56 protein-coding genes and 1 pseudogene (1 of these 57 only partly in view) are annotated in these 53,799 nt (G+C 71.4%); 25 read left to right on the forward strand and 32 right to left on the reverse strand.

The annotated features are described in order from the left end of the window. Window positions 1–136 precede the first annotated feature (136 nt). The gene (gene hglS / locus ACWEF2_RS23830; protein ID WP_453818570.1) at window positions 137–1,552 is read right to left on the reverse strand and encodes a 2-oxoadipate dioxygenase/decarboxylase; all 1,416 of its coding nucleotides are present in this window, start codon (window positions 1,550–1,552) and stop codon (window positions 137–139) included. Continuing rightward, on the reverse strand, window positions 1,549–1,701 hold the full coding sequence (locus ACWEF2_RS23835; RefSeq protein WP_453818571.1) for a hypothetical protein: 153 nt from the start codon (window positions 1,699–1,701) through the stop codon (window positions 1,549–1,551). Before ACWEF2_RS23835 ends, hglS begins: the two co-directional genes overlap by 4 nt. A gap of 243 nt (window positions 1,702–1,944) precedes the next feature. On the opposite strand from ACWEF2_RS23835, the gene ACWEF2_RS23840 reads away from it, so the two are divergent. Continuing rightward, window positions 1,945–2,532 carry a hypothetical protein gene (locus ACWEF2_RS23840; protein WP_453818572.1) on the forward strand — a complete coding sequence of 196 codons (588 nt, stop codon included), beginning with the start codon at window positions 1,945–1,947 and terminating at the stop codon, window positions 2,530–2,532. Beyond that, entirely contained in the window at window positions 2,480–2,731 is a 252-nt protein-coding gene (locus ACWEF2_RS23845) for a hypothetical protein (protein WP_453818573.1), read from the forward strand. Before ACWEF2_RS23840 ends, ACWEF2_RS23845 begins: the two co-directional genes overlap by 53 nt. On the opposite strand, the gene ACWEF2_RS23850 is transcribed toward ACWEF2_RS23845, so the two are convergent. After that, window positions 2,705–3,580, reverse strand: a complete 876-nt coding sequence (locus ACWEF2_RS23850; protein WP_453818574.1) for an alpha/beta fold hydrolase — start codon at window positions 3,578–3,580, stop codon at window positions 2,705–2,707. The two genes, ACWEF2_RS23845 and ACWEF2_RS23850, sit on opposite strands and share 27 nt — an antisense overlap. 103 nt (window positions 3,581–3,683) lie before the next feature. Here ACWEF2_RS23850 and ACWEF2_RS23855 point away from each other — a divergent pair, with 103 nt between their 5' ends. Beyond that, on the forward strand, window positions 3,684–4,484 hold the full coding sequence (locus ACWEF2_RS23855; RefSeq protein ID WP_453818575.1) for a TetR/AcrR family transcriptional regulator C-terminal domain-containing protein: 801 nt from the start codon (window positions 3,684–3,686) through the stop codon (window positions 4,482–4,484). 171 nt (window positions 4,485–4,655) lie between these two features. On the opposite strand, the gene ACWEF2_RS23860 is transcribed toward ACWEF2_RS23855, so the two are convergent. The 3 genes from ACWEF2_RS23860 to eda all read right to left on the reverse strand — a co-directional run bounded on the left by ACWEF2_RS23860 (window position 4,656) and on the right by eda (window position 6,791). Continuing rightward, entirely contained in the window at window positions 4,656–4,928 is a 273-nt protein-coding gene (locus ACWEF2_RS23860) for a hypothetical protein (protein WP_453818576.1), read from the reverse strand. A gap of 150 nt (window positions 4,929–5,078) precedes the next feature. Then, entirely contained in the window at window positions 5,079–5,816 is a 738-nt protein-coding gene (locus tag ACWEF2_RS23865; protein ID WP_453818577.1) for an ATP-binding protein, read from the reverse strand. 363 nt (window positions 5,817–6,179) lie between these two features. Continuing rightward, entirely contained in the window at window positions 6,180–6,791 is a 612-nt protein-coding gene (gene eda / locus ACWEF2_RS23870; protein WP_453818578.1) for a bifunctional 4-hydroxy-2-oxoglutarate aldolase/2-dehydro-3-deoxy-phosphogluconate aldolase, read from the reverse strand. On the opposite strand from eda, the gene ACWEF2_RS23875 reads away from it, so the two are divergent. Next, window positions 6,792–7,037 (forward strand): hypothetical protein, encoded by a 246-nt coding sequence (locus ACWEF2_RS23875; RefSeq protein WP_453818579.1) that lies wholly within the window; start codon window positions 6,792–6,794, stop codon window positions 7,035–7,037. It abuts the gene before it with no gap. Here ACWEF2_RS23875 and edd read toward each other — a convergent pair. Both edd and zwf read right to left on the reverse strand, forming a co-directional pair. Next, a complete protein-coding gene (edd, locus tag ACWEF2_RS23880) occupies window positions 7,009–8,892 on the reverse strand; it encodes a phosphogluconate dehydratase (protein WP_453818580.1) in 1,884 nt (627 codons plus the stop codon). The two genes, ACWEF2_RS23875 and edd, sit on opposite strands and share 29 nt — an antisense overlap. Before the next feature lie 83 nt (window positions 8,893–8,975). Next, complete coding sequence (gene zwf / locus ACWEF2_RS23885) at window positions 8,976–10,451, reverse strand: glucose-6-phosphate dehydrogenase (protein WP_453818581.1); 1,476 nt, start codon at window positions 10,449–10,451, stop codon at window positions 8,976–8,978. Between the two features lie 145 nt (window positions 10,452–10,596). Between zwf and ACWEF2_RS23890 the strand changes: the two genes are divergently transcribed. After that, the gene (locus ACWEF2_RS23890; RefSeq protein ID WP_453818582.1) at window positions 10,597–11,766 is read left to right on the forward strand and encodes an ROK family transcriptional regulator; all 1,170 of its coding nucleotides are present in this window, start codon (window positions 10,597–10,599) and stop codon (window positions 11,764–11,766) included. An 80-nt stretch (window positions 11,767–11,846) separates the two neighbouring features. On the opposite strand, the gene ACWEF2_RS23895 is transcribed toward ACWEF2_RS23890, so the two are convergent. The 5 genes from ACWEF2_RS23895 to ACWEF2_RS23915 all read right to left on the reverse strand — a co-directional run bounded on the left by ACWEF2_RS23895 (window position 11,847) and on the right by ACWEF2_RS23915 (window position 15,227). Next, on the reverse strand, window positions 11,847–12,110 hold the full coding sequence (locus ACWEF2_RS23895) for a hypothetical protein (protein WP_453818583.1): 264 nt from the start codon (window positions 12,108–12,110) through the stop codon (window positions 11,847–11,849). 217 nt (window positions 12,111–12,327) lie between these two features. Then, on the reverse strand, window positions 12,328–12,522 hold the full coding sequence (locus ACWEF2_RS23900; protein WP_453818584.1) for a CsbD family protein: 195 nt from the start codon (window positions 12,520–12,522) through the stop codon (window positions 12,328–12,330). A 176-nt stretch (window positions 12,523–12,698) separates the two neighbouring features. Further along, window positions 12,699–13,937 carry a Dyp-type peroxidase gene (locus tag ACWEF2_RS23905; RefSeq protein ID WP_453818585.1) on the reverse strand — a complete coding sequence of 413 codons (1,239 nt, stop codon included), beginning with the start codon at window positions 13,935–13,937 and terminating at the stop codon, window positions 12,699–12,701. A gap of 16 nt (window positions 13,938–13,953) precedes the next feature. Continuing rightward, entirely contained in the window at window positions 13,954–14,526 is a 573-nt protein-coding gene (locus ACWEF2_RS23910) for a copper chaperone PCu(A)C (RefSeq protein ID WP_453818586.1), read from the reverse strand. 143 nt (window positions 14,527–14,669) lie between these two features. After that, on the reverse strand, window positions 14,670–15,227 hold the full coding sequence (locus ACWEF2_RS23915) for an MFS transporter (RefSeq protein WP_453818587.1): 558 nt from the start codon (window positions 15,225–15,227) through the stop codon (window positions 14,670–14,672). Between the two features lie 71 nt (window positions 15,228–15,298). Here ACWEF2_RS23915 and ACWEF2_RS23920 point away from each other — a divergent pair. Then, a pseudogene (locus tag ACWEF2_RS23920) lies at window positions 15,299–15,595 on the forward strand (ClpP family protease); the annotation flags it as partial. A 185-nt stretch (window positions 15,596–15,780) separates the two neighbouring features. Here ACWEF2_RS23920 and ACWEF2_RS23925 read toward each other — a convergent pair. Beyond that, window positions 15,781–16,509 (reverse strand): DUF2470 domain-containing protein, encoded by a 729-nt coding sequence (locus ACWEF2_RS23925; RefSeq protein ID WP_453818588.1) that lies wholly within the window; start codon window positions 16,507–16,509, stop codon window positions 15,781–15,783. An 87-nt stretch (window positions 16,510–16,596) separates the two neighbouring features. Here ACWEF2_RS23925 and rpsD point away from each other — a divergent pair, with 87 nt between their 5' ends. After that, complete coding sequence (gene rpsD, locus ACWEF2_RS23930; RefSeq protein WP_453818589.1) at window positions 16,597–17,211, forward strand: 30S ribosomal protein S4; 615 nt, start codon at window positions 16,597–16,599, stop codon at window positions 17,209–17,211. Here the strand turns inward: rpsD and ACWEF2_RS23935 are convergent. Next, window positions 17,199–17,858 (reverse strand): TetR/AcrR family transcriptional regulator, encoded by a 660-nt coding sequence (locus ACWEF2_RS23935; protein WP_453818590.1) that lies wholly within the window; start codon window positions 17,856–17,858, stop codon window positions 17,199–17,201. The genes rpsD and ACWEF2_RS23935 overlap by 13 nt on opposite strands. Before the next feature lie 77 nt (window positions 17,859–17,935). Between ACWEF2_RS23935 and ACWEF2_RS23940 the strand changes: the two genes are divergently transcribed. Continuing rightward, a complete protein-coding gene (locus ACWEF2_RS23940) occupies window positions 17,936–18,817 on the forward strand; it encodes an ABC transporter ATP-binding protein (protein ID WP_453818591.1) in 882 nt (293 codons plus the stop codon). Next, window positions 18,814–19,548 carry an ABC transporter permease gene (locus ACWEF2_RS23945; RefSeq protein ID WP_453818592.1) on the forward strand — a complete coding sequence of 245 codons (735 nt, stop codon included), beginning with the start codon at window positions 18,814–18,816 and terminating at the stop codon, window positions 19,546–19,548. Before ACWEF2_RS23940 ends, ACWEF2_RS23945 begins: the two co-directional genes overlap by 4 nt. Before the next feature lie 42 nt (window positions 19,549–19,590). Here the strand turns inward: ACWEF2_RS23945 and ACWEF2_RS23950 are convergent, their stop codons facing one another. Together ACWEF2_RS23950 and ACWEF2_RS23955 are read right to left on the reverse strand one after the other, a co-directional pair. Continuing rightward, complete coding sequence (locus ACWEF2_RS23950; protein ID WP_355598722.1) at window positions 19,591–19,824, reverse strand: hypothetical protein; 234 nt, start codon at window positions 19,822–19,824, stop codon at window positions 19,591–19,593. A 4-nt stretch (window positions 19,825–19,828) separates the two neighbouring features. Next, complete coding sequence (locus tag ACWEF2_RS23955; RefSeq protein ID WP_453818593.1) at window positions 19,829–21,187, reverse strand: S8 family serine peptidase; 1,359 nt, start codon at window positions 21,185–21,187, stop codon at window positions 19,829–19,831. Window positions 21,188–21,358: 171 nt separating this feature from the next. On the opposite strand from ACWEF2_RS23955, the gene ACWEF2_RS23960 reads away from it, so the two are divergent. After that, entirely contained in the window at window positions 21,359–23,413 is a 2,055-nt protein-coding gene (locus tag ACWEF2_RS23960; RefSeq protein ID WP_453818594.1) for a spermidine synthase, read from the forward strand. A gap of 66 nt (window positions 23,414–23,479) precedes the next feature. Here the strand turns inward: ACWEF2_RS23960 and ACWEF2_RS23965 are convergent, their stop codons facing one another. After that, window positions 23,480–25,144 carry an LCP family glycopolymer transferase gene (locus tag ACWEF2_RS23965; protein WP_453818595.1) on the reverse strand — a complete coding sequence of 555 codons (1,665 nt, stop codon included), beginning with the start codon at window positions 25,142–25,144 and terminating at the stop codon, window positions 23,480–23,482. A 445-nt stretch (window positions 25,145–25,589) separates the two neighbouring features. Here ACWEF2_RS23965 and ACWEF2_RS23970 point away from each other — a divergent pair, with 445 nt between their 5' ends. After that, the gene (locus ACWEF2_RS23970) at window positions 25,590–26,459 is read left to right on the forward strand and encodes a LysR family transcriptional regulator (protein WP_453818596.1); all 870 of its coding nucleotides are present in this window, start codon (window positions 25,590–25,592) and stop codon (window positions 26,457–26,459) included. 131 nt (window positions 26,460–26,590) lie between these two features. Beyond that, on the forward strand, window positions 26,591–27,484 hold the full coding sequence (gene folP / locus ACWEF2_RS23975) for a dihydropteroate synthase (RefSeq protein WP_453818597.1): 894 nt from the start codon (window positions 26,591–26,593) through the stop codon (window positions 27,482–27,484). 82 nt (window positions 27,485–27,566) lie between these two features. On the opposite strand, the gene ACWEF2_RS23980 is transcribed toward folP, so the two are convergent. Further along, a complete protein-coding gene (locus ACWEF2_RS23980) occupies window positions 27,567–29,003 on the reverse strand; it encodes a sensor histidine kinase (RefSeq protein ID WP_453818598.1) in 1,437 nt (478 codons plus the stop codon). Next, window positions 28,993–29,667: a response regulator transcription factor gene (locus ACWEF2_RS23985; protein WP_453818599.1), complete on the reverse strand. Its 675-nt coding sequence runs from the start codon at window positions 29,665–29,667 to the stop codon at window positions 28,993–28,995. Before ACWEF2_RS23985 ends, ACWEF2_RS23980 begins: the two co-directional genes overlap by 11 nt. 189 nt (window positions 29,668–29,856) lie before the next feature. On the opposite strand from ACWEF2_RS23985, the gene ACWEF2_RS23990 reads away from it, so the two are divergent. Genes ACWEF2_RS23990 through ACWEF2_RS24000 form a run of 3 tightly spaced genes read left to right on the forward strand, consistent with a single transcriptional unit; the run spans window position 29,857 to window position 32,955 of the window. Then, window positions 29,857–30,981, forward strand: a complete 1,125-nt coding sequence (locus tag ACWEF2_RS23990; protein ID WP_453818600.1) for a LolA family protein — start codon at window positions 29,857–29,859, stop codon at window positions 30,979–30,981. Then, on the forward strand, window positions 30,978–32,099 hold the full coding sequence (locus ACWEF2_RS23995) for an ATP-binding cassette domain-containing protein (RefSeq protein ID WP_453818601.1): 1,122 nt from the start codon (window positions 30,978–30,980) through the stop codon (window positions 32,097–32,099). The genes ACWEF2_RS23990 and ACWEF2_RS23995 overlap by 4 nt, the downstream gene beginning before the upstream one ends. Further along, on the forward strand, window positions 32,089–32,955 hold the full coding sequence (locus tag ACWEF2_RS24000; RefSeq protein WP_453818602.1) for an ABC transporter permease: 867 nt from the start codon (window positions 32,089–32,091) through the stop codon (window positions 32,953–32,955). Before ACWEF2_RS23995 ends, ACWEF2_RS24000 begins: the two co-directional genes overlap by 11 nt. Window positions 32,956–33,109: 154 nt before the next feature. Here ACWEF2_RS24000 and ACWEF2_RS24005 read toward each other — a convergent pair whose 3' ends face one another. After that, window positions 33,110–33,700 carry a hypothetical protein gene (locus ACWEF2_RS24005; RefSeq protein ID WP_453818603.1) on the reverse strand — a complete coding sequence of 197 codons (591 nt, stop codon included), beginning with the start codon at window positions 33,698–33,700 and terminating at the stop codon, window positions 33,110–33,112. A gap of 464 nt (window positions 33,701–34,164) precedes the next feature. Here ACWEF2_RS24005 and ACWEF2_RS24010 point away from each other — a divergent pair, with 464 nt between their 5' ends. Beyond that, a complete protein-coding gene (locus ACWEF2_RS24010) occupies window positions 34,165–34,410 on the forward strand; it encodes a hypothetical protein (RefSeq protein ID WP_453818604.1) in 246 nt (81 codons plus the stop codon). Between the two features lie 173 nt (window positions 34,411–34,583). On the opposite strand, the gene ACWEF2_RS24015 is transcribed toward ACWEF2_RS24010, so the two are convergent. Continuing rightward, window positions 34,584–35,333, reverse strand: coding sequence for a YcnI family copper-binding membrane protein (locus ACWEF2_RS24015; RefSeq protein ID WP_453818605.1), 750 nt, complete (start codon window positions 35,331–35,333; stop codon window positions 34,584–34,586). A gap of 47 nt (window positions 35,334–35,380) precedes the next feature. Next, window positions 35,381–35,947 (reverse strand): MFS transporter, encoded by a 567-nt coding sequence (locus ACWEF2_RS24020; protein ID WP_453818606.1) that lies wholly within the window; start codon window positions 35,945–35,947, stop codon window positions 35,381–35,383. Between the two features lie 151 nt (window positions 35,948–36,098). Between ACWEF2_RS24020 and ACWEF2_RS24025 the strand changes: the two genes are divergently transcribed. Further along, window positions 36,099–36,308: a hypothetical protein gene (locus ACWEF2_RS24025; RefSeq protein ID WP_355598947.1), complete on the forward strand. Its 210-nt coding sequence runs from the start codon at window positions 36,099–36,101 to the stop codon at window positions 36,306–36,308. 3 nt (window positions 36,309–36,311) lie between these two features. Beyond that, window positions 36,312–36,656, forward strand: coding sequence for a DUF1036 domain-containing protein (locus tag ACWEF2_RS24030; RefSeq protein WP_355598948.1), 345 nt, complete (start codon window positions 36,312–36,314; stop codon window positions 36,654–36,656). A gap of 404 nt (window positions 36,657–37,060) precedes the next feature. On the opposite strand, the gene ACWEF2_RS24035 is transcribed toward ACWEF2_RS24030, so the two are convergent. Genes ACWEF2_RS24035 through ACWEF2_RS24045 form a run of 3 tightly spaced genes read right to left on the reverse strand, consistent with a single transcriptional unit; the run spans window position 37,061 to window position 39,482 of the window. Beyond that, complete coding sequence (locus ACWEF2_RS24035) at window positions 37,061–37,825, reverse strand: ABC transporter ATP-binding protein (RefSeq protein WP_453818607.1); 765 nt, start codon at window positions 37,823–37,825, stop codon at window positions 37,061–37,063. Between the two features lie 4 nt (window positions 37,826–37,829). Beyond that, entirely contained in the window at window positions 37,830–38,618 is a 789-nt protein-coding gene (locus tag ACWEF2_RS24040) for an ABC transporter permease (protein ID WP_453818608.1), read from the reverse strand. A 42-nt stretch (window positions 38,619–38,660) separates the two neighbouring features. Then, window positions 38,661–39,482: an ABC transporter permease gene (locus ACWEF2_RS24045; RefSeq protein WP_453818609.1), complete on the reverse strand. Its 822-nt coding sequence runs from the start codon at window positions 39,480–39,482 to the stop codon at window positions 38,661–38,663. Between the two features lie 199 nt (window positions 39,483–39,681). Between ACWEF2_RS24045 and ACWEF2_RS24050 the strand changes: the two genes are divergently transcribed. From ACWEF2_RS24050 to ACWEF2_RS24060, 3 genes are all read left to right on the forward strand, one after another. Continuing rightward, on the forward strand, window positions 39,682–40,977 hold the full coding sequence (locus tag ACWEF2_RS24050) for an alpha/beta hydrolase (RefSeq protein ID WP_453818610.1): 1,296 nt from the start codon (window positions 39,682–39,684) through the stop codon (window positions 40,975–40,977). Window positions 40,978–41,161: 184 nt separating this feature from the next. Then, entirely contained in the window at window positions 41,162–42,775 is a 1,614-nt protein-coding gene (locus ACWEF2_RS24055; RefSeq protein ID WP_453818611.1) for a protein kinase domain-containing protein, read from the forward strand. A gap of 169 nt (window positions 42,776–42,944) precedes the next feature. Then, entirely contained in the window at window positions 42,945–43,760 is an 816-nt protein-coding gene (locus ACWEF2_RS24060) for an ABC transporter ATP-binding protein (protein ID WP_453818612.1), read from the forward strand. 76 nt (window positions 43,761–43,836) lie between these two features. On the opposite strand, the gene ACWEF2_RS24065 is transcribed toward ACWEF2_RS24060, so the two are convergent. Then, window positions 43,837–44,130 carry an HU family DNA-binding protein gene (locus tag ACWEF2_RS24065; RefSeq protein ID WP_453818613.1) on the reverse strand — a complete coding sequence of 98 codons (294 nt, stop codon included), beginning with the start codon at window positions 44,128–44,130 and terminating at the stop codon, window positions 43,837–43,839. Between the two features lie 448 nt (window positions 44,131–44,578). Next, a complete protein-coding gene (locus ACWEF2_RS24070; RefSeq protein ID WP_453818614.1) occupies window positions 44,579–44,752 on the reverse strand; it encodes a hypothetical protein in 174 nt (57 codons plus the stop codon). A 161-nt stretch (window positions 44,753–44,913) separates the two neighbouring features. Between ACWEF2_RS24070 and mihF the strand changes: the two genes are divergently transcribed. Continuing rightward, a complete protein-coding gene (gene mihF / locus ACWEF2_RS24075) occupies window positions 44,914–45,222 on the forward strand; it encodes an integration host factor, actinobacterial type (protein WP_453818615.1) in 309 nt (102 codons plus the stop codon). 190 nt (window positions 45,223–45,412) lie between these two features. Here mihF and aceA read toward each other — a convergent pair whose 3' ends face one another. Continuing rightward, entirely contained in the window at window positions 45,413–46,705 is a 1,293-nt protein-coding gene (gene aceA, locus ACWEF2_RS24080) for an isocitrate lyase (RefSeq protein WP_453818616.1), read from the reverse strand. A 240-nt stretch (window positions 46,706–46,945) separates the two neighbouring features. Between aceA and ACWEF2_RS24085 the strand changes: the two genes are divergently transcribed. Beyond that, window positions 46,946–48,415, forward strand: a complete 1,470-nt coding sequence (locus ACWEF2_RS24085; protein ID WP_453818617.1) for a helix-turn-helix domain-containing protein — start codon at window positions 46,946–46,948, stop codon at window positions 48,413–48,415. Here the strand turns inward: ACWEF2_RS24085 and ACWEF2_RS24090 are convergent. Further along, a complete protein-coding gene (locus ACWEF2_RS24090; RefSeq protein ID WP_453818618.1) occupies window positions 48,400–50,085 on the reverse strand; it encodes a hypothetical protein in 1,686 nt (561 codons plus the stop codon). The two genes, ACWEF2_RS24085 and ACWEF2_RS24090, sit on opposite strands and share 16 nt — an antisense overlap. Before the next feature lie 131 nt (window positions 50,086–50,216). Between ACWEF2_RS24090 and ACWEF2_RS24095 the strand changes: the two genes are divergently transcribed. Beyond that, complete coding sequence (locus ACWEF2_RS24095) at window positions 50,217–51,197, forward strand: glucosyl-3-phosphoglycerate synthase (protein ID WP_453818619.1); 981 nt, start codon at window positions 50,217–50,219, stop codon at window positions 51,195–51,197. Window positions 51,198–51,228: 31 nt separating this feature from the next. Here the strand turns inward: ACWEF2_RS24095 and ACWEF2_RS24100 are convergent, their stop codons facing one another. Then, window positions 51,229–52,302: a cation diffusion facilitator family transporter gene (locus ACWEF2_RS24100; protein WP_453818620.1), complete on the reverse strand. Its 1,074-nt coding sequence runs from the start codon at window positions 52,300–52,302 to the stop codon at window positions 51,229–51,231. Next, window positions 52,295–52,669, reverse strand: a complete 375-nt coding sequence (locus ACWEF2_RS24105) for an ArsR/SmtB family transcription factor (protein ID WP_453818621.1) — start codon at window positions 52,667–52,669, stop codon at window positions 52,295–52,297. Before ACWEF2_RS24105 ends, ACWEF2_RS24100 begins: the two co-directional genes overlap by 8 nt. A gap of 490 nt (window positions 52,670–53,159) precedes the next feature. Here ACWEF2_RS24105 and ACWEF2_RS24110 point away from each other — a divergent pair, with 490 nt between their 5' ends. After that, on the forward strand, window positions 53,160–53,799 hold the 5' portion of the coding sequence (locus tag ACWEF2_RS24110; protein WP_453818622.1) for a DivIVA domain-containing protein. It continues 335 nt past the right edge of the window; 640 of the gene's 975 nt are visible here — the first part of the coding sequence; its start codon is at window positions 53,160–53,162; the stop codon falls past the right edge of the window.

Genomic DNA, 53,799 nt, shown 5'->3' on the forward strand with positions numbered 1-53,799 from the left:
TCACTATCTGCAGATCGTGGTGCTGACGCAGTACAAGAACCACAGCCTCGACCGGCACATCTCCCGCACCTGGCGCCTCTCCGCCGCCGAGCGGCGCGCGACCCGGTGAGCGTTTCCGGTCACAGTACTAGGGCTCTCAGGCGAGTACGCCTCCGGGCAGGTCGATCGCGTCGAAATCGAGAGCCGCCGCGACCTGCCGCAACGACTCCGCGCGCTGCGCCTCGTACAGCTCGGTGGGCTCCTGGACCTGGCGGCCGATCGCGGCGGACATCCACTCGGCGTCTCGGTGGACACCGCCGCCGGTGTCCGTCACAGCCCCGGAACTGGTGAGGTTGGACGAGAAGATGCCGGCCGCGGAACGAGGCAGGAAGTCCTCGTAGACGACGGGGCGCGGTACGACCCAGCCGTCCGCGAGCAGCTGTGAGAGGGCGGAGGAGGGGGCCACGCCGTCCAAGGCCCTCGTGCTGTTGATCTCGTAGGTGAAGAAGGCCAGGTCCCTGGCCGCCAGTTCCTGCTCGGTGCGGGGCATGTGGTCCGACCAGACCTGCCGCGCCACGTCCTGACGCCGGGCCGACGTCGATCCGGCATGCCTGCGGTCCACCTCCGCCACCAGGGCGGTGTACAGACTCCGTCCCGCGGTGGTCAGCGCGATACCGCGTGCCTCGACCTCGCCGAAGCGAACGCGCAGTTCGCCGGGGCGGACGGTGCCGTCCGCGTCACGGAGCCGGCGGGGCTCGGCCAGGGCGCGGAAGGACGTCTGACGCAGGAGCACGTCAGGTCCGTCCCATCGAGGCGGCCCCTGAATCTCGTCGATCATCTCGATGCCCCGGCGGGTCATCTGCCGGTACAGCTCGTCGATGTCGAGGACACGTGGGGTGAGGTGGTTGATGTGCGTGGTGGTGACTCCGCCGATGTCGGCGGCGACACTTGAGACGGCTTCGAGCTCCCGGTACCAGCCGCGGTCGACCGGGGCGTCCGACAGGGCGAACGCGCCGACCGCCAGCTCAAGGAAGCGGGCGGCGCGGCCGGTGTCGAGGCCGCCGTCCGCCTCCGCGGAATCCGCCAGGGCCAGGAGCTCGTCCGGGAACAGCCGCCGGCGGGAGAGGAACGTGTTCAGACGCTCCGCGAGGTCGGCGTCGAAGAATCTCCGGTCCTCGGGCACGAGCAGCGAGACGAAGACCCGGAAGGGGTTCCTCGCCAGTTCCGGCGCGGTGATCGGCCGGAACGCCGTCGAGACGACGGGGATGGGAGACGGTGCGGCGTCCCGGAGGTCGTAGAAGCCCGTGGGGCTCATCCCCAGCGCGCCGAAGATCCGGGCCACCTGAGCGAGCTCGGCGGGCGTCCCGACCCGGATCGCCCCGTGCCGCTCCGCGGTCACCCTGCCGATCGATCCGAGCCTTTCGGCGCCGGCTCCCCGCTCGGCGAGCACCTGACCGTTCACCTGCTGCGACACGTCGACGAGCGTCGCGTAGGCGGGCACCTCCGTGCCGTAGAGGTCGGACAGCCTGCGGGCGAACTCGGCTCTGAGCCGCCAGGTCTCAAGGTACGTCATGCCGCGTGCTCCAGCCCGTCGAGACCCTTCCCCATCCCCCGCGTCCTGTTGTCCAGGACGAGAACGCCGTGCCTTCCGGACCTGTGGCCGGAGACGCGGACCACCTTCTTGGAACCCCAGCCGTTCATCGAGGGGTAGAACTCGGACACTTCAACTCCTTCGCGGCGGTGTTGGACAACCGCGCATCCCAAGGATCACTGACCCTGCGAGCTGGGCCAAGGCCGCGAGCGTGCGATCTGGCTGTTCCCAGACCTAGGAAAGCTGGCGCTGCGCGTGACGATCCGAGGGCTCGTCACGCCCGTCTCCCCTTCCGCGCGCTGAGCTGGGATCATCGATCCCGGGGCCGTACCGGTTCCAGGGGGTCGCCGACGGCCGGATCGGAAGGGGCAGAGATGATCGACGGTTTCGACTGGGCGCGGCTCGCGCACGCCTATGGGCAGGCCACCGATACGCCCGGGCACCTGGCCGCGTTGACCTCCTGCGATGAGCGTGAACGTATGGACGCCGTCGCGCACCTGGACAGCGCGATCCTGCACCAGGGCTTTCCGGGATCGGCGACGGCCCCCGCGGCCCGGGTCGTCAGCCGGCTGATCGCGACGGACGCGGTCGACGCCGACGTCCGTGACGAGCTCGTCGGCTTCCTGGGCGCCGTGGCCTACGCGACCTTTCAGTTCTCCGGCGACCCGGATTTCGCGGTTCTGATCCCTGAGCTGGAGGCGTCGATCGTCGAGGGATACCGGGCGGTCGCCGGAGTGCTCGACCGTGGTGCGCCGGCCCTGCGGGTGCGCGCGGCCGAGGCGGCTGTCGAGCAGTTGCGTCTGCCTCGGCTGGCGTCCGAGCGCGCGCTCATGGCGGCCAGACTTCGAGAATGGATCACGCAGTCAGACGAGAACCGGCATGTGTGGGTCAGGTTGCTGGGTGACCTCGGTGAGGATACCGGGGGGTTTCTCGACGGCCCCGACCGCGCTGTCCGGATGTGAGCCCCACCGGCGCCACGGCCACCGGGGCCGGGGCGAGAACGACGCGGCGGTCGTCGCCGCGGACCTGGCCGGCCTCGTCCGGCGGCTCGCCGGACGGGACGACAACCTCGTCCACCGGCCGGAGTTCGTCCACGGCGGACGCTTCGCCGCGGTGGTGGGATGCCCGGCGGCGTCAGCTCGCGAGTGGCGGAAGCTCTGAGGTGAGCCACGGGAGGATGACCGGAAGAACCTGGTCCGCCTGCATGGCCCGCATGTGGTCGAGGCCGTCGAGGACCCGCACGTCCCAGCCGAGTCGTTCGAGCTCCGCGCGCCGTTCCAGGATCGGTCCGGCGATGTTCACCTGGACGTCTCCCCACTTCGGTCCGTAGTCGATCCTGTCGGCCGATCCGGCGAAGCACAACCTGGGACAGGTGATCCGGCTCTGGGCGGCTCGGTCGTCGAAGCGCTGAAGCGCCTGGTAGAGCGTGACGAACTGGCGGGTCTGGTCCTGCGACATGGACACCGTGACGTTCGACCAGTCGCCCGCCTCCGCCGGTTGGGTGGACGGCGGGTTCGGCTGGGTGGACGGCGGGGTCCGCGCCTCGACGGCCATCCGGTGGGTCGCGGCGGTGACTCTGAGCATTGCCTCGTAGGGGCCGCCGACGGGCGGGAAGCCCCCCATGACGAGTGCTGTGAGGCGGTCGGTGCGGATGGCGAGCTGCATGCCGACCATGGCCAGCCAGGAATATCCGTAGTAGGCGAAGTCGTCGGCGCCGGCCGCGTCGGCGACGGCGAGCAGATCATGGGCGACGGCGTCCGGGGTGAGCGTGTCGGCTTTCGGCACGCTCAGGATGTGTCCCTCGTAGTCGAAGGCGATGGTTCGGAACCCGTCCCTCAGCCCGGTGACCAGGGAGTGGCCGAGAGAAGGGTCGGCGCCCCATTTGCGCATCTCCTCGGCTTTCGGGCCTTCGTCCGCCGGCTCGGGGTTCACCGGAACCAGGACGGCCGGTCCGTCGCCGTGGATCTCGATCTCGATGGTGCGTCCGTCGTGAAGCGTCGCGGATGGCATTGGGCGTCCTCTCAAGAGCCCCGGCGGGCCCCGGCCAGCATTTCTATATGGCGTAAGCTATTGCTGTCCGAGCACAATACCTTATCTCGTAAGGAGTTGCGTGGTGGTTGTCTACGCCGGCCAGGGTGACGCGCGGAGAACGCTGGCGCTGCTGTGGCGCACCTCGACGCCCGAGGGCGGCGCCCGTACGGCCCCCGGCCCCAAACCCGCCCTGACGGTGGACGCCATCGTGGACGCCGCGATCGCGGTGGCCGACGCCGGCACGATGGACGGCCTGTCCATGCGGGCGGTCGGCGAAAGGTTCGGCCGCACCGCCATGTCGCTGTACACATACGTGCCGACCAAGCGAGAACTGATCGACCTGATGTACGACCAGGCTCACGCGGAGATGCCCGCAGATCACGACCTGTCCGGCGGCTGGCGCGTCGGCGTGGAGTCCTGGGCGAACGAGCTGCGGGCCCTGTACCTGCGTCACCCGTGGCTTCTCCAGGTGTCCCACGCGCGGCCGGTGCTCGGACCGCACGAGCAGGGTGTCCTTGAGTCCATCCTTCGCATCCTCAAGGAGACGGGACTGGAGCCGACGGTGGTCCGATCGGTCGTCGGCTCCCTCTTCAGCCTGGTCCGCGGTGCGGCACGGTCCGTGGTGGAAGCCGGGTCGGCCGCTGGCACGACAGGAACCCCCGACGCGGAGTGGTGGGCACTTCGCGCGGGCCTCCTCAGGCAACTCGTCCCCGATTTCGACCGGCGATTCCCGCTGTCGACCCGGCTCTCCGCGGAGGAGCCGCAGCCGTCATCGGCTGAGGGGACGCCGCGCTGGGAGCGAGAGGCCCGGGACGCGTTCACCGGAGGCGTGAACATCCTGCTCGACGGCGTCGAGTCGAGAGCGCGGCGCCGGGCACACTGATTTGACCGCGTCCCACACGGTGTCGGCGTAGAGCCGCGGCGCGCGGGATTCGGCACGGGGCGGGAGCCGTACCGCTACGGCTCCCGCCTGGTGGTCAGCCGGGGTGGTGGGCGCTGGGCCGGTCACCACCTCGTGCGCGGTGCGCCCCCCGGCCGAAGGGGGTTGTGCCGCTCAGCGATTGGTCCACAGGTGCCAGAGCCAGTCCCCCTCGGAGCAGGTGTAGTGATCCCAGTGGCCCCGGTCGATCCCGCCCTGGCCGGCGGTCACGCAGTTGGAGTGGGTCCTGTACCAGTCGCGATACACGTTGTCGCCGGCGGGCACCTGGCCGACCGTGCCGGCGGTCGCGGCGGCGGCGTGGGCGGGGGCCGAGAGGGCCGCCGGTGCGGCGAGCAGGGCGGCCGTCGCGAGTGCCGCGGTTCCGGCCCTCAGTGCTGGCTTGATCATGAGATACCTCTCCGTGGGGGAGTGTTTACCGCAATCACAGTACGCCATCAAGTCGTTACTTTGTGTATACATAAAGGTCTCGGGAGAGCCGCGTGTCGCCCGCGGCCGCGAGACGCGGATGGGACCTCGGGGGCCGGGGTCGCCGGTCTGTCACCCGTCTCGCCGGCCGTCTCGTAGTCCATCCCGCCGGTCGCCGGGCCGGGGGTTCCGGTAGGAGGCGGGCCGGGCGGTCCGGGCGTCGAAGCGGATGGCCTGCAGGCGGTCGGCGGCGGGGCGGTCCAGCAGCGTGACACCGGAGGCGGGGGGGAGGGCGCCGGTGCGGGCGCGGGTGACGAGCACCTGCCAGCGACGGCAGTGCCGGGCGAAGGTGGCTGCGGTGACCACCCGGCCCCGGGAGATCTGTCCCTCGCGTGCGGCCCTCGGCTCCACGTCCAGCAGGATCAGGTGGACCTCGCCGCCGACCCGGCGGGCCAGCCAGGCGAAGCCGTACAGGATGTGCGACCAGGTGCCCCGGGTGTGCGCGACGACGCCGTGACCGGCCACCAGCGCCCGCGCGATCCGCCACACGTGCGTGGTGTGCACCAGCGGGGTGCGGGCCCTTGGCGGGATCGCGCCCAGATAGCGGGCCCACCAGTTGCGCGACTGCCGGGAGTCGATCACCCGCACCTCCCCGGCGGGGAACGGCTCCCGCTCGTCACCGCTCAACCCGTACAGCCGGTCCAGCAGGGTGCTCTTGCCCGCGCCGGGAAGCCCGGCGAGCAGCACCAGTGTGCGGGGCGGGTAGGTCAGGACCGTGACGGCGTGCTCGGGCGGCCGGGCCGGGACGGCGGCCGTCGCGTCGGCGGGCGTCGTACCGCCGGTGGTGCGGGAAAGTCGGTCTGCGGACATGCAGGCTCCTCGAATGACTCGGTCATCCGAGGTCTCCTTCACCCGCGCCTCGCGGGTGACCGCCCGGGGACGCCGCAGGGCGCCCGTACTGACCGGGGCGGTTCTTGGGAAGTACTCCCCTCGCGGTTACAGGCTAGGGGACGTTCGGCCCCCGCTCCACCTGTTGGCCGGATCCGCCCCGCTACTGTCCCCATACTGGGATGAACATGTAACTCTGTGCTCCGGTCGGGCGTGTCTTTGTCGCCCATATATTATTAATCCTAATAATTAGGGGCTTTATGTCCTTTTAGGGCAGTTTTCCCTTCTTCTGGGTGCGGATCGCCTCCTGTCGACGCCTCGGCGCGTCTCGCGCCTGCGGCGTTCTCAGCGCAGCGCCGCCGCCTCGGCGGCCAGTTTCTCGATACGCGCGTAGTCGCCGATGGCGAGCGCGTCGGCGGGGGTGAGCCAGGTTCCGCCCACACAGCCGACGTTCGGCAGCGCGAGGTAGTCGGGGGCCGTCGCCGGCCTGATCCCGCCCGTCGGGCAGAACCGGACATCGGGCAGCGGGCCGCCGAGCGCCCTCAGGTACGGCAGGCCCCCGGCGGCCTCGGCCGGGAAGAACTTCATCTCGGTCAGCCCGCGCTCCGCCAGCGCCAGCGCCTCCGACGCGGTCGCCACACCGGGCAGGAACGGCAGGCCGCAGCCCTCCATGGCGTCCACCAGCCCGGCCGTACTGCCCGGGCTGACCAGGAAGGCGGCCCCGGCCGCCACGGCCGCGGCGACGTCGGCCGGGGTCCGGACGGTTCCGGCGCCGACCACCGCCCCTGGCACCTCGGCGGCGATCCGCTCGACGGCCCGCAGCGCGCCGGCCGTGCGGAGGGTGACCTCGATCGCCGGCAGGCCGCCCGCCAGCAGGGCGCGGGCCAGGGGAACCGCTGTCTCCGGATCGTCGATCACGACGACGGGGATCACCGGGGCGATGTCCAGCAGGCTCATGTGTACTCCATACTCGGCGTGTCCGGCGGGCACCGGTCCGGCCGCGCCGCCACGCCGGCGGGGGCGGGCCGGGCGGCCACGGCCGGGGTGGTGGCGATGCCGGGCGGATGGTCGTTCGGTGTCGGGGTGGTCTCGGACCGGCGGCGGAGGTCGCTGGAACGGGCCAGGTCCACCATATGGGGCGGCACACCGCCGCCCAAGCCGCCCGGCTCGGTGATCAGGCCGGATCGGGCGCCGGTCCCGTGAGGTTCGCGGCGCTCTCGGCGTGGCCGTTCAGGGCGAAGATCCCGGCGCCGCGCTCGGCGGGCCCCGCCGTACGGCGGAAGACGGCGAAGAGCTCGCGGCCGGTGCCCGTCCACTGGGCGTCGGTGAGCGGCGCCCCCCGCGGTGTACGGGCGGCCAGCTCCTCGGCGGGGACCAGTAGTTCCAGGGTGCCCGCGGTGGAGTCGAGGCGGATCGGGTCACCGTCCAGGACGAGGGCGATCGGACCGCCGCAGGCGGCCTCGGGGGACAGGTGGATGGCCGCCGGGACCTTGCCCGAGGCCCCGGACATGCGGCCGTCGGTGACGATCGCCACCCGCTGGCCCCGGTCCAGCAGTACCGCCAGCGGCGGTGTGAGCTTGTGCAGCTCGGGCATGCCGTTCGCGCTCGGCCCCTGGTAGCGGATGACCGCCACGAAGTCCTGGCCGTCCAGCTCGCCCGACTCGAAGGCGCGCAGCAGTTCCAGCTGGTCGTCGAAGACCTTCGCCGGGGCCTCGACGACCAGGTGTTCCTCCCGGACCGCGGAGACCTTGCCGACCGCGCGCCCCAGGTTGCCGTCGAGCATGTGGATACCGCCGTCGGGGGAGAAGGCGTCCGAGACGGGACGGAGCACCTCGGGGTCGGTGCTGCCGCCGGTCCGCTCCCGCCAGACGGGTTCGCCGTCCTTGAGCGTGACGGCCGACCGGTAGTGTCCCAGCCCGCGCCCGGCGATCGTCAGCACGTCGGCGTGGAGCAGTCCGGCGTCCAGCAGCTCGCCGATCAGCACCTGCATGCCACCCGCGGCCTGGAAGTGGTTGACGTCGGCCTGGCCGTTGGGATACATGCGGGTGAGCAGCGGCACCGCCTTCGACAGCGCGGCCAGGTCGTCCCAGAGCAACTCGATGCCCGCCGCGGCGGCGATCGCGACGAGATGCATGGTGTGGTTCGTCGAGCCGCCGGTGGCCAGCAGCGCCACGCAGGCGTTGACGATCGCCCGCTCGTCGACGACCTCGCCGACGGGGGTGTACTCGCCGCCGTGCACGGTGATCTCGACCGCCCGCCTGCCTGCGGCCTCCGTGAGGGCCTCACGCAGCTCGGTGCGCGGGTTGACGAAGGTCGCCCCCGGCAGGTGCAGGCCCATGACCTCGATCATGACCTGGTTGGAGTTGGCGGTGCCGTAGAAGGTGCAGGTGCCGGGGGAGTGGTAGGACCGCGACTCGGCGTCGAGCAGTTCGGGCTTGCCGACCTTGCCCTCGGCGAACAGCTGCCGGGTGCGGGCCTTGACCTTGTTGGGCAGGCCGGAGGTCATCGGCCCCGCGGGGACGAACACCGCCGGCAGATGGCCGAAGTGCAGCGCGCCGATCAGCAGGCCCGGCACGATCTTGTCGCAGACCCCCAGCATGAGGGAGGCGTCGAACATGTCGTGTGAGAGGGCGATCGCGGTGGACATCGCGATGACCTCGCGGCTGTAGAGCGACAGCTCCATGCCGGCACGGCCCTGCGTGATGCCGTCGCACATCGCGGGCACCCCGCCGGCGAACTGCGCGACGCCGCCCGCCCTCCGCACCGCCGCCTTGAGGATCGGCGGATAGGTCTCGTACGGCTGGTGCGCCGACAGCATGTCGTTGTAGCTCGACACGATCGCCACGCCCGGCTTCACACCGGCCCGCAGGTCCCGCCTGTCTGACCCCGCCGCGGCGGCGAAGCCGTGGGCCAGGTTGGCGCAGCCCAGGCCCGCCCGCGCGGGTCCGCGCCGGCGGGCCGCCTCGGCCTCGGCGTGGAGCCGGGCCAGATAGGCGGCACGGGTGGCGTGGCTGCGCGCGGTCAGGCGGTCGGTGATCTCCTGGATGACGGGGTTCATCCGGCCCTCTCCATCGTCGTCTCGGTCGTGGTCTCTGGTTTCGCGTCCGTCTTCGTGCCTGGCTCCGTGCCCTGCCGGGTCGTTCACGCGAGGTCCTCCCGGTGCCAGGCGCGGCCGCTGCGGGCCACGAGCTCGTGGGCCCCCGCCGGGCCGGAACTGCCCGCCGGGTACGGCTCGGGCGTCATGCCGCCCGACTCCCACTCGCTGATGATCGGGTCGATCCACCGCCAGGCGGCCTCCACCTCGTCACGCCGCATGAACAGCGTCGGGGTGCCGGTGAGGACGTCCATGAGCAGCCGTTCGTAGGCCTCGGGCACCCGGGCGGTGAAGGTTTCGGCGAAGCTCAGGCTGAGCGGGACCGGCTTGAGCGCCACCTCGCCCGCGCCCGGCTCCTTGGCCATGAGGTGCAGCCGGATACCCTCGCTCGGCTGCAGCCTGAGCACCAGCCGGTTGGGCGCGCTGCCGGGGAAGATCGAGTGGGGCACGTCCTTGAACTGCACCACGATCTCCGAGCACCTGTAGGGCATGCGCTTGCCGGTGCGCAGGTAGAACGGCACGCCCGCCCAGCGCCAGTTCCGCACCTCGGCGCGGAGCGCGGCGAAGGTCTCCACCCGGTGCGAGGCCCCGGTGGGAGCGGTGCTGCCGGGCTCGTCGAGATATCCCGGGACCCGGACGCCGCCGGACTCGCCGGCGATGTACTGGCCCCGGACCGCGAAGCGGTCCACCTCGCCGCCGACGATGGGCCGCAGTGCCTGCAGGACCTTGACCTTCTCGTCGCGGATGGACTCGCGGTGGTTGCGGGCCGGTGGCTCCATGGCGACCAGGCAGAGCAGCTGGAGCAGGTGGTTCTGCACCATGTCGCGGAGCGCGCCCGCGTGGTCGTAGTAGCCCCGGCGGCCGGGGGTGCCCACGGTCTCGGCGGCGGTGATCTGGACGTGGTCGATCCAGAGGGAGTTCCAGATCGGCTCCAGGAACGCGTTGGCGAACCGGAGCACGAGCAGGTTCTGCACCGTCTCCTTGCCCAGGTAGTGGTCGATGCGGTAGATCTGCCGCTCGTCGAAGATGGCGCCGACCTCGTCGTTGATGCGCTGCGCGCTGGCCAGGTCGCGGCCGAGCGGTTTCTCCAGCACCACCCGCGCGGCGGGGGTGACCAGCCCGGCCCGGTGCAGCTCCCGGCAGAACGGGCCGAACGTCATGGGCGGGCTGGCCAGGTAGAACACCCGGTTGTGGTGCTCGCGGCCGGCGAGCAGGCCGGTGATCCTCGCCCAGCCCGTCGTGTCCTGGCCGCCGATGTCGACGGAGACGTGGTGCAGCCGGCCGAGGAAGCGCCGCCAGAGGTCCGGGTCGTCCACCGGTACGGAGCCTCGGACCTCGGCGTCCGCCTTGCCGCGGAAGTCGGCGTCGTCCAGCCCGCCCCGCGACATCGCGATGACGCGAGTGGTGGGGGAGAGGCGGCCGTCGCGGTCGCAGTGGTAGAGCGCGGGGAGGAGCTTCCGCATGGAGAGGTCGCCTGTCCCGCCGAAGATGATCAGGTCGGCGGACTGCGGGGGCTCGGACATGGAACATGCTCCGTGGTGATCTACCGGAATCAGGGATAGATCGGACGGTATCCATATCTTGTGCTCTGCACAAGCGAAGTTTTGTTATTCGAGATAAGAAAGTCTGTACTTTTCATCTCACAAGGGCGTGTGGTTCACTTGGCGGATGCCCCGACGTCCCGCTGCCGCGCTCGCCACCAGCGGCGAGGTGCTCCGCCTCATTCGCACCGGCGAGGCCGTTACCCGCGCGGACATCGGGCGGGTCACCGGCCTGTCCCGGCCCGCCGTCTCCCTGCGCGTCACCGAGCTGCTGGACCGGCGTCTCGTGGTGGAGGACAGCGAGGGCCCCTCCACCGGCGGACGCCCGCCCGCCCGCCTGGCCTTCAACGCCTCCGGCGGCGTCGTGCTGGTCGCCTCGCTGGGCGCGAGCAGGGCGCAGATCGCCGTGTGCGACCTCGCGGGGAGCGAGCTGGTCCGCGCCGATCTGGAGGTCGACGTCGAGGAGGGGCCGGACGTCGTCCTTCCCCTGGTCATGCGGACCTGGGACGAGCTGCTCGGTGACCGGCCGGTCTCCCGGGTGCGCGGGGTCGGCCTGGGGGTTCCCGCCACGGTCGAGTTCGCGGCCGGCCGTACCGAGAGTGCCCGCATCATGGCGAGCTGGACCGGGGTCGCCGTCCCGCCGATCATCGCCGAGCGCTTTCCCGCCCCCGTCTTCCTCGACAACGACGTCAACGTCATCGCGATCGGCGAGCACCACGCCGTCTACGCCGGTGACGTCGACGACCTGCTCTTCGTCAAGGTCTCGACCCGGATCGGCTCCGGCGTCATCGCGGGTGGCGAGATCCTGCGCGGCGCGCTGGGCGCGGCCGGGGAGATCGGGCACATCCCGGTCCGTGACGGCGGGGGGGTGCTGTGCCGCTGTGGCAACGTCGACTGCGTCGACTCGGTGGCCAGCGGCACCGCGATCCTGCGCGACCTGCGTGCCCGGGGACACGAGGTGAGGACCCTGGCCGACGTGGTGAGCCTGGTGCGGGCGGGCGACGCCGAGACCATGACGGTCGTCCGCAACGCCGCGCGGATGCTGGGAGAGGTCGTGGCCAGTGCGGTCAACCTCCTCAACCCGGCTGTGGTGGTCCTGGGGGGCGACGTGGTCGAGTCCTTCCAGCCCCTGGTGTCCGGCGTGCGCGAGGTCGTTCACCGCCGCTCGACGGCCCTGTCCACCCGTAACCTGCGGATCGAGCGGAGCCGCCTCGGTCCCCGGGCCGGGATCGTCGGCTGCGCGCACATGGTCCTCGACCACATCCTCTCGCCCGAGGCCGTCGACGCGATCGGGTGAGCTCGCGGATTCCCGGTGGCCCGTCCCGGGCGATCTCATGCGATCCGCGGCGTAAGACCCGCCGGGACCTCGCGGTTCCCTCAGCCCGCCTCGGTCGTCGTGTCGCGGGGAGCCCGGGACTGGCGGCGGATCGCCAGGCAGATGTCCGCGATCGCGATCACCCCGAGCACCGCCATGACGACGGCCAGCCACCTGATGCCGGCCACCAGGCCGAGAACAGCGACACCGGCGATCGCCACCAGCGCGAACGAGCCCAGACGGATGTGGACGACGTCTCGCGGTGTCGCGCGGACCATGGGCTTGCCGGTCGCCGACATCCGCTCCGGCTGTCCTTCGGGAGTCAATGTTCCCCTCCTTCGTTCAGGCGCATCCCCGTACCCGGATGCCTTCTCGTCATGCGCCCCGCTGTTGCCCGGCGTGGTGGCGGCGTGGCCTCTCTCGCGGGGCCGGACAGGGCCGGAAGCCCGGGGTCCTCCCGTTGCGGGCGTCCCACGGCGCAGGGGTGCGGGCGGACGGCGCGGGCCCCCGAGCGCGGGGCTCGCGCCGCGTGGCCGCCGGAGGTCAGTCCTTGAAGGCGTCCTTGACCTTCTCCGTGCCGTCCTTCAGCTTCTCCCCCGCCTGCTTGAGGTGACTCTTGCTCTGCTCTGCCCGGCCCTCGGCCTCCAGCCGCTCGTTGTCGGTGGCGCGACCGGCCCCCTCCTTGACCTTGCCCTTGAGCTCTTCGGCCTTGTTGCTGATCTTGTCGTCGGTACCCATAGTGTGATTTCTCCCCCCGTGTGACATTTTCTGCCGTGCAGTGGTACGTACTGTCCGGAGACGGGGGCGGTAAACATGGGCTGCCCAGGTGCCCAGGTGCCCAGGTGCCCAGGTGCCCAGGTGCCCGGCTGTCCGCCGTCGCGGCGGCCGTCGGGATCCGCGGAGCCGGCTCCGCCTCAGGCCAGCAGGGTTTCGCCGATCCAGCCGTCGGCGGAGCAGCCCGGTGGGATGGCGAACACCGCCGACCCGATCGGCGTCGTCCACTCGTTGAGCAGGTCGGCCTCGGCCAGACTCTTCTGGATCGGCACGAACTGCCGGGTGACGTCCGCCTGGTAGGAGGCGAACAGCAGCCCGCAGTCGGAGTGTCCCTCGGGGGTGAGCCCCTCGTCGTAGTTGTAGACCCGGCGGAAGATCCGCAGGTTCGGGTCCCTGACGTGGGCCCGCCGGATGTGGGCGTACTCGGAGATGACCGGAAAACCGGCCGGCGTGACCCGGTCGAGGTCCGGCTCGTCGTGCTCAAGCCGTCCGGTCAGCGGGGCGCCGGTGTCCAGCCTGCGGCCCACCGAGAACTCCCTGGCCGTCCGGTCGGCGGCGTCCCACGTCTCCAGCTCCGTCCGGATGCGCCGGAGCACCAGCGTGGTGCCGCCGCGCAGCCACTGCGGGCCGTCGTTCACCCACACGGCCCGGTCGAAGCCGGGGGTGCCGGGCCTGGGGTTGACGGTCCCGTCGAGCTGGCCCATCAGGTTGCGCTGGGTCAGCCCCGGCGCCTGAGTCTGCGGGCTGTGCCGGAACCCTCGCTGGGTCCAGCGCACCCTGGCGAAGGACCGGGCGTCCTTGACCGTCATGCGCAGGGCGTGGGCCAGGGTGACGCCGTCGTCGGCGCAGATCTGCAGGAGCAGGTCCGTGCCGGCCCACCGCCTCTCCAGCCTGTCGATGGTGAACTTCGGGAGCGGGGCCACCGAGGCGGGACGCCGCCCGGCCATCCCGGCCGCGGTGAACAGGCCGGGGCCGAAGCCGAAGGTGACGGTCAGCCGGGAGGGCAGCGCGGCCATCTCCGGCTCGGTGTCGGCCAGGGCGGGCCGCCCCTGGGTCAGGCGGCGCGCGTCGTCGGTGAGCAGGCGCATCATCCGGGCGATCGCCTCGCGGCCGGTGCCCGGCAGCAGGTCCAGGCCGACAAAGACGGCGTGGGCCTGCGGGATCGTGGCGACCCCTGCCTGGTGGGCGCCGTGGAAGGGCTCCACGGCCGAGCCGCCGGCAACCGCCTGGGGGGCGGTTTCCGAGACGGCCTGCCCGGCGGGGGAGAGGGACTGCTCCTGGGAGACCGACCGGCCGGGAGCGCACGCGGAGAGGGCGCCGGCCACCGTGGCGGCGCCCCCCGCGAGCAGTCCCCTGCGGGTCAGCTGGGGGTCTCGCATGACTTCCAATCCTCGGTCAGCCGTGGTCCTTGCCGGTGTGCGCGTCCGGCCGGTAGTTCTCCTTGCCGCCGGCGAAGTCCTTGCCGACCGCGGTGAACTCCAGGGTCTCGCCGCCCTTGAGGGTGAGGGTGAAGTCGATCTGCGCGCCGGGCTTCACCTCCTTGGTGACGCCCATGAGCATGATGTGGTCGCCGCCCGGCTGGAGACGGTGCGTGCCGCGGGCGGGGATGACGAACCCGCCGCCCTTCGGGCGCATCACCATCTTGCCGTTGTCGCCGACCACCTCGTGCAGCTCGATCCTCGGAGACAGAGGGGAGCGTCCGGAGACGACGACCATTTCGACGTCGGTGTTGTTGACCAGGGTGCCGAAGGCGGCGGTCATGCCCTTCTTGGTGGTCTTCACCCACGGGTCGGTGATCGCGAGCGGCGGTCCCTCGGCGGGTGCGCTCGGGGCGGCGGACGTGCTCGCAGCGGCCGGCGCCGCAGCCTTCTGCCCGGTCTGCTCGGTGGCCTGCCCGCCACAGGCGCTCACCGCCACGGTGGCGAGGACGGCCAGCAGACCGGCCGGAAGAACACGACGAGTAATCATGAAAGGGCCTTTCCAGGTGTACGGCGCCGCGGCCGGAGCACTGCTCGACATGCCGTCGGATACGCCGGAGAGATCGGGTGAAACGTCCGGCGCCGTGGTACGGCCCGGAGCGTCGGTAACAGTCGGTGAAAAGAGGGAGCGCGTCAGCGGAAGGCGACGCGTGGCCTCGGCGGGCCGCGCCGGCTCACCACGTGGCGCAGGAGCGCGGAGCGCAGGGCGCCGGGCGCGTCCGGACGGGCGTGTGCCGCGGCCCTTACCGGGGTACGGACGGGCTCGCCGGTCAGGATCGGCCCAAGTCGTGCGCCGAGCCGCCGCAGCAGGCCCCAGAGCAGGGCCTCGCCCCGGGCGAGCCAGAGCGCGGTCAGTCCGACGGCCCAGCAGTGCATGACCAGCATGGCGAGGCCGGGCACCAGCTGCGAGTGCGCGTGCCCGGCGGCGCTGTGCGGGACGGGCGGGTGCGCCGCGGTGAACAGCAGGTGGAGCGCCCCCTGGGTGCCCGCGAGCAGCGGGAGGATCATCCCCATGCCGCGCTCGCGTCCGGTCACCGCGAGCGCGGGGGCGAACGCCAGTGCCAGCCCGGCCGCCGCGCTCCACACGGGGACCGCGCCCCCGGCGAACACGTGCGCGATCACGCCCAGCCCGAGGGCCACCACGGCGAAGGCCGAGGCGCGGGCGAGGCGGAAAAGGGTGGTCACCGGCATGATGCCGCAATCATCACACACGGTGGGGGTGCCCTCCAGAGCGGCGGGGGGCCGAGACCCCCGAGGGCCGCCTCTGCGCCGGCGCGCCCGGGAAACGGTACGCCCTGCCGCATGCCAGGGTCATCATGCACCAGCCGTCCGGCGGCCTCGGCGGCACCGCCGCCGACATCGCCGTCCAGGCCGAGCAGATGCTCTACACCAAGCAGCTGATGCGGGAGCGGATCGCCTTTCACACCGGCCAGACGCTGGAGCGGATCGAGGAGGACTGGGACCGTGACCGCTGGTTCACGGCCGCCGAGGCCAAGGACTACGGATTCGTCGACGAGGTCGTTCGCACCAACCGCGAGGTCGTTCCGGAGAATCGCTGATTCGCTCTCAGGGTAATTCTCGCGGCTGATTTCGGCATACGGTATTCCGGCGCTCGGCGCGCGGTGAGAATCGCGCCGGACAGCCGGAGCCCGCCGCGCCGTCCACGGCGCGGCGGGCTCCCGGCGGGAGGGGATGACGGACGGTGCCGTGCCGGCGGTGGCCCGCCGACGTCCCGGTGGCGGCCTCAGTGGCGGCAGAGCAGGCAGCTCAGGGCGTGTTCCAGCGACTCGGCGTCGGTCAGCGGAGCGGGCCAGGGCAGGCGGATCAGTGTGGGCCGGTCGGCGCCGGAGCGGATGGTCGCGCCGAAGCGATCGAGTTCCCAGAGCCAGACATCGTGGACCGGGGCGGGGAGCAGGGTGCGCAGAACGCTCTCCAACTGCCCCCTGTGAGCGTCGTTCACGTGGTGGAGCATGCGCTCGGCGGCGTCCATCAGGGGGTCGGGGTCGGCGCCGAGATACTCCTCGGCGTCCAGCACCCCGGACTCGGGGCCGGTGAGATAGATCACCTGGCCGACGTCGACCCGGAGCAGCCGTGGGCCGCCGGTGCCCTCCACGGCCTCGAACAGCGCCTCGTCCGGGCAGCGCTCGGCGATCGCCACCGCGGCCTCCCTGGCCTCGGCGCCCGTTACGGCCTGAGCCCAGCCCTGCACCTTGAGCAGGCCGCGCGGGGCCTCGAACCCGTCGAGCAGCCGACCGGCGGTCAGGTCCACGGTGACCACCGGCTCCTCACGTACGTCGTGGAGCGGGTCTCCCGGCAGGACCAGCAGCACCGGGCGGCCGGCGGCGTCCACGCCTCCTCTGGCGGGTGCCGCGGGCAGGTCGGCGCCGACAAGGGACACGTGGGTGGGGACGGCCGTGGCGGCCAGTGTGCGGACCCGCTCAGGGATCGGCGGAGCGGTGACGGGCTGCTGCATGGGCCGGTTCTCCTTGAGGTCGAGGGGCGCTGTGAGCTAAGGTTAGGTTTACCTAACTAAGGTAGACCTAATCATAGAGGAGTGACCATGCGCTACACCGGGCCGAAGGTTCGTCTGTCCCGCAGGGCGGGCGTCCCGCTGACCCGCAAGGCCGTCCGCTACTTCGAGGAGCGGCCCTACCCCCCGGGTGAGCACGGCCGCAAGACCAACCGGCGGCAGACCGGCGACTACGGGGTGCGGCTGATGGAGAAGCAGAAGCTGCGCTGGTACTACGACGTCTCCGAGCGGCAGATGCGCCGTTACTGGGACATGGCGCTGCGCGGCACCGGCCGCGCCGGGGCCGAGCTGGTCGTGCTGCTGGAGAGTCGCCTCGCCTCGCTCGTGCTGCGCGCGGGTCTCGCCCCCTCCATCTACGCGGCCCGGCAGTATGTCACCCATGGTCACATCACCGTGAACGGCCGCAAGGTCGACATTCCCAGCTACCTGGTCAAGCCCGGCCAGGTCATCTCGGTGCGGCAGAGGTCCCGGGCGATGCAGCCGTTCGTCGCCGCCGCCGAGGGCGTCTACGCCGACGAGCGGACCGCGGCCTACCTCGACGTCGACCACGCCGATCTCCGGTTCACGCTGATCGGCCGCCCGCTGCGCGAGCAGGTCGTCGTGCCGGTGGACGAGCAGCTCGTGGTGGAGTTCTACTCCCGCTGACCCGGGGGTTCCTCCTGCCGGACGCAGTAGCCGCCGACCCCGGACTCCAGCAGGCGGAAAGCGTGCTCGGCCTGCCCGCGCAGGTCCGGGGTGATGGCGGTCATGCTCTCGCCCGCGAGCATGCGGCGGGCGCCGTACGTCATCAGCGTGTGCAGGGTCGCGCAGATCTGACCGGCGACGAGCCAGGGGGTGAGGTCGTCGGGGTCGGCGTCGGCCTCGTCGGCCAGGGTCCGGGCCAGGGCCGCCTGCCGCAGCTCGTTCATCTCCCGCAGCCGGGCGACGAGGGCCGGGCTGGAGCCGACCATGCGGGCGAAGGCGTCGCTCCCCTCGTGGAGGCCGTACCGCCAGGCGCCGGTGTCCAGGGCGTCCAGGAAGTCGCGGCGCACCGCCTCCACCGCGCCCTCTCCCGGCTCTCGCCGCCGCACGATCTCGCCGAGCAGCCCCACTATCTCGTCCTGCCGGTCGAACAGCAGGTCCTCCTTGGTGGAGAAGTAGTTGAAGACCGTGTTGACCGAGACGTCCGCCGCTCTGGCGACCTCGGCCACCGTCACGTTGTCGAAGCCTCGCGTCAGGAACAGCCCTGTCGCCGTGTCGGAGATGCGCAACCGGGTCTCCCGCTTCTTGCGCTCACGCAGGCCCTCACTCATGCGGGTCATTCTATGGGGCGGGCTAAATTTTGATGTCACTCCAAATTTAGTGTTAGTCTAAAAATGGAGGCGATCAAATGATCAAGACATCGGGTTTGAGTAAAACCTTCCCCGGCGGCGCCGACGCCGTCCGGGGCCTGGATCTCGCCGTCGAGGCGGGCGAGATCGTGGGCTTCCTCGGACCGAACGGCGCGGGAAAAACCACCACCATGCGCATGCTGACCACGCTGCTGCGCTCCACCGGGGGCACCGCCACGGTCGCCGGGCACGATCTGCTCGCCGACCCCCGCGGCGTGAGGCGGCGCATCGGCTACGTGTCCCAGGGCGGCGCGATCGGTCCGGCCACCCCGGTGGGGGACGAGCTCGAACTCCACGCCCTGCTGTACGGCATGTGCCGGGCCGAGGCTCGTGAGCGGATCCGGGAGGTGCTGGAACGGTTCGAGCTCACCGGCCTGGAGGCCCGGCCGGGCGGCGCGCTCTCCGGTGGGCAGCGCCGCCGTTTCGACCTGGCGTTCGGCCTGGTCCACGGGCCGTCGCTGCTTTTCCTCGACGAGCCGACCACGGGCCTGGACCCGCAGAGCCGGGCCAGCCTCTGGGGGCACATCCGGCGGCTGCGCGACAGGGAGGGCCTCACGGTCTTCCTCACCACCCACTATCTCGACGAGGCGGACACGCTCGCCGACCGCCTGTTCGTCATCGACCGCGGCGTGATCGTCGCCGAGGGCACCCCGGCCGAACTCAAAGGCGGCACCGGCACCCTCGACGACGCCTTCCTGGCCATCACCGGCCGCTCTCTGCGAGAGGACCGGCCGGTCAACGGCCCAGGACCGGACGGCCCCGGTCAGGACGGCCCCGGACCGGGAGGTCCCGGTCAGGGCGGCGGATCCGCCGGCGCCGGGCCCGGCGGAGCCGCGCCCGCCGCGCGACCGGTGGGCGGGGAGCGAGGGGTGGTCCGGTGAACACCGTGCTCCGCGACACCTGGTTCGTCTTCCGGCACAACACCCGGATCGTGCTGCGGCAGAAGGTGGGCATCGCCTTCGGCGTCCTGCAGCCCATGCTCTACCTGGTGCTGTTCGGGCCGCTGTTCGCCACGATCGGCACCTGGGAGACGCTGATTCCCGGCCTGCTGATCCAGGTCACGCTGCTCAGCGCGGGCCTGGCCGGGTTCGGCGTCGTATTCGACGCCCGTTCGGGCGTGCTGGAGCGGCTGAGGGTTACTCCGGCGCACCGCGTCTCCCTGCTGCTGGGCCGGGTGCTGAGCAGTGCCCTGACGCTGCTGATTCAGTCGATCATGCTGATCGCCGCGGGCTACGCCTTCGGCCTGCGCGCGTGGCCGCCCGGCGTGCCGGCCGGCCTGGCGCTCATGACGCTGCTCGGGGTGAGCCTGGCCGCGCTCTCCAACGCGATCGCGCTGAACCTGAACCCCGAGGCGTTCGCCCCCGTCATGAGCACCGGGACAGTCCCGCTGATCCTGCTGTCGGGCGCGTTCCTGCCGATGTCCATGGCGCCCGGCTGGCTGGACGCGCTGTCGCGGATGACACCGTTCCGTTACGTGCTCGAAGCCGTACGGGACCTCTTCGGCGGGCGGTACGCCACCTGGACGGTGGCAGCCGGGGTCGCGGTGACCCTGCTCCTGTCGGTCGTCTGCGTGACGGCGGGCACCCGTGTCTTCAACCGGGAGAACGCCTGACCGTACGGCTCGCCGCGCCGGGCACGAGCTGAGGGGCCGTGCCTAGCCCGGCGGGCCGTACGGTTCGATCCTCGGGTCGGCGTAGTGGCCGCCGCCCGCCGCCGGGTCGATCCGCCCGGCGGCCGTCTGGGTCACCCGTAGGGCGTACAGGTCCTGCTCGGGGTCGATGAGCACCAGGCCGTAGCCGGTGTCGACCTCCTCGTCCGACAGGCCCAGGCGGCGCATGGCCTGCGTGAGCGTCGCCGGGGACGGGAGCCGTACGGTGACGAGAACCATGTCCTCACGCTACGCGCATCTCCCTGCGGCGCAATGAGGCGAGCACCCCCGAGACGTCGACGACACCGTATCCGTAGTCGTAGTCGAACCCGAAGTCGCCGCGGTCGTCGGCGGTACGGCGGAGCAGGGCGCGCAGCTGGGCGGGGGACAGGCGGGAGGCGGGCCAGCGGGTGCGGATGGCCGCGACCAGGCCGGCCGCGACCGGGCAGGCGGCCGAGGTGCCCGAGTCGGGCGCGTCGTCGCCGAACGCCCCGGAACCGGAGAAGTGGGTGTAGGCGCAGATGTCCGGCTTGCGAGAGGTGAGGCGGCCGGGCCCCTGGGAGGAGTAGCCGACCCGCTCGCCGGAGGTGTCCACGCCGCCGATGGAGAGCACGCGCGGATGGGAGTTGGCGCCCGAGATCGGGCGGTCGGGGTAGGCGCACCGTCTGTCCCGGCAGTCGCGCCCGCAGTTGCCCGCGGCGAACAGCACGTCGGCCCCGGCCTGCTCCAGACTGGAGATGATCAGGTTGAACGGGTGGGCCGCGTTGTCGGAGTAGTTGCCGGGATGGCCGACCGGGAAGTCCCAGCGGGGGGAGAAGGAGCCCCAGCTGTTGCTGATGATCAGGGACCGGGACGACTCGGGCTGGGCGGCGAGCACGGTGCGCAGGTGGGCGAAGGCGGCGACCGCGTCCGAGAGCAGGCCGTCCATGGCCGAGCCACCCGCACGCCGTGACAGCAGCACGGGGATGTCGATCAGGGAGGTCCGGGGGGCGGCGATGAGCGTGTCGAACGCGCACATCGTGCCGTGGTCCACCGGGAACTCGCCCGGCCGGCCGGTCACCCCGTCCGGCTTCCAGCTGCGCTGCGCGTCCAGGGTCAGGCTCCGGCCGGTGTGCCGGATGATGTGCGCGGCGTTGATGCCGGTGTCCACCACCGCCAGCGCGACGCCGGCCCCGTCCAGGCCCTCCGCCTGGAGCTCGGTGACGCGCAGCAGGCGCTCCACGTCGTGCCAGTCGCCCACCGATGCGTCGCCGCCGCAGGTGAGGCCGGACTCGATCACCGGATCGGCGTGCACCCCCACGACGTCGGAGCGCATGGAGGGCAGCAGGGTGAGCCGGGTGGACAGCTCGTCGTCGGAGATCTCGCCCCGGACCATGACCGAGGCCTGGTCGGCGGCGAGGGAGAAGGTCGTCGACTGACTCAGGGAGAAGGGGTCGCCCCCGGCGACGGGCACGGGGCGGGGCAGCGCGACGGGGATGAAGGAATGGTCCAGGACGACGCCGGGCAGGGGGGCGGAGACGTCGGCCGTGGTCGCGGTCACCCCCGGGTCGGCCACGGCCGCGACGACGTCCGGAGCTGGGCGGAGCTGGATCAGGACTCTCATGTACACCACCGAGGTTCGAGGGGAACGAATTCCACCACGTTCCTCCATCGGCATCGGCCCCGTCCACCCGCACAAAACGCTATTCACCAGCAACTATGCCTTCAATCTCCGCAAATCGCTGGCACTGATTTTCTTCCCTTGGAGGGGCGACGATCACTAGCGTTGGGCGACATGACCGCAGCGGCCGAGACGACGCCACCCCCGTATTCCGATGTCCGTCCCACGCACTGGCTGGGCGTCCGGCCGAGGCTCATCGTGGCGAGCGCGTTCATGCTCTTCCTGGAGCTCGCGCTGATCCGGTGGACCGGCTCGAACATCGTGCACCTGAGCTACTTCACGAACTTCGTCCTGCTCGGTTCGTTCCTCGGGATCGGACTCGGCTTCCTCCGCGTCGGGCGCACGGCGCGGCAGCCGTACTACTCGCCCATCACGCTGGCCGTCCTCGTGCTGGTCGTCCTGTTCTTCCCGGTCACCGTGGACCGGCAGACCGAGGGGGTCCTGTACTGGACCAGCCTGAGCACCAGCGGGCCGCCGCCCTGGCTGATCCTGCCGGTGATCTTCACGGCGGCGGCGGTCGTGCTGATGGGCCCGGCCGAGCTGGTCGGGCGCTGCTTCCCCGAGCTCGGCCGGCTGGAGGCGTACCGCTACGACCTGGTCGGCAGCCTCACCGGCATCGGGCTGTTCACCGCGCTGTCCTTTCTCGGAGCGCCCCCCGTCGTGTGGGGAGTGATCGCCGCGGCCGCCTACACGGTGCTGCTCCGGCCGCGTACGCCTCAGGGGCGGATCGCGCTGGCCGTCCCGTCGCTGGTCGTCGTCGCCGCGCTCGCGGCCGAGACGCTGACCGCGGGCGCGCTCTGGTCGCCGTACTACAAGGTGACCTACGACCGCTTCGACTGGCACGGCGTCCCGGTGATGGACATCCAGGTCAACGGCATCCCGCACCAGCAGGCCATCCCCGCGGCGAACCGGCTGGACTGGGAGCGGCAGTACGCCCTGCCGTACGAGCGGGCGGCGGCGCGGAGGCTGGACGACGTGCTGATCGTGGGAGCGGGCAGCGGCACCGACGTGGCGATCGCGGTGCGCAAGGGCGCCGGGCACGTGGACGCGGTGGAGATCGACCCCAAGCTCCGCGAACTCGGCGCGCTCCACCACCCGGACCGGCCCTACGACGATCCCAGGGTCACCACCGTCGTCACCGACGGCCGCGCCTTCCTCGAACGCACAGCCGAGAAGTACGACCTGATCCTGTTCGCGCTGCCCGACTCGCTCACCCTGGTCTCCGGGGCCAGTTCGCTGCGGCTGGAGAGCTATCTGTTCACCCGGCAGGCCATGGAGGCGGCCAGGGACCACCTCAAGCCCGGCGGCACCTTCTCGATGTACAACTACTACCGGGAGAGCTGGCTGGTGGACCGGCTGGCCGCCACCATGCAGGCCGCCTTCGGCCACCGGCCGTGCGTGGACATCGTCAGCCAGGCCGGGCAGCAGGCCGTCATCACCGCGGGGCTCACCGCCGAGGCCCAGAGCTGCGGAGCCGAGTGGCCGGGGGCCACGGCCGGCACCCCGCCGCCGACCGGCGACGACCGGCCCTTCCTCTATCTCAGGGACCGCACGGTCCCCCAGATCTATCTCATCACCCTCGGCCTCATCCTGATCGTGAGCATGCTCGCGGTCCGGGTGGTCGCCGGGCCGTACACCAGGATGCGCCCCCACGCCGACCTGTTCCTGCTGGGCGTGGCGTTCCTGCTGCTGGAGACCAAGAGCGTGACCGGGTTCGCGCTGCTGTTCGGCACGACCTGGGTGGTGAACGCGATCGTGTTCGCCGGGGTGCTGGTCGCCGTGCTCGCCGCGGTGGAGGTGACCCGCCGTTTCAGGACCCCGCCGCTGCCCGTCATGTACGGCGTGCTCCTCGGCGGGCTGGTGCTGGCCTGGCTGGTGCCCGACTCCTGGCTGCTCGGCCTGCCGCTGCCGTTGCGGGCGTCGGCCGCGGTGGTGGTCGCGTTCCTGCCGATCTTCGCGGCCAACGTGGTGTTCGCCAAGCGCTTCGCCGACTCGGCCGACGGCACGACGGCCTTCGGCGCGAACCTGCTGGGCGCGATGGTCGGCGGCTGCCTGGAGTATCTGGCGCTGGTCATCGGATACCAGGCCCTGCTGATCGTGGCGGGCGCGCTCTACCTCGGGGCCTTCGCCCTGCTGCCCAGGGCCGCGCGGGCCGCTCCGGCCGGCTGAGTCCCGCAGACGGCACCGTGGCCCGGCTCCCCTGGACGAGGGGCCGGGCCACGGCGCCGCGAGGGGTCAGAAGCCGCAGAGCTCACCGAGCGACTTGGCGGCGCCGTTGTTCGGGGTGGGTGTCTGGCGGGGGAGCGTCCTCGCGGTGCGGGTGGGCGAGGGGGTGGGCGTCGCGTCGCTCGCGCCGGGAGAGGCGGTCACCCCCGCGGCCTGGGCGCGGCGGGGCTGGATCGACTGGCGCAGAGCCCTGGCGGTGGCGGCCCGGATCTTCTGCCAGTCGGGGGAGCCGGAGTAGAACTCCGGCGGTACGAACTGGAGGCTGGTGATCCTGGCGTCCTTGACCCTCAGGCCGAGGGTGGCCAGGTGCTCCAGCAGTTCGCGGGGTATGTCGGTCTTGGCCATCTTCTTGGCCACATTCGCGATCTTGACGAAGTTGGTCAGGACCACCGAGGGGGTGGCCTGCTGCGCGAAGGCGCCGATGACGCAGCGCTGACGACTCATCCGGGAGAAGTCGTCGCTGCCGACGCGGGAGCGGCCGTACCAGAGAGCCTCCTCGCCGGAGAGCGTCCGGTAGCCGGCCTTGATCGTGCCCGCGGTGCCGTAGAGGCCACCCCACGGGACGTCGCGCTCCACCCGGATCCTCAGGCCGCCGATGGCGTCCACCAGGTGGGCGAAGCCGAACATGTTGACCAGGGCGTAATAGTCGATCTTCAGGTTGAGGGTGTAGCCGATCGCCTCCATGAGCGCCCTGGGCCCGCGCTGTCCCTCCTTGCCGGGCATGATCTCCGGGTGCTCCTCGGCGTACTGCCAGACCTCGTTGAGCAGGCCGCCGTTGGGCAGTTCACGCATGAAGCCGCCGGGGAACTGCCTGCCGAGCGGGCTGGTGGGCGGGAACCGGACGTGCTGCAGGTTGCGGGGCAGGCTGAACAGGACCGCGTTCCCGGTCGCGACGTGCACGCTGGCCACGGTCATGCTGTCGGTGCGGATGCCGTCCCGGTTGCCGGCTCCGTCACCGCCGACGAGCAGGAAGTTCACCCGCTCGCGCCCACCCCACGGGTCCCCGTGCCTGATGGGGGTGGCGGCCGGGTCCCCCGAGGCGCTCCGGAAGATGCTGTTGGCCGCGTCCTTGACGGTCAGCACGGTGCTGGCGGCCAGCGCGAACGGTGACGTCACCGCCACGCACAGCACGCCGACCGCGATGCCCGAGACGATCTGGCCTTTTCCGCTCAGCCGGTGGGGCCTGAGCGAGATGTAGGACGAGAGCACCAGCAGGAACCAGGCGACCGCGCCGACCCCGGCGAGGATCGCCCCGGCCAGCAGCGTGCCGTCCCGGGTCACGAAGCCCGCGTTCTCCGGGTCGGCCAGGATGACGGCGGACACCAGCCCGGTCGCCAGCAGTACGCCGAAGACGCCGAGCAGGACGTATCCGGTACGGCGCCGCCCCGAGCGCAGGTGGGCCGCGCCCGGCAGGATCACCGACAGCCCGGTCCAGCCGATGAGCGAGGCGGCCGTCAGCGGCCTGGCGAACCTGGGCCGGTTCCGGGAGGTCCGTCCGGCCTCTCGCACCCGCCTGTTCTCGCCGGCCGGTACGGTCTGCGCCGCCTGTCCGGCGGGTGTGCCGGGGGAGGTGGACGCGCCACCGGAGTCGGCGCCGTCGTCCCCGTCGTGCCGCCGGGTGCGCCGTTTCCCGCCCTCGCCGGCAGGATCCCCCGAGTCTTGCCCTAGGCGCATCGCCACACCGCTTCCTGTACGTCCTGCCCCGGTCCACCTGGCAAGACAGCCAAGGTCCCCCGATTTCACGGAATTGGCAGGATTCTAGCCCCATACCTGGACATGACAGACAGATAACCAAGCTCAGGTTGCTGATCGCCTAACCTGCGGCGTCGAGGAGGGCGGGCCTGGCCGGGTGTCGCGGGGTGGGGTCCGTCCCCCGCGCCGTTCCCGCTTCCGCCCCGACGGCCGGCGGTCGTCGCCGGCTTCCGGAGATCTGTGACCTTGTCGTATCGAACATCCGATATATCAGGAAAAGTGGGATTCTTGTGGAATTCGGGGCGTAAGCCGACTGATTTATCATCCGTCACGGATGTCGCCTTATTCGGTTACATTCCGAAATCGTCCAAGGTGATCTCCGCGATGTGCAGGACCGCGCCGGGGCCCGTGTCCTAGCTTCGAAGTCATGAATCTGCAGCAGCTCCGCTATGTGGTCGCGACGGCGGAGCACCGCACCATGACCGACGCGGCCAGGTCGCTGTACATTGCCCAGCCTGCGCTTTCGCGCGCGATCCGGGACCTGGAACGAGAACTGGGGATGACGTTGTTCGCCCGGTCGGGACGTGGCGTGGTCGTCACGGCGCAGGGACGGCGGGTGGTCAAGCTGGCCAGGGAGGCGCTCGACGCCGTTCGCGAGATCGAGGCACTGTCCACCCAGGGCCATTTGTCCGAGGCGGAGCTGCGCATCGCCTCGACCCCCAGCCTTGAGCCGGGACTGGCCGGACGGCTGCTTCCCGCCTATGTCGCCGAGCACCCCGGGGTGCGTGTCCACATCGTCCGCTGTGACGGACGGGACGGTGTGGTGAACGCCATCCGGGACCAGCGGGCCGACATCGGCCTGACGGACCTGCCCGTCCCCACCGACCTGGTCAGCCATCCGCTGGAACGCCAGGAGATCGTGCTGATCTCCCCGCCCGGCCTGGGCCTTTCCGATCCGGTGCCGATGACCAGGCTCAACGGCATGCGGCTGGTGCTGCCCGTCCCCGGCAGCGCCCGGCGCAGGGAGTTCGACGCGCTGTTCGCCAAGTACGGTGTCACCCCCGTGCCGGCCGTGCAGCTCGACGAGCGCGGCAACTGGCTGAACACGGTCCGCTCGGGCACGGCCTCCCTGCTCTGGTATCGCGGGATGGCCGAGCAGGCCGTCAGGGCCGGGCTGGTGGTCCGCTCCCTCGATCCCCCGGTCCGCAGGGTGATCGCCCTCGTCCACGCGCGACGGCGGCTGCCCCCCAGCGCCCAGGAGTTCCTCTCGGTGGCCGAAGGAGGGTCGGCCGCCTAGGAACGCCGTGATTCACGGTCCCGACACCCACAGAGGCGGCGCAGGTGGGAGCGTCCGCCTCTCCGGCACCGGCCCGGCGGGCCCCGGGCGGCCCCGGATGGGCCGGGCGGCCTCGGCTAGGCTCGGTGCCGATGACTATCTTGCGCCTGCGCGGCCGTGAGTTCCGGCCCGGCGAATTCGCGATCATGGCGGTGGTCAACCGCACGCCCGACTCCTTCTACGACAGGGGGAGGACCTACGGATTCGGAGCCGCCCTGGAGGCGGTGGACCGGGCGGTCGGCGGTGGCGCGGACATCGTGGACATCGGTGGTGTCAAGGCGGGGCCGGGGGACGAGGTGGACCCCGCGGAGGAGATCCGCCGGGTGGCCGACCTGGTCGCGGCGGTCCGGGAACGTCATCCGCGGCTGATCGTCAGCGTCGACACCTGGCGGGCCGAGGTCGGGGAGGTCGTCGCCCAGGCGGGCGCCGACCTGCTCAACGACACCTGGGGCGGGGTCGACCCGGTCCTGGCGGAGGTCGCGGCCAAGCACCGGATCGGGCTGGTCTGCGCGCACGCGGGAGGAGTCGTCCCCCGGACCCGTCCGCACCGCATCGCCTACGACGACGTGATGGCCGACGTCATCGGCCGTACCGTCGGCCTCGCGGAGCGGGCGGTCGCCGCCGGTGTCGCCGGGGAGTCGATCCTCATCGACCCCGCGCACGACTTCGGAAAGAACACCCGGCACTCCCTGGAGATCAGCCGCCGCCTGGGCGAGATGGTCGCCACCGGCTGGCCGGTGCTCGTCGCGGTCTCCAACAAGGACTTCGTCGGCGAGACCCTCGGCGGCCTCCCGGTCGACGAGCGTCACGCCGGAACCATCGCCACCCTGGCGATCTCGGCCTGGCAGGGTGCCAGGGTCTTCCGGGTCCACGACGCCGCCTCCGCCCGCACCGCGCTGGCCGTGGTGACCGAGCTGAGAGCCCGGACGCCGGAGCGGCCGGCCCTGGACGAGCCCCTCGGCGGGCAGGCGCCGAAGCCGGAGTAGGAGGCCCGGGCGCCGATCTTGGTGGTGGCGCCCGCCGCGACGTCCCCGGGGACCCGCGCGGGAGAGGCGCCGCGGACCCCGGTCAGGACAGCGGCAGCCGTACGACGGCCCGGAGGCCGGGGGAGGCGTCCTCCAGGTGGACCGCCCCGCCGTGGGCGTGCACCGTCTCCCGGACGATCGCCAGGCCCAGCCCGGCCCCGCCCTCGTCACGGCTGCGCGCGCTGTCCAGCCGGGTGAACCGGTCGAAGACCCTCTCCCGGTCGGGCTCGGGAATGCCGGGGCCGTCGTCGGTGACGGTGAGCACCGCGTCGGCACCCTCGGTGCGCAGCTCCACGACCACCGGGGCGTTCGTGTGGCGCAGCGCGTTGTCCACCAGGTTGACCAGCACCCGCCCCAGATCCAGCGCGTCCCCGGTCACCACGATCCCCCCGTTCCCCTCCCCGTCCTGGTCTCCGTTCCCGCCCCGGTCCCCGTCCCGCGCCTCTCCGAGGCCGTCCGGGATCCGCACCGTGACGGCCGCGCCGTACCGTTCGGCGGTCTGGGGGATCAGCCGGTCCAGCTCCACCGGCTCCCTGCGGCCACGGGTGCCGCCGCGCTCGTCCAGGCGGGCCAGCGCGAGCAGGTCCTCGGCGAGCCTGGCCAGGCGCATGGTGTCCTCCAGCACGCCCTCGGCCGTCTCCCGCCAGTCCTGACCCCGCGGATGCCCCAGCGCCACCTCCAGCTGGAGCCGGATGCTGGCCAGCGGGCTGCGCAGCTCGTGCGCCGCGTCGGAGACCAGGGCGCGCTGGCGCGCGTCGGCCTTCTCCAGCCGGGCCAGCATGTCGTTGAGCGTGGTGGCGAGGCTGTGCACCTCGTCGCGCGCCTCGGGCACGGGCAGGCGGCGGGAGCGGGCGGTGTCGGTGATCTCGTCCGCGCCCCGGCGCAGCGCGGCGATGGGCCGCAACGTCCTGCCGATGACCATCCAGCTCGCCCCGGCCAGCAGCACCAGCAGCAGCGGCGTGCCGACCACCAGCACGTGACTGGCCGTGTTGATGCTGGTCTGCACCTCGCTGAAGGGCCGGGCGGCGATCACCGTCTGCCCGCGGTCGGCGCTGAGCGCCCGGACCCGCAGCATGTGCGGGATCCCGTACGGCTCGCCGTCCAGGAACCGGGCCTCGCCCAGGCGCACGGCCGAGGCCCGCTCCCCGGCGTCCAGCAGCGGCACCAGCCGGTCGGTGCCGACGGTGGCGTGGGTGATCCGCCCGGTACGGTCGATCACCTGCAGCAGCGTCCCGTCGGGCGAGGTCATCTCGTCCGGCAGCCGCCCCGCGTCGGCCAGCGACACCGTGTCCCGCGCCCGCTGGTAGATCGTCCCGTCCACGGTGGCGAGCAGCGACCGGCCGAGCGCGCCGATCATCACGTAGGCCGAGACGACCAGGGCGAGCGCGAGCACGGCCGAGGCCACCACGGTCAGATGGAAGCGCAGGCTCCGCCGCCGCCACCAGCCGACCGTGCGACGCGCCGGGGGATCAGCCGCCATCGCCGGCCAGCCGGTATCCGGCCCCCCGCACGGTCCGCAGCGCGTTCCTGGAGAACGGCACGTCGATCTTGCGGCGCAGGTACCCCACGTAGACCTCGACCACGTTGGGGTCGGTGTCGAAGGTGTCCCAGACGTGCTCCAGGATCTCCGTCTTGGAGACCACCTCGTCGTGGCGGCGCATCAGATACTCCAGGAGCGCGAACTCCCTGGGGGTCAGCTCCACCGGCTGGTGCCCTCTGAAGACCCGCCGCCGCGCGGGATCCAGCGACAGGTCCCCTGCCCGCAGTACGGCGGGGCGCCGGCTCGCGCCGCGGCGCAGCAGCGCCCTCAGCCTGGCCACCAGCACGACGTAGGAGAACGGCTTGGTCAGATAGTCGTCGGCGCCCAGGTCGAGCCCGTCGGCCATGTCGTACTCGCCGTCCTTGGCCGACAGCATCAGGATCGGCACCCAGTTCTTCTCGGCCCGCAGCTGCTTGCAGACGTTGTAGCCGGAGATCCTGGGCAGCATGATGTCCAGCACGACCACGTCGTAGTCGCCGTGCCTGGCCAGATGCAGGCCGTCCTCGCCGTCGTGCGCGAGATCGACCGCGAACCCCTCGGCCCGCAGCCCGCGCTGGAGCGCCGAGGCCATCCGCCGTTCGTCCTCCACGACGAGAACCCGCATCCCCCACCACCTTCGTCGATACGGCCCCATCCTGGGCCACCCGGCCTGAGAGGCGGCTGAGAACCCTGTGAGCCCTCTCAGTCTGTCTCAGCTCCGGCACAGGACCGTTCACGCAGGCTGCGAAGAACAGTGATCGACGGCATACCGTGAGGGGATGACATGTCAGAGCAAGCGGGAAGAGGTCGCGCCGTGAGGTGGGGCGTGCCGGTGGCCGCGATCGCCATGGTCGCGGGGGCCGTCGGCGCGGGTCCGGTCATCGCCGCGGTCCAGGGGGACCCGGTGCTGCCCGAGCGCACCGCCGAGCAGCTGCTCGCCGACGCGGCCCAGGCCGCCGGGTCCGGCCTGAAGCCGATGTCGGGCACCGTGATGCAGACCGCCTCCCTCGGCCTGCCGGCGCTGCCGCAGGTGGCGGGGATGGGCGGGACCTCGCCCGCCGCCCTGCTGGCGGGTTCGCACGAACTCAAGGTCTGGTACGGCGGCGCCGACCGGATCCGGCTCGCCCTGCCGGGGAGGATGAGCGAGACCGACCTGATCGTCAACGGCGACCAGGTCTGGCTCTGGGAGAGCGACGCCGACAAGGCCACCCGGATCACCGGCGGAACCGGGCGCGTGCCCGCCGGGCCGGAGCACGCCCTGCCCGTGGCGATGACCCCGCAGCAGCTCGCAGGGGAGGTGCTGAGGAAGGCCGGCCCCGACACCGTGGTCGGCGTCACCAACACCGAACGGGTCGCCGACCGCCCGGCATACCAGCTCGTCCTCACCCCCAAGGACGACTCCTCCCTGATCAGGGAGGTCAAGCTGGCGCTCGACGGGGAGACGTTCGTCCCGCTGCGTGTCCAGGTCTACGCCAGGAGCGCGGCCGAACCGGCCTTCGAGATCGGTTTCACCTCCGTCACCTTCACCCCGCCGGCCCCGGACAACTTCACCTTCACCCCGCCCGCGGGCACGAAGGTCGAGGAGAAGTCCCTCGCCGACGCCGGCCGGATGCTGGAGGCCAGGCAGGAGAGGGCCGAGGGACTCAAGGACAGGGTCAAGACCGTCGGCGTCGGCTGGACCTCGGTGGCGGTGTTCCCCTTCTCCGCGCGAGACCTCGGCGCCCAGGTGGAGCGGGGGCAGGGCGGGCGGCCCGGCGGACAGGACGCGAGCGCGATCGCCGGCGCCCTGCTGAAGTCGGCCACCCGGGTCAACGGACCGTGGGGCGGCGGCAGGGTCGTCCAGACCAAGCTGCTCTCCGCGCTGCTGACCGACGACGGCCGTCTGCTGGTCGGCGCGGTCACCCCCGCCAAGCTGGCAGAGGTGGCCGGACAGCGATGAGCGAGACGCCGGGAGACGTACGAACCCTGGCGGGTGACGGCCGCCGCGGTGGCACCGCTCGCCGGGGTGGGCTCGACGAGGGCTCGGGGGCGCCGGAGGGGGCGCCCCCGCCCGTCGTCCGCGACACCGGGACCGGCGCCGAGGTCGGGCCGTCCGCGCCGGAGGGCCGCCCGCCCGCCGGGTCCGCCGGAGGCCGTTCGATCGTCACCCGTGGCCTGACCAAGCGGTTCCGCGGCGGCCAGGTGGCGGTGGACGGCCTCGACCTGGCCGTGCCCACCGGAGCGGTCTTCGGTTTCCTCGGGCCGAACGGCTCGGGCAAGACCACGACCATCCGCATGCTGCTCGGCCTGGTAGCGCCCACGGCGGGCACCTGGGAGCTGTTCGGCGCGCCGATGCCTGCCGGGCTGCCCGCCGTGCTGTCGCGGGTCGGCGCACTGGTCGAGGGGCCGTCGTTCTACCCCTACCTGTCGGGTGAGGCCAATCTGCGCCGCTACGACGCGGCCGACCCCGCCGCCGATCCCCGCACCGTCACCGCCCGCATCGGGCTCGCCCTGGACCGGGTGGGGCTGGCCGCCGCCGCCCGCAAGCGCTATCGCGCCTACTCGCTGGGCATGCGCCAGCGGCTGGCGATCGCCGCCGCGCTGCTGGGGCCGAGGGAACTGCTGATCCTCGACGAGCCGACCAACGGCCTGGACCCGCAGGGCACCCGCGAGGTCCGCGGGCTGGTCAAGGAGATCGCCGCCGAGGGGACCACCGTGTTCGTCTCCTCCCACCTGCTGGCCGAGGTGGAGCAGATGTGCTCCCACGTCGCCGTCATGCGGTCCGGGAGACTGGTGGCCCAGGGGCCCATCGCCGAGCTCCGGGCGGGGGAGGCGGTCAGGGTCCGGGTGGAGACGCCGGACGTCGCGGAGGCGGCGGCCGTACTGGCCGGTCTGGGGCTCGCGGAGATCCGCGCCGACGGCGGCGGGGTCGGTGCCGAACTGGGCGCGGACGTCCCCGAACGGGTCTGCGCGGCGCTGGTGACCGCGGGCGTCGCGGTGCGCGGCCTGGCCGTGCAGCGGCCGAGCCTGGAGGACGTGTTCGTGGGCCTGACCGGGGAGGGGTTCGATGTCGGCTGAGGTCCTGACCGTCCGGGGACGGGCGGTGAGCGCTCCCCGGGCGCTGCTCCGGCTGCTCGGCTCGGAGATGGGGCTGACCTTCCGGCGCCCCAGGAACATCGCCATGCTGGCCGTGCTCGCCGCGGTTCCGGTGCTGATCGGTGTCGTGCTGCGGACGTTCGGCGGGCCGGGCGAGGACGAGGGCGCTCCCGCGATCTTCACCCAGGTCACCGGCAACGGGCTGTTCCTCACCTTCGCCGCGCTCTCGGTCCTGGTGCAGCTCATGCTGCCGGTCACCGTCGCGGTGGTCGCCGGGGACTCGGTGGCGGGGGAGGCCGGGGCCGGCACCCTGCGCTACCTGCTGACCGCTCCGGCCGGCCGGACCCGGCTGCTGGCCGTCAAGTACGCCAACGCGGTCGTCTTCTGCCTGGCGGCCGTCACCGCGGTCGCGCTGTCGGCGCTGCTCACCGGGCTGGTACTGTTCCCGGCCGGGCCGATCACCCTGCTGTCGGGGGCGACGGTCCCCCTGCTCGACGGCCTGCTCAGGATCGGCCTCGTCGTGCTGTACGTCACGGCGGGCATGGCCGCCCTCGCGGCCCTCGCGCTGGCGCTCTCGACGCTGACCGAGGTGGCCGTCGGCGCCATCGCCACGACCGTGGTGCTGGTGATCGTCGCTCAGGTGCTCGGGGTCATCCCGCAGCTGTCCGGGCTCCGGCCGTACCTGCTGACGCACTGGTGGAACGGCTTCGACGGGGTGCTGCGCGACCCGGTCGCCACCGGTGACATGGGACAGGGCCTGCTGGTCTTCGCCGCCTACACGGTGATCTGCGGCTCGTTCGCCTGGGCCCGCTTCACCGGAAAGGACGTCACCTGCTGACCCCGGGCCGGTGATCCGCGCGTCCTCACCGGCCGTGCCCGGACGGCCGGGGGAGCGTCACACGGGCGCCGTACCCGGCCGGTCCGAGGCCGTTCCCTGATTCTCCGCTGAGCCGTTTTACATAGGTTTCCGTAAGAGATACCTGAGTAATGGCCTATTCATTAGGAAAATCCTCATATGTCCGCACTTTGCGTGCCTCGCGCAAGCGGCGAAGCGCCTGCTTCATGTGCTCCGCCCGGTCTCCCGTCTCACGCTGCCGGTAGGCCGATCCGGGGAAGTCGGGCGTGCGGGCGCGCTGCCGTACGTCGTTCGTCTCGGCGGGCGCCGGGACGGCGGATCGGGGCCGGGGCGCCCCGGCCTCCCGGCGGAGCTTGAGAATGGTCTCGGCGATGTGGTCGAGCAGGTCGTGTTCCCGCCTCCTCCGGAAACCCTCGGGGTGCATGCCGTACACCTCGGCGGCTCTTCTGCGGCGGCTCTGTCCCGGCCAGTTCCGGGTTCCCTCGACGAGTCCGAGACTGTAGGCGACGGCGGTGGCGAGGTCGCCGTCGAGACGGTCGAGGACACGTTCCAGCAGCCTGGCGATGGAGGCCGGCAGCAGGGCCGGGTCGGCCGGCAGTCCCACCGCCTCGACCGACGCGCCCAGGGTCGGCAGCGGGACGTCGCGGAGCCTGAGCAGCCCGTTCTTTCGAACCACCTGCAGTTCGCGCACCAGGGCGTCGTGGCTTGGTTCCAAGGACTTTGGCATGTGATTATCGTTACATCTGATTAGCTGGATAGAAGCCTGTTTTGCGACCATTTGAGGTATGACTGGATCCAGTCTTGGACTGAAAGAATTAAGCGTCAGAGTTACCGGTTAATGTTTCTTGTGTATGACGTAGCAAAAACCATTTTGTTACCGCATGTCCGGTGCAATCCGGTACGAAAGTGGGCAGGATTTGGAACAGGACGATCCGGCGCCGCCGGGGGAGCCGGGCGGCGGGCGGTCGCCGGAGGGCGGCCCGGTTCCGGCGGACGGCCGGGATCGTTCCGGCGGCGGCGGCCGGCTCGCCGCGCGGGCCGCCGGACGGGGCGGTGGTGGAGTCGGGGGGAAATGTCGGTGCCGCTGGAGACGATGGAGCCGTGAACACGATGTGAACGACCAACGGGGTGCCGCCGGAGTCCCTCAGACCTCGGAGGACCCCGGGAGAGAGGCAAGCGATGCCGACCACGATGAGCGTGTCAGACCTGGCGCAGGTCCTCTTCGCCTCCGAGTTGCAGGCATCCGACGATCCCTCGCCGGATCGGGTGCGCGCGGCCATCGAAGACCGGCTGCGCGCCTGTCACGCGGACCTCACCGAGTGCGCGGCCTGCGTGGCGCAGGAGGCCGGTGACCACCCCGAGACATACGAGACCCGGATGCGCTGGGCGCTGAGCGCGGCCCACCGGGTCAACCCCGCCACCCTGGCCACGGCCTGACCGGCGCGGCCCGCGGGACGGGCCACCCGCGCCGGGCCCGGCGGCGGAGAGGGCGGACCGCCGGACGGGACGGCCCCGCGGAAGCGCTTCCGCGGGGCCGCCCCGTCCGTGTCCGGAGACCCGTTCGGGCGACGCTCCGGATATCGCGTCCCAATCGCTGTCCCGGCGGCCTCTCAGGAGGTACGGCCGCCGCGGCGCAGGCCGAGCACGCCGACCGCGACGCCGACGATCCCGGCCAGCAGTCCCGCGCCGCCGAGCAGACGGGCGGTGCCGTCGGAGGCGCTCTCCCCGGCGGCGGCCGGGGTCACCGGCGCGGCCTCGACGGTCGAGGCGGTCGGGGCGGCGGAGGCGGCGTCGTGTCCGTGGCCCTCGCCCGAGGCGGGCGTGAGCTTCAGAACCGGGGCCGGGTGCTCGGCCTCGGAGCCGTCGGCCCTGGGCTCATCGGCCCACTTGACGACCTCCCCGCCGGTGTAGGTCTGGGCCGTGGGGAAGACGAGACGGTCGGTGTCCTTGGGCAGCATCCCCATGGACACCTCGAACTCCTGGAACTGACCCGGCTCGATCTTCCCGCCCGACCAGGTGACCTTCGTGACGGCCTCGGTGATCTCACCGTACTCGGTGGTGATCGGCTTGGGCAGCTTGCCCTCGACCACCTTCACGTCCCAGCCGGGCACCGGCTTGACGGAGACGAACGGCAGCGGGTGGTCGACGGGGAAGGCCACCTCGACCTTGCTGGTCGAGGCGTTGTCGCGCTCGTTCGGAACGCGGAAGGCGACCTTGGTGAAGCCGCCCTGCTCGGCACTGCCGGGGTTGACGGTGACGTGCGCGAGGGCGGGAACGGCCAGCCCGAGGGTGAGCGCGGTGGCGCCGGCGGTGACGGCCACGGCGCGGCGGAGGGCTGAGGAGGCGGGGGAAAGGGACACGGGGGTTCTCCACTTCGAGTTCTGGGACCTGCGGTGACGGGGACGGCTCAGACGGCGGGAAGTGGAGGACCACGCCGGCTGACGGTGTGACGGAGCAGGCGCGCCGCCGGGATGACCACGACGCGGGGAAACGCCGTAGCCGGGGGAGCGAGGGGGAGCGCGGCGGGCAGGAGCAGGCGGAACAGCGCGCCCAGCCGTTCTCCCGCCGCCTGGAGGAGCGCCCACAGGGCCGCCTCGCCGCGAGCCAGCCACCAGCCGGTGATCAGCGTGGCGGTGAGGTGGGCGATGAGCATCCCCAGGCTCTCGCCCAGCCCCTGGCCGTGGGTGTGCACGGTCAGGGAGATCCCCGAGGGGTCGTCGAAGGCGAACAGCTCGTGCAGGAGCAGCTGCATGGCCGCGAGTCCGACGCCGATCGTCGCGGTGGACCGCTCGCGCCCGGCGAGTGCCGCCGTCACGGCCATGACCGCCGCGCCACCGGCCGCCACCGCCCACGGCGCGGGCCCGGAGCCGCCGGCCCCCAGATGGCCGAGGGTGGCGAGCGTCACGCAGACGGCCGAGAAGGCGGCCGCGCGCGTGAGGCGTAACGGGAGGCGGGCACGCATGACGTCCAACATGCTCTCACGCCCGCCCGACGGCTGTCCTGCCGGGTTTTTCGCGGTGGGAGGGCGGCCGGGAAGATGTGGGGGAGGGCTCTTTACATGCCCGTGACTTTAACTGTACGTTATTGATTAATCACCCTACGCATTCAAGGGATAGAGGTGAGCCATGCCCGACAACAGCGCAGAGCACGTGCCTGACCCCCGGGTGGCCTTCGCGGACACCGTGGTGGCCAACACCGGGGAGAGTGACGCGCGCCCCGGCACCGCCGACCGGATCGCCGCCGCGGCAAGCGCCGACGACCACCTGCCTCCGCTGGCGGACCAGCCGATCGACGCCCGTCCGCTGGTCCAGCGTTTCGCGGAATCGGAGGAGTAGACCATGCAGCTGCACTTCCGTAACCGCTACACCTCCAAGGTGTGGGTCGCGATCATGTTCTACAGCCCCGACGGCTGCCGCGACTACGGCCAGTGGGGCACCCGCGGCTGGTGGGCCATCGATCCGGGTGGTGAGGCATATGTCCTCAACACCAACAACCGTTACGCGGCCTTCTACGCCGAGGCCGCCAACGGCGCCGTCTGGACCGGTCCCTACGGTCCGATCTACGTTTACCAGAACGCCTTCGACTCCTGCCTCAACATCGGCAGCACCGCGGCCAGGCTCGTCGGCACCCGGCTGGTCGACATGAACGGTTACTCCAAGTACTACGTCAATTTGGTCGCCTGACACCTGCCCTTTCTGTCCCCCACATTTTCCTATGCGGCCCATGCGGGGCCGCAGCCTCCGCGCCCGGTTCTGCGTTCCCTGACCGAGTAAACGGGTGAATCGGGCGCCATCCAGCCAGGCCGATGCCCTCGATTGATGAGAACAGACGGTGGTCCGTCCCCACGACGTCCACCTCACCCCATCCCGCCACACCCATCCGCGCGCACGATCCCCGCCCCCGGACGTGCGCCTCCCGCCGCCGACAATCGGAGTGCCCTCCGCCTGTCCGCAGGACTACCGGAGCGGTGCCTCCGTACCGTGCCCCGGGTCGGCGGCGGGAGAGGGGTGGGAGGGTGACGGGTCGGTGAAAAGGGCGTTCTGCTCAGAGGGCCGCGGCTTTTGAGAGACGTGGCTCTTCCGGCGTGTCAGGGGGGCGTGCTTCCCCCGGTGTAGAGGCGGGCGACCACGTCCTCGATGGAGTCCTCGCCCGGGGCGGTGGCGCGCAGGTCGTCGAGGGTGCCGTCGAAGGTCAGGCTCCCGTGGTCGATGACCATCACGCGGCGGCAGAGCTTCTCGATGTCCCCCAGATCGTGGGTGGTGAGCAGGACCGTGGTGCCCCGATCTGCGTTGAGGAGGCGGAGAAACTCGCGCATGGCGGCCTTGCTGACCACGTCCAGGCCGATGGTGGGCTCGTCGAGCACCAGTACGGCGGGGTCGTGCAGCAGGGCGGCGGTGATGTCGCCGCGCATCCGCTGACCGAGGCTGAGCTGCCGGACCGGGGTGTTCATGAACTCGGCCAGGCCGAGCAGGTCCGACAGTTCCCCCAGCCTCCGGTGGAAAACAACTCGATCTACTTTGTAAAGGTGCCGGACCAGTGTGAAACTGTCCCGGAGCGGCAGATCCCACCACAGGGTCGTCCGCTGACCGAAGACCACACCGATTCGGCGGGCGAGGGCCGTACGGCGCCGTGTCGGATCGAGCCCGGCGACCTGAATGCGGCCCGAGGTCGGGGCGAGGATGCCGGTGAGCATCTTGATGGTGGTGGACTTGCCCGCGCCGTTGGGGCCGAGATACCCGACGAACTCCCCGGCCTCGACGGTGAACGACAGATCCCGTACGGCATGCACCGTCGTGCGTGCGCGCCGGCGCCCCACGGTGAACGAACGGCCTACCCGGTCGACTTCGATCATGTCGTCAACTCCCCGTTGAGCGGTAGCGGCGGATCCCCGCCCGCCAGGCGAGCACGGCGACGGCGGTGAGGCCCAGAGCCGCGAGCGGCCCGGCGAAACGGAACCAGTACGGCAGGCCGATGGGGTCCGGCCGATCCAGCACGAACAGGCCGGGCTGCCAGTTGACGAACGCCAGTGGCACGACGAACGTGACGCCCCGGACGAGTTCGTCGCCGTAGACGCTCAGCGGATACTGGGTGAGCGTGCCGCCGCCGTAGGTGAAGGCGTTGGCCACCTCGGGTGCGTCGGTCAGCAGAAACTGCAGCGCGCCGCCGAGGGTGAAGATCGCGGCGAAGATGATGATCCCGCACAGGACCATCAGCGGGATCATCCACACTCTGCTCCAGGGCAGGTCGAGCCGGGACAGGGCGATGGCGAGCACGACCGTGGCCTGGGCGGCCCGGCCGAGGCGGTGCACGCCGAACCGGTCCACGGCCATCTGGACGAACGCGCCGACCGGGCGGATGAGCATGGTGTCGAAGGTGCCCGCCTTGATGTGCTGGCTGAGCCGGTCCACGTTCCCGAAGAGCATGTCGCTCAGCGCGAACGACAGGCCCGCGGTGCCGTAGAGGAACATCACCTCGGCCAGGCCGAACCCGGCCAGTGACCGGGTGTGCTCGAAGATGACCCAGATCGCCGCCACGTCCAGCGCGTTGACGGTGAACGACCCGATCGCCATCGTGATCATTGGTCCGGGATACTGTGCCGAGGCCCTCAGCCAGGTCCAGGCGAGCAGGAGATATGTTCTGATCATCGCTGGAGGTCCGCCCTGTCCCCGGCCGGGACGTCCGTGCCGTCAGCCACCCTGGATCACGACCTTGCGGCGGGCGGCGAGGGTGACGAGGACGCCCAGGGCCAGCAGCGCCGCCGCCCACGCGGCCTGGAAGCCCAGCGCGTCGAGCACGTCCCGCTTGCCGAGGTAGAGGTCGGCGGGGACCTGGACCATCGCCGACCAGGGGAGCGCCTCGGCCAGGGCGCCGAGCCAGCCGGGGAACAGGTGCAGGGGCAGGACCATGCCGCTGAAGAAGAACGTCATCACCAGGGAGAGTGACTGAGTGCCCCTGTCGTCCACGACCCAGCAGGCGGACAGCGCCACCAGGTAGCGCCAGCCGAAGCTGACGATCACCCCGAGCGCGAAGCCGGCGGTGAAGGAGATCCAGGTCATCGGGTCGGCGGGGACGATGATGCCGAACAGCGCCGCGCCGATGGCCGTCGGCGGCAGGCTGCGCAGCAGGAACAGGTAGGTGGCCCGGCCGAGATCGTCGGCCAGACTCCACAGTTGCAGTGACGCCGGGCGGAGGAGGTCCACAGCGATGTTTCCGGTCCGTACCCGCCCGGACAGTTCCAGGCCACCGCCGAAGACCTGCATGGGTCCGATGAAGGCCTGGCTGAGGAAGCAGAAGGTCACGGCGTCGGTGATGTCGTAGCCGCCGAGCCCGGGGCGGGCCTCCCAGAGGGCGATCAGTATGTAGGCCCGGAGGATGCCGAAGACGGTGTTGGTGAAGGCGCCGGCGAGGGCGGCGGCACGGTAGGCGGAGTGGCGGCGGAAGCCGTACCCGGCGATGCGCGCGTAGAGCAGGAAGACGGCCTCCTGGAGGTGTTGGGGAGATCTTCTCATCGTGGTCGCCGGGCCGGGTCACGGCAACGGTTTTTCGGTGATCGGCCGGCCGGTGTCCCGCCGGTGGCGGGGTTCCGGGCATCCGGTGATACCGCAGGTGGCGTGGGGGAGGGGGCGGCATGGTCCCACGATTCCCATCGGAGGGCCATCCCATGAATGGAAGGATATTCTGTGGGAATCCTCCTATTTGGAGGCCCGCATGCACGATGAGATCGATGTGGACGTTTGCCCCGGCTACCCGGTGAGCTGGCAGGCCGCGGCGCTGAACACGGTGATGCGCGGCACCCTGAAACCGGTCTCCGGCCTGCTGCTGAGAACCGACACCGGTGTCCTGGCGGTCTCCCAGCTCGTCGCGCTGGCCACCAGGGTGCCGTTCCGGCTGCCCGATCACGTCAGCCTGGCGCAGGATCGGGTGGGGGAGTGCTCCGGCGAGTGGATCCGCGCCGGTCAGGGACTCGACGGAGAGGACGCCTCGGGGTTCGCCGGCGCGGCCGGGTACGGGGGCAGCGGGCGGGGGACCGCCGGGCGCGGGGGCAGCGGGCGTGGGGTGGTCGAGCAGGAAGTCGCCGGGCACGGGGTCGTCGGGCACGGGGCGGTTGAGCGGGGGACCGCCGGATACGGGACCGCCGGATACGAGGCGGTCGGGCACGGGGTCGCCGGGAGCGGGGTCGCCGGGCGCGAGACCGCCGGGGGCGGGGCGGAGCGCGGGGCGGAGGAGTTCGACGAGAGCCGGGTGGTGCTCTACTTCCACGGCGGCGGTTACTTCATCTGCTCGCCGGTGACCCACCGGCCGATCACCTGGCGTCTGTCGGCCGCCGCCGGGTGCCCGGTACTGGCCCTCGACTACCGGCAGGGCCCGGTTCACACGCCGGTCGAGTCTCTTCAGGACGCGATCGCGGCCTACCTGTGCCTGTTGGAGCGTGGTTACGACCCCGCCAGGATCGTGTTCGCGGGCGACTCCGCCGGTGGTCACCTCACCTTGGCCACGCTCCTGGCGCTGCGCGACCGGAACCTGCCCAGCCCCTCGGCCGCCGTCTGCCTGTCACCGTGGGCCGACCTCACCGACGGGCCGCGCAGGGTCAACCGCCTGCTCGACCCGCTGATCCCGGCGGGTCGCGTCGGCTGGCTGGCCCGCCGCTGGACCATCGGCCTTGACACCCGCGACCCGCTGGTCTCCCCGGTTTTCGGTGACTACACCGGCCTGCCGCCGCTGATGGTCGTCACGGGCTCGACCGAGGTCCTGCGCGACGAGGGGCGCCGTGTCGCCGAGCGGGCCCGTGCCGGCGGGGTTCCGGTCAGGTACGAGGAGTGGCGCCGCATGCCCCACGTCTTCGCCCTCCTCGCCGACCTGGTTCCCGAGGCGCGTCAGGTCTTCTGGCACATCGCCCGGTTCCTCACGGCCACCCGTGCCCTGGCCGCCGGGCAGGGCCGTCCCGAGCGCTCCGAACGGGCGGCGGGGGAACCACTCACCGGACCCGGGTCTGCCGCCGCCTGACCAAAAGGGTTTTCATCATCGGATCCCTATATTTCTTACCGAAAGGCCCGCGACCAGAGATTGCTTACTCTACGGAATCATTCGCCTTACCTGCCATACCCCTTCTGACAGGTGGGGTGCGAAAGCCTGCCGAATCCCGCCACAGTGTGCTTCCCGTAGTGTGTACACGAGAGGCTCAACCAGAATGGCGCGTGGCGGAACCGGTCCCGTGAACGGCCTGCCGCCCGGGGTGCGGCCACTGAGCACCGGGGACCCGGTTAGCATCGGCCGTTACCCGCTGCTCGGCCGGCTCGGCGTCGGCGGGATGGGTGTGGTGTACCTGGCCGAACATCCCCGGGGAGGCCTGGTAGCCCTCAAAACCCCGCATCCGTTACATCTTCACGATGCCACGCTTCGCACCCGTTTCGCGGAAGAAGTGGAATTTTCCCGGCGAGTGATTCCTTTCTGTACCGCTGCGGTGATCGAGGACGGCGTCGACAGGGACCAGCCCTACCTTGTCTCCGAATACATTCCCGGCCCCGAGCTGTCGCAGGTCATGGCCGCACGGGGTCCGCTCCCCCCCGCCCTCGCCTACGGCGTCGCCCTCGGCGTGGCCGCCGCGATGATGGCGGTGCACGAGGCCGGGCTGGTTCACCGCGATCTCAAGCCCGCCAACGTGCTGCTGTCCGACGCCGGACCCCGGCTGATCGACTTCGGTATCGCCAGGGACGTGGACACCCTCGTCGCGCACACCCGGGCCGGGCACGTCATGGGCAGCCCTGGCTGGGTCGCCCCGGAGCGGCTCACCGGCGATCCCGCGCTGCCCTCCTCCGACATCTTCTCCTGGGGCTGCCTGGTCGCCTACGCGGCCACCGGCCACCACCCCTTCGGCACGGGCGAGCTGGACGTGCTGACCCGGCGCATCCTGCTGGAGCCGCCACACGTCGCCTCGGTGCCCCCGCTGCTCCGCCCGGCGGTCGAAGCCTCCCTGGCCAAGGACCCCACCCTGCGGCCGGAGGCCGCCGACCTGCTCCGCGCCCTTCTCGCCGCCGGTGGCGTGGGTAACCCGCGAGACCTTCGCCAGGCGGTCGCCGACGTGCTGGCGAAGATCTGGACGCCGGTGCCCCACCCTCCGGAGACCGGTGAGGCAGGGCTCGCGGTGCCCTCGGTCCCGGCAGGCGGCCGGTATCCCGCACCCTTCCCCGCCCCCCTTCCGGGTTCCACCCCCGCCAAGGTCTCCCGCAGGACGCCGCGCAGGGGCGTTCATCTGTCACAGGCGAGCTTCGCGGCCCTCGCCACGGTCTCCATGGCGGCCGTCACGGTGGTCGCCGCCGCGAACGGCGGGGTCGGGGGGGACACCGGGCCCGGCACTCCCAACCGGGCGCCGACGGTGGCCCCGACCCCTGAGACCCCCGGCGGTTCCCCCCTCCGCGGCCCCCTTCCGCCGGTCGGCGGCCGGCGTACGGCGTCCCCGGTCGTGGCACCGTCGATCACGCCCGGCGCGGTGCGCAACCCCCCACCCCGAACCGTTCCGCTGCCTCCGGTGAACGGCGAGCACGAGGAGCCCCAGCCCGCCCATCCGCAGGGGCCTGGCGGCCGGTCCCGCGAGGACGACCCGCGGACCTGCGCGGACGCAATGACGAAGGGGAACGGGGGAAAGGGCTGCCCGCCGGTGCCGGGTGACCCCAGGCCGTCCTTTCCCCGGGTCCCGCAGAACGGAGAGGGGGAGAGCCCGGCACTGTCGTCCGCCCCGTCCTCGGCGGTGACCGGCCCGCAGCTTCCGCCGGGCGTGGATCCTCCCTCGCAGCCGGACGACTGATCACCCGGTTCCGCCGGGATTGAGGGGCCTCGTCCCATCTCGGAAGTGGAGGTCGAATGGGGGGAGAGCGGTTCCCTCCCCGGACTCCGGGGTCCTGATTCCCGGGCGAGGAGGCCGGGTCGGCACATCCGTTAGGGTGATCGGCGCGTGTCGAGTGGGAGGGGAACCCATGGGCGAGTCCGTGCCCGGTGTGGTGGAGTTGAGCGGTGTCGGCGTCCGGGTGGTCGGCCGGACCCTGCTGGCCGATGTCGATTGGCGGGTCGGGTACGGCGAGCACTGGGTGGTGCTCGGACCGAACGGGGCGGGCAAGACCACGCTGCTCTCGCTGGCGGCGGCCGTACGGCATCCCACCGAGGGCGCCGTCACCGTGCTGGGCCAGCGGCTCGGCCGGATGGATCTGCGTGAGCTCCGCCGTCACATCGGCCTGGTCGCCGCCAGCCAGCGGCTCGTCGACGAGGAGTTGCTGGAGGAGGAGGGCGCCACCGCGCACACGGTCGTGCTGACCGGTCACACCGGGACGAGCGCCCCGCTCTGGGATCGGTACGGCCCCGCCGAGCACGAGCGGGCTCACCGGCTCCTGGCGGACATGGGGTGCAAGGACCTCGCGGACCGGCTCTTCCGGGTCTGCTCCCAGGGGGAGCGGGCCAGGATCCGGATCGCCAGGGCGCTGATGGTCGATCCGGTGGTCCTGCTGCTGGACGAGCCGTTCGCCGGGCTCGACCTGCCCGCCCGCGAGGACCTGATAACCGCCGTTGAGGACCTCGCGGCGACCCGCCCGGTGCTGACCACGATCACCGTCACCCATCATCTGGAGGAGGTCCCGGCCACCACCACCCACGCCCTGCTGATGCGTGACTCCCGGATCCAGGTGGCGGGACCGGTCGCGGAGATCCTGACCGGTGAGAACCTGTCGGACTGCTTCGGCCGGCCGTTGCTGATCGAGGATCACGACGGACGCTGGTCCGCCCGCGCCGTACGCCGCTGAGTCGCGTCGTCGCGTCACCACATCAACGGATCCAGCGCCCCGGACCCTGCTCGGCCGTGCGGGCCGGTGAGGGGTCTCAGTCCTTTTTGCGCTGGCGGATGAGGCCCATGAATCCGGGGCTCGGCTTGAACCTCGCCGTCCAGGTCTCGGCGATCTCCAGAGGTTCGCCGGTCTGCGGGTTGCGGCCGGTTCTGGCCGGTTTGTGGACGATCTCGAAGGATCCGAAGCCGGGGATCGCAACCTTGTCCTCGGCTGCCACCGCCGTCTGGATGGTTCCCAGGATGGCCTCCAGAGCGGCGGCGGTCTGCCGCCGGCTGAGCCCCGCCTCAGCCGCGGCCTTCTCGATCAGCTCGCGCTTGTTCATGGGCATAGTTAACGCCATTCCTGCCGGATTCATCGAGTCCCCGGCCGCCGTACAGCCCGGGGATCGTGCTCCGAGCCCGCCGGGGACACGCATCCGCCGGGAGGCCTCCACCTCCCCCGCGGCAGGGGGAAGGTAGGAGTACCCGCCGCCGCACACACGGTGGCGGGCACTCCTCGCCGTTCAGCGGTCGGACTGGGCCACCAGCCGTTCCGCTTCCCCGTACAGGGCCTCGACGAGGATGAGCTCCAGCCGGAGATCTTCGTCGACGAGGCCGGCCAAAACTTCCATTCGGGCCTCCTGGTTACTCAGGACGTCTCAGAAGCCGCGAAAGTTCACACCGATCCCGAATCGGACGTGACAGTGCTTTAAGTCCGGTCACTTCCCAGGGGGCGAGGCCGCCCCCGCGCTCGCGCGGTCACCGCGCCCCCCGCGCCCTCGCGGCCCTGCGCCGCGCCTATGTCGCGACGAGTTCGGCCAGGTCGACGTGCTCACCGACCTCCCGTACGTCCATGCAGTACGCCAGGAGTACCCGGCGGTCCCCGACACGTCGGGTCACCCGCAGGCACGGAAGGTCGTGGAGCACGATCGCCTCGACCTCGATGCCGTCCGGCCCCTGCCAGATACCCATGAGGTCGAGGCTACGAAGAGTCGAGTAAGGCCGGGGTAACCAACCGGGCATATCGTGATGGTCCCCGCAAGCTGCACGGTTTTCCCATGCTCCGGCAACGATTAGCCGGTTCGCTGTGGGTAACAGACCGTCGTAATCCAAGTAGTCAGGGAGAAAACAACATGGCTCTGCCCAAGCTAACCCCCGAACAGCGTCAGGCCGCCCTCGCCAAGGCCGCCGAGGCTCGCACCGCCCGCGCCAAGCTTCTGGCCGAGGTCAAGGCCGGATCGGTCAGCTTTGAGCAACTGCTCGGCCGGGACGACGAGATCGCCCGGCGGATCAAGGTGGCGCAGGCGCTGCGCGCCCTGCCCGGGGTCGGCAGTGTGAAGGCCGCCCAGCTGATGGCGCGGGCCGACGTGGACGAGGCCCGGCGGCTCGGCGGCCTGGGCGTGCAGCAGCGGCGCAAGCTGATCGAGGTCGTCACGGGCTGAGGCGCCGGGCGCCGTACCGTCTGAGGGGTGCCGGGGCTCCGGCGGAAGGCCGTGAAAGGCGGAGGCCCCGCCGGACGGACTCGGGGGAGATCCGTACGGCGGGGCCTCGCTCCCCGACCTGGTCGGCGGGCTCGCCTGGAGAAGCGGTCCCATGCCCTGGAAGCGTCCAGGCGAGCCCGGGTCGAAGGGGTTAGTGAGCCTTTTCGAACTGCTCCGCCTCCGTGGAGCCCTTGAGCGCCGTGGTGGAGGAGTCCGGCGCGATGGCCGTACTGACCAGGTCGAAGTATCCGGTGCCGACCTCGCGCTGGTGGCGGGTGGCGGTGTAGCCGCGCGACTCGGCGGCGAACTCGGCCTCCTGGAGCTCGACGTAGGCGGTCATGCCCTCCTCGGCGTAGCCGTGGGCCAGGTCGAACATGGAGTGGTTGAGCGAGTGGAAGCCGGCCAGCGTGATGAACTGGAACCGGTAGCCCATGTGGCCGAGCTCGCGCTGGAACTTGGCGATGGTGGAGTCGTCCAGGTGCTTCTTCCAGTTGAAGGAGGGCGAGCAGTTGTAGGACAGCATCTGGTCGGGGTACTTCGCCTTGACGGCCTCGGCGAACGCGCGGGCCACGTCCAGGTCGGGGGTGGAGGTCTCCATCCAGAGCAGGTCGGAGTGGGGAGCGTAGGCCAGGCCCCGCGCGATACAGGACTCGACGCCGTTGCGGACGCGGTAGAAGCCCTCCGCCGTGCGGTCGCCGGTGGTGAAGACGCGGTCGCGCGGGTCGACGTCGGTGGTCAGGAGGGTCGCGGCCTGGGCGTCGGTCCGCGCGATGACCACAGACGGGACCCCCGCCACGTCGGCCGCGAGGCGGGCCGCGTTGAGGGTCTTGATGTGCTGGCCGGTCGGGATGAGGACCTTGCCCCCCAGGTGGCCGCACTTCTTCTCGGAGGCGAGCTGGTCCTCCCAGTGCACGCCCGCCGCACCCGCGGCGATCATGCCCTTCATCAGCTCGAAGGCGTTGAGCACGCCGCCGAAGCCGGCCTCGGCGTCGGCCACGATCGGTGCGAGCCAGTGCGGCGCTTCCCGGTCGCCCTCCGACCAGGTGATCTGGTCGGCGCGGAGCAGCGCGTTGTTGATGCGGCGCACGACGGCGGGGACCGAGTTGGCCGGGTAGAGGCTCTGGTCCGGGTAGGTCTGGCCGCCCAGGTTGGCGTCGGCCGCGACCTGCCAGCCGGACAGATAGATCGCCTTCAGGCCCGCCCTGACCTGCTGCACGGCCTGGTTGCCGGTCAGCGCGCCGAGGGCGTGCACGTAGTCCTCGGTGTTGAGCAGGTGCCAGAGTCGTTCGGCGCCGAGCCGGGCGAGGGTGTGCTCCTCCTGGACGGACCCCCGGAGCCGGATCACGTCCTCGGCCGTGTATGTCCGCTCGATGCCCGTCCAGCGGGGGTTGGTCTCCCAATCTCGCCGCAGCTCGTCTGCGGCTCCCTTGAGGCGATCGTTCATTTTTTCACTCCTTGTCGTCCCCTGGGTGCCTTGATCCGAGTCTGTGCCCCAACCGAATAGGCAAACAAGGTCGAACTTTGCGAAAAAACTTCACTTTTTCTCTTTAGGTCAATACTTGCAAGTATTTGACAGGAAAGAAGTTAATAGTTTTCTCTATGGACTAGACCAATCCGGGTGGTCTGGGTCACTGCCTCTCGGTGGCGCCGAAATATCCCCGGAAATTTCGTTTAGCATCGTGCTATGGCATCCCTGGTCGGTGAAGAACCGCTGTCCTTGACGCAGGAGCTTGACCTCATCGCGTTTGGTCAGCGCCTGAGACACCTGCGTAAACAGCGTGGGCTCACCCTCTCTGACCTGGGTGAACGCGTCGGCCGTGCGCCCAGCCAGCTCTCCCTGCTGGAGAACGGCAAGCGCGAGCCCAAGCTGTCCCTGCTGAAGTCCCTCGCCACCGCGCTGAACGTGCCGGTCGAGGAACTGCTCCGCCGCCAGGCCCCCAGCCGGCGGGCACAGCTGGAGATGGCGCTGGAGGAGGCCCAGCGCGACCCGCTGTACGCGGGGCTTGGCCTGGCCAGACTCAAGGTCTCCGCCCGCGTCCCCAACGACGTGCTCGAACACATCCTCGGCCTCTACGGTGAGTTACGGTCCCGTCAGGCCAAGGGCACGGCCACCCCCGAGGAGGCGCGCGTCGCCAACGCCGAGCTCCGCCGCATGCAGCGCGAGCGGGGCAACTACTTCGAGGAGATCGAGAAGGCCGCGGCCGAGGCGCTCTCCGCGGTCGGCTACCGCGCCGGAGCGTTGTCACAGAGCACCGTGCAGGCCCTGGTCACCCACTTCGGCTACACCGTGCGGACGGTTCAGGACCTGCCCCGTACGGTGCGCTCCATCACCGACCTTCGCAATCGGCGCATCTACGTCAAGCACGAGCAACTCGGTATGCACACCCCGCGCACGATCCTGCTGCAGACCCTCGGCCACCTTGCCCTCGGCCACCACAAACCCCGCGACTTCGCCGACTTCCTGCGGCAGCGGACCGAGGCCAACTACTTCGCCGCCGCCGTCCTGGTGCCCGAGGCCACCGCCGTGCCGTACCTCAGGGAGGCCAAGCAGGACCGGGCGCTCAGCGTGGAGGATCTGCGGGACGTGTTCGCCGTCTCCTACGAGATGGCCGCGCACCGCTTCACCAACCTGGCCACCCACTTCCTGGACCTGGTCTGCCACTTCGTCCGCAACAACGCCGGCGGGATCATCTACAAGGCGTACGAGAACGACGGCATCGTCTTCCCCGCCGACGAGCAGGGGGCCATCGAGGGCCAGCGGATGTGCCTGCAGTGGTCGGGGCGGCAGGTCTTCCGCTCCCCGGACCGCTTCTCCGTCTTCTACCAGTACTCCGACTCGCCCACCGGCACCTACTTCTGTGTCGCCCACGTCGACCCCTCCCGGGAGAGGGACTTCGCCATCACCCTGGGCGTGCCGTACCGCGAGTCACGCTGGTTCCGCGGCAGGGAGACCACCAATCGCACCAAGTCCGGCTGTCCCACCGGCGACTGCTGCCGCCGCCCGCCCGCCGAGCTCACCCAGCGCTGGGAGGGCTACGCCTGGCCCTCGGCGCGCGGCAACTCCCACGTCCTGGCCGCCCTGCCGCCCGGATCGTTCCCCGGGGTGGACGAGGCCGACGTCTACACCTTCCTGGAGCGTCACGCCCGGGAGTGACCCCGCGACAGCGTGAGCGCGGGGTGGCCGAAGAACCGGTAGGCGGGTGCCGTGGCGGGGGCCACGCAGCGCAGCGAACGCAGCACCTCGGCGGGGGGCTCGCCGTCGAGGGCGCGGCGGTAGAACTCCTCCACCAGGCCGTCCCCGACCGCCCTGAACGGGGCGACGGCCCCGCTCGCCCCGGCGAGCAGGAACGGCTGGCAGTCCCCGGGCTCGTCCAGGAAGACGAACGAGCCGCCGCCCATGCCCCGGCCCAGCGTCTCGAACGCCGCCCCGCCGGTCGCGAAGTGCACCACGTCCGGCGGATCGCCGAGCAGCGCCAGCACATCGCCGAGCACGGGATTCACCTGGACGGCGCCGTAGGCGGAGACCAGCGGGTGGGCCTGCGGCCCGCCGTACACGACCGCCATGCCGTCGCCCCCCGTCCGCACCGGCGGCGGCAGCTCGGGGCGCCTGCCGCCCAGGGGCCAGCGGCCGGTCACCGCCTGGCAGTTCAGGAAGCCGGGGGCGGACTGGTCGAACGGGTGCTCCAGCACGGCCAGCTCCCAGGGGACGTGCGGCTCCTGGGAGAGGATCAGCACGCTTGGGTGGCGCGGCGCCACCCGGATGGCCACCGCGTTCAGCAGCTCCCAGAAGCCCCGCGGAACCCGCGCGGCGACCTGCCGCCCCACGTTCTCCAGCGAGATGGCCTGCCCGGCCAGCCGCCGCCCGAACTCCGAGGCCCGCATGCCCAGCTCACAGACCTCCGCCTGGTCGGGCGTGACGAAGTGCGGTGACCCGTAGGTCCACCACAGCCTCCCCGGCCGGTCGCCGTGGACGATGACCGCGGTCACATCCGGTGCCTCCCCGTCGTCGGCCGGCCGCACCCGGGTGCCCGCGACCGGGTGCGGGGCGTTCTCCTGGCCGAGCAGGCCGGGGGAGTCGAGGACGGCGAGCGCGCGCACCCCGAAGCCGGTCACCTGCCCCCGCACGGTGTAGACCGCCTGGATCTGCCGGGCGGTCACCGGCTGGTCCTGCGCGAGGGCCACCAGCCCGATCCTCGCCCTGGGGTACGGCGTGGCCGCGTCGAGGTGGAGCCGCACCCGCCACCCGCCGGGCGCCTCGAACCCCTCGGCGATGAGCTGGACGTCCAGATCGACCGGCTCGTGCCCGGACGGCGCCGCCGCAGTACCGGCCGGGACCTCCCCGGGCGACAGGCCGACCTCCACCTCCGCACCCCAGCCGGCCACCACCTCGCCGGGCGCCTCGATCAGCGGGAACGTCTCCGGGACCGGCCCGGTCGGCACCGGTTCCCGCTCCTGGCGCCGCCTGCGGAAGGCTCCGGTCAGCCGGCCGATCATGGATGTGGCGCGTTCCCCGCCGGGCTCCCCGGCCGGTCTCCTGTTCTGTCTGCCGTGTCCGCCGTCGTGCTCTCCGCTGTGCGCCCGGCCGGATTCCTGGACGGTGGCCCGGTCGTCCGGGCCGAGCAGCAGGCAGAGCCGTTCCCAGGCCGGGCCGTACTGGACGACCAGCGACATGACGGCGTCGGCCAGCGGTCCCGGAGCCTGCCTGCCCTCCTCGGCCAGCAGCGGATCGAGCCGGTCCCGCAGTTCCCCGGAGGCTCCGCCCAGCAGGTGATCGAGTTCGTCGCGGACGGTGTGTGCCGCCCTCATCACGGCCCCCGGGTCCATATCCGCCCCTCCTCGCTCCGGTCTGAGCCGATCTTCCCACTACGCGGCGGGTACGAGAGCCGGTACCCGGCGAGAATCAGAGCCGCATAAGGTGATATTCGTGAACTCCTAGGTGCGGGAAAGGGTGGGCTGTGCTGCCTGAAGTGGAGGCATGGCTGCGTGAGCGCACCTCAACGTCGGACGACTGGTCGTTGCCGTGGCTGTTGCGGGCCAAGGGCGACACCACGGTCAGCGTCGTGCTGCCCGCGCGTGACGAGGGGGAGACGGTCGGGGAGATCGTCACGGCGATCCGGCGTGACCTGATGGAGGAGGTGCCGCTCGTCGACGAGATCGTGGTCATCGACTCCCGCTCCGTCGACGACACCGCCGTGCGCGCCGCGCAGGCCGGGGCCACGGTGATAGCGCAGGACGAGATCCTGCCTGATCTGAAACCGCTGGACGGCAAGGGGGAGGCGCTGTGGAAGTCTCTCGCCGCGACCTCCGGTGACCTGCTGGTCTTCGTCGACGCCGATCTGCGCGAGTTCCACACGTCGTTCGTGACCGGGCTGCTCGGCCCGCTGTTCGGCGACCCCGGCGTGGTCTACGTCAAGGGCTGTTACGACCGGCCCCTGCAGAAGATGCAGAGCGGTGGCGGCCGGGTCACCGAGCTTGTCGCCCGCCCCCTGCTCAACCTGCACTGGCCGCTGCTCGCCGGATTCGTGCAACCCCTCGCCGGTGAGTACGCCGGGCGCCGGTCGGTGCTGGAGCGGGTCCCGTTCGTCACCGGGTACGGTGTGGAACTGGCCCTGCTGATCGACCTGCTCGACCTCGTCGGACTCGACGCCCTCGCCCAGGTCGACTTGGGCCGCCGCCTCCACTCCCACCAGTCCGCCGAGGCCCTGGGCGGCATGGCCGCCCAGATCCTGCAGGCCGCCTGGTCGAGGCTGGAGCGCCAGAACAAGATGGTCTCGCTGCACACGCCGTCTCCCCGCCTGGCCCAGTTCCGGCGGGGGCCGGGCGGCCACCAGGTGACCGTCCGCGACGTGGCCGTGGCCGAACGCCCTCCCATGGTCACCGTCACCGGAGGGAGCCCCCGCGCCGAGAGCCGCCCACCGCCCCAGCCGCCGCGATAAGCCGTGGCCTCGGTTGCGGCTCGCGCCTTGATCAGCCCTGGCCGGGACCGGGGCGGGGGGCGGCGCTGCCGAGGTGGGTGGGGCCGTGCGGATCGGCGCAGTGCGCGTCGGCGCCCTCGATGGTGAGCAGCCCGGAAGGCGCGTGGTCGACCTGCATCGTGGTGTGCTCGATGCCGTACTCGTCGTGGACCATCCGCTCGGCCGCCAGGCGTACGGCGTGACAGTCGGCCCCCGGCTCGACCAGGATGTGCGCCGACAGGGCGGGGTAACCCGAGGTGACCTCCCAGATGTGCAGGTCGTGGACCTCGACGACCTGCTCCAGCGAGGCGGTCTTCCTGCCGATGTCGGCGGGGTTCATCCCGGCGGGTGCCGCTTCCATGAAGACCCTGCCGGCGTCGCGGACCAGGCCCCAGCCGGCCTTGAGCATCAGCGCCGCGACCACGAGGGCGGCGATGGCGTCGGCCCTGCTCCACCCCGTCAGCCAGATGACGAGTCCGGCGACGGTGGTGGCGATGAAGGCGTAGAGGTCGTTCAGGATGTGCTGGAAGGCGCCCTCGATGTTGAGGCTCGACCGGTTGGCCCTGCTGAGCAGCCAGGTCGCGGCGAGGTTGACCACGATTCCGGCCAGGCCGGTCACCACGACGTACAGGCCCTCGACCTCCGGCGGCTCGATCAGCCGCCGGACGCCTTCGTAGACGAAGTAGACGCTGAGCAGCAGCAGCGTGATGCCGTTGATCTGCGCCGAGATGATCTCCGCCCGTTTGAGGCCGTAGGTGAACCCGCCCTGCGGAGGCCGCGCCGCGATCCGCATCGCGATCAGGGCGAAGACGATCGCGATGGCGTCGGTCAGCATGTGCCCGGCGTCGGAGATGAGCGCGAGCGACCGGGCGGTGATGCCGATGACCACCTCGACCGCCATGAACCCGATGATCAGGGCGAGCGCGCCGGTCAGATAGCGGCGGTCGGCCTCGGCGCTGACGCCGTGCCCATGCCCGTGCCCATGCCCGCGGCCCTGTCCCCGTCCGTGTTCGCGCCCCTGCTCCTGTCCCCGTCCGTGGTTCCGGTCCCGGTCTCCGCCCCGATCTCGGACGGCGCGGTCAGCCATCGTCGCGCCCGTTCGCGCCGTGCCCGATATGGGCGATGGCCAGATCGAAGAGCATCCGCACGTGCGAGTCCGCCAGGCTGTAATAGGCCATCCGCCCCGACCTGCGGACCTTCACCACCCGGTGCATGCGCAGAAGTCGCAGGGCGTGTGAGGCGGCCGACATGCTCTGCCCGGTCGCCGCGGCCAGGTCGCACACGCACATCTCGCCCCCTTCGAGCAGCGCCGCCATCAGGCGCAACCGCCCGGGGTCGGCCAGCAGCCCGAAGACCTCCGCGAGCTCCCGCATCGCCTCCTCGGGGGGCAGCGCCTCGCTCACGGAGGCCACCCGGTCGGCGTCGACGACCGGTGTCACACAGACGTCGGGCACCGTGGCGACAACATTTGAATGATTATTCATATATTCAAGTGTAGGGCGGCCGGGTTGGACGTCAAGACATCCCCCTTGATCGCCCGCAGGGGCGCCGGACGGGCCGGAGGTCCACTCGCCTCGCGTGGTGTGGGGCGGTGGGTCCGCCGCGGGTGGCCGGAGGATCGAGGGCGACGTATGAATGGTTGCTCAACTTTTCCTTCCATGAGGTTTCAGGACGGCTACCGACGGTCATTAAAGGTAACGGCAGGTTACTTTCAAGGCAAAGAGGTGGTCATGGCCTGGGTGACCGACCGTTCCCGCCCTCGGATCTCCGCCACTCGGCCGCCGGACACGCGCGGAGCGGCATGTCCGGCGGCGGGAGAACGATCGCCCGCTCCGGAAAGACGCGGGAGGCCGGCCCGGCCGGCTCCGCGTACCCCGGTTTCCTCCCACAGATCCGAAAGCACCGCGAATCCGAAAGCACCGCGAAGGGCTCGGTGAACAGACCGTGAGCGAAGGACACAGGAGGCACGACCCGGAGCACGCCCCCCTGGTCGTGGTCGCGGACATGTCCGCGATGGGGCGTGGCCCGGGCTTCCATGCCCCGGGAGGCGGGGTGCTGACCCCCGCCGACGTGCGCAACAAGGTGTTCACCACCGTTCGCCTCCGCGAGGGTTACGACCTGGCCGAGGTCGACACCTTTCTCGGCCAGGTCGAGATCGCCCTGCGCGGGGTTCTCCAGGAGAACGCCGACCTCAACGCCCGGCTGGCCGGCACCGACGCCCGTGCCGGCCAACCGGCGCCCCACTCGGCGGGCGACAGCGCGGCGCGGATCGTGGCACTTGCCAGGGAGGCCGCCGACCGGGAGATCTCCAGGGCGCAGGAGGAGGCCAGGAGGGTGGTCGCCGGAGCCTACGTCCAGGCCGAGGCGGTGGAACGGGAGGCCCTTGGCAGGGCCGAGGCCCTCGAAAGGGATGCCCTGGGCAGGGCCGAGGCGGTGGAACGGCAGGCCGTGGGCAGGGCCGAGGCCCTTGAGCGTGACGTGCGGGACAGGCACCGCGCGGCCCTGGAGTCCGTGGAGAGCCTTCAGACGGCCCGCGAGGACCTGTCCGCCGTCGTGCGAGAGTACGGCAGCCGCCTCGTGGGGA

It is taken from the genome of Streptosporangium sp. NPDC004631 (assembly GCF_053601935.1).

Coding starts and splice junctions, on each gene's coding strand:
- ACWEF2_RS23935 (WP_453818590.1), bottom strand. CDS start 17,858: ATGAGTGAGGGCCTGCGTGAGCGCAAGAAGCGGGAGACCCGGTTGCGC.
- ACWEF2_RS23865 (WP_453818577.1), bottom strand. CDS start 5,816: ATGTCCGCAGACCGACTTTCCCGCACCACCGGCGGTACGACGCCCGCC.
- ACWEF2_RS23900 (WP_453818584.1), bottom strand. CDS start 12,522: ATGGGTACCGACGACAAGATCAGCAACAAGGCCGAAGAGCTCAAGGGC.
- ACWEF2_RS24100 (WP_453818620.1), bottom strand. CDS start 52,302: ATGGCTGACCGCGCCGTCCGAGATCGGGGCGGAGACCGGGACCGGAAC.
- ACWEF2_RS23905 (WP_453818585.1), bottom strand. CDS start 13,937: ATGCGAGACCCCCAGCTGACCCGCAGGGGACTGCTCGCGGGGGGCGCC.
- eda (WP_453818578.1), bottom strand. CDS start 6,791: ATGAGCCTGCTGGACATCGCCCCGGTGATCCCCGTCGTCGTGATCGAC.
- ACWEF2_RS23955 (WP_453818593.1), bottom strand. CDS start 21,187: ATGAGAGTCCTGATCCAGCTCCGCCCAGCTCCGGACGTCGTCGCGGCC.
- ACWEF2_RS23960 (WP_453818594.1), top strand. CDS start 21,359: ATGACCGCAGCGGCCGAGACGACGCCACCCCCGTATTCCGATGTCCGT.
- aceA (WP_453818616.1), bottom strand. CDS start 46,705: ATGAACGATCGCCTCAAGGGAGCCGCAGACGAGCTGCGGCGAGATTGG.
- ACWEF2_RS24070 (WP_453818614.1), bottom strand. CDS start 44,752: ATGGGTATCTGGCAGGGGCCGGACGGCATCGAGGTCGAGGCGATCGTG.
- ACWEF2_RS23925 (WP_453818588.1), bottom strand. CDS start 16,509: ATGCAGCAGCCCGTCACCGCTCCGCCGATCCCTGAGCGGGTCCGCACA.
- ACWEF2_RS23915 (WP_453818587.1), bottom strand. CDS start 15,227: ATGCCGGTGACCACCCTTTTCCGCCTCGCCCGCGCCTCGGCCTTCGCC.
- ACWEF2_RS23950 (WP_355598722.1), bottom strand. CDS start 19,824: ATGGTTCTCGTCACCGTACGGCTCCCGTCCCCGGCGACGCTCACGCAG.
- ACWEF2_RS23840 (WP_453818572.1), top strand. CDS start 1,945: ATGATCGACGGTTTCGACTGGGCGCGGCTCGCGCACGCCTATGGGCAG.
- ACWEF2_RS24020 (WP_453818606.1), bottom strand. CDS start 35,947: ATGTTGGACGTCATGCGTGCCCGCCTCCCGTTACGCCTCACGCGCGCG.
- ACWEF2_RS24035 (WP_453818607.1), bottom strand. CDS start 37,825: ATGATCGAAGTCGACCGGGTAGGCCGTTCGTTCACCGTGGGGCGCCGG.
- ACWEF2_RS23965 (WP_453818595.1), bottom strand. CDS start 25,144: ATGCGCCTAGGGCAAGACTCGGGGGATCCTGCCGGCGAGGGCGGGAAA.
- ACWEF2_RS24065 (WP_453818613.1), bottom strand. CDS start 44,130: ATGCCCATGAACAAGCGCGAGCTGATCGAGAAGGCCGCGGCTGAGGCG.
- ACWEF2_RS23860 (WP_453818576.1), bottom strand. CDS start 4,928: ATGATCAAGCCAGCACTGAGGGCCGGAACCGCGGCACTCGCGACGGCC.
- ACWEF2_RS24025 (WP_355598947.1), top strand. CDS start 36,099: ATGCCCGACAACAGCGCAGAGCACGTGCCTGACCCCCGGGTGGCCTTC.
- ACWEF2_RS24055 (WP_453818611.1), top strand. CDS start 41,162: ATGGCGCGTGGCGGAACCGGTCCCGTGAACGGCCTGCCGCCCGGGGTG.
- rpsD (WP_453818589.1), top strand. CDS start 16,597: ATGCGCTACACCGGGCCGAAGGTTCGTCTGTCCCGCAGGGCGGGCGTC.
- ACWEF2_RS23890 (WP_453818582.1), top strand. CDS start 10,597: ATGCCCCGACGTCCCGCTGCCGCGCTCGCCACCAGCGGCGAGGTGCTC.
- ACWEF2_RS23910 (WP_453818586.1), bottom strand. CDS start 14,526: ATGATTACTCGTCGTGTTCTTCCGGCCGGTCTGCTGGCCGTCCTCGCC.
- ACWEF2_RS24000 (WP_453818602.1), top strand. CDS start 32,089: ATGTCGGCTGAGGTCCTGACCGTCCGGGGACGGGCGGTGAGCGCTCCC.
- hglS (WP_453818570.1), bottom strand. CDS start 1,552: ATGACGTACCTTGAGACCTGGCGGCTCAGAGCCGAGTTCGCCCGCAGG.
- ACWEF2_RS23980 (WP_453818598.1), bottom strand. CDS start 29,003: ATGGCGGCTGATCCCCCGGCGCGTCGCACGGTCGGCTGGTGGCGGCGG.
- ACWEF2_RS24010 (WP_453818604.1), top strand. CDS start 34,165: ATGAGCGTGTCAGACCTGGCGCAGGTCCTCTTCGCCTCCGAGTTGCAG.
- folP (WP_453818597.1), top strand. CDS start 26,591: ATGACTATCTTGCGCCTGCGCGGCCGTGAGTTCCGGCCCGGCGAATTC.
- zwf (WP_453818581.1), bottom strand. CDS start 10,451: ATGTCCGAGCCCCCGCAGTCCGCCGACCTGATCATCTTCGGCGGGACA.
- mihF (WP_453818615.1), top strand. CDS start 44,914: ATGGCTCTGCCCAAGCTAACCCCCGAACAGCGTCAGGCCGCCCTCGCC.
- ACWEF2_RS24030 (WP_355598948.1), top strand. CDS start 36,312: ATGCAGCTGCACTTCCGTAACCGCTACACCTCCAAGGTGTGGGTCGCG.
- ACWEF2_RS24050 (WP_453818610.1), top strand. CDS start 39,682: ATGCACGATGAGATCGATGTGGACGTTTGCCCCGGCTACCCGGTGAGC.
- ACWEF2_RS23970 (WP_453818596.1), top strand. CDS start 25,590: ATGAATCTGCAGCAGCTCCGCTATGTGGTCGCGACGGCGGAGCACCGC.
- ACWEF2_RS24045 (WP_453818609.1), bottom strand. CDS start 39,482: ATGAGAAGATCTCCCCAACACCTCCAGGAGGCCGTCTTCCTGCTCTAC.
- edd (WP_453818580.1), bottom strand. CDS start 8,892: ATGAACCCCGTCATCCAGGAGATCACCGACCGCCTGACCGCGCGCAGC.
- ACWEF2_RS24005 (WP_453818603.1), bottom strand. CDS start 33,700: ATGCCAAAGTCCTTGGAACCAAGCCACGACGCCCTGGTGCGCGAACTG.
- ACWEF2_RS24060 (WP_453818612.1), top strand. CDS start 42,945: ATGGGCGAGTCCGTGCCCGGTGTGGTGGAGTTGAGCGGTGTCGGCGTC.
- ACWEF2_RS23995 (WP_453818601.1), top strand. CDS start 30,978: ATGAGCGAGACGCCGGGAGACGTACGAACCCTGGCGGGTGACGGCCGC.
- ACWEF2_RS23985 (WP_453818599.1), bottom strand. CDS start 29,667: ATGCGGGTTCTCGTCGTGGAGGACGAACGGCGGATGGCCTCGGCGCTC.
- ACWEF2_RS24040 (WP_453818608.1), bottom strand. CDS start 38,618: ATGATCAGAACATATCTCCTGCTCGCCTGGACCTGGCTGAGGGCCTCG.
- ACWEF2_RS23850 (WP_453818574.1), bottom strand. CDS start 3,580: ATGCCATCCGCGACGCTTCACGACGGACGCACCATCGAGATCGAGATC.
- ACWEF2_RS23940 (WP_453818591.1), top strand. CDS start 17,936: ATGATCAAGACATCGGGTTTGAGTAAAACCTTCCCCGGCGGCGCCGAC.
- ACWEF2_RS24090 (WP_453818618.1), bottom strand. CDS start 50,085: ATGGACCCGGGGGCCGTGATGAGGGCGGCACACACCGTCCGCGACGAA.
- ACWEF2_RS24085 (WP_453818617.1), top strand. CDS start 46,946: ATGGCATCCCTGGTCGGTGAAGAACCGCTGTCCTTGACGCAGGAGCTT.